Source organism: Frateuria edaphi (assembly GCF_021117405.1).
Taxonomy (GTDB): Bacteria; Pseudomonadota; Gammaproteobacteria; order Xanthomonadales; family Rhodanobacteraceae; genus Frateuria_A; species Frateuria_A edaphi.
Genome location: NZ_CP088251.1, coordinates 57,672 through 113,014 on the forward strand (window position 1 = coordinate 57,672; position 55,343 = coordinate 113,014).

52 protein-coding genes and 1 riboswitch (2 of these 53 cut by a window edge) are annotated in these 55,343 nt (G+C 69.0%); of the genes, 28 read left to right on the plus strand and 24 right to left on the minus strand.

Annotation, left to right across the window (positions count from 1 at the left end; all coding sequences use genetic code 11):
* The 7 genes in view from LQ772_RS00310 to fabG are tightly spaced (at most 2 nt apart) and all read left to right on the plus strand, a layout consistent with a single transcriptional unit that may run on beyond the window.
* On the plus strand, positions 1–645 hold the 3' portion of the coding sequence (locus tag LQ772_RS00310; RefSeq protein WP_231322915.1) for a COG4648 family protein. It extends 60 nt beyond the left edge of the window; the window shows 645 of its 705 coding nt (coding positions 61–705); the start codon falls outside the window, past its left edge; its stop codon occupies positions 643–645.
* A complete protein-coding gene (locus tag LQ772_RS00315; protein ID WP_231322917.1) occupies positions 642–947 on the plus strand; it encodes an ApeI family dehydratase in 306 nt (101 codons plus the stop codon). Before LQ772_RS00310 ends, LQ772_RS00315 begins: the two co-directional genes overlap by 4 nt.
* Positions 944–1,897, plus strand: coding sequence for a lysophospholipid acyltransferase family protein (locus tag LQ772_RS00320; protein ID WP_231322918.1), 954 nt, complete (start codon positions 944–946; stop codon positions 1,895–1,897). Before LQ772_RS00315 ends, LQ772_RS00320 begins: the two co-directional genes overlap by 4 nt.
* Positions 1,821–2,459 carry a LolA-related protein gene (locus tag LQ772_RS00325; protein WP_231322920.1) on the plus strand — a complete coding sequence of 213 codons (639 nt, stop codon included), beginning with the start codon at positions 1,821–1,823 and terminating at the stop codon, positions 2,457–2,459. The genes LQ772_RS00320 and LQ772_RS00325 overlap by 77 nt, the downstream gene beginning before the upstream one ends.
* A gap of 2 nt (positions 2,460–2,461) precedes the next feature.
* Positions 2,462–4,795, plus strand: coding sequence for an MMPL family transporter (locus LQ772_RS00330; protein WP_231322922.1), 2,334 nt, complete (start codon positions 2,462–2,464; stop codon positions 4,793–4,795).
* Positions 4,779–5,219, plus strand: coding sequence for a hotdog family protein (locus LQ772_RS00335; protein WP_231322924.1), 441 nt, complete (start codon positions 4,779–4,781; stop codon positions 5,217–5,219). Before LQ772_RS00330 ends, LQ772_RS00335 begins: the two co-directional genes overlap by 17 nt.
* Positions 5,216–5,953, plus strand: a complete 738-nt coding sequence (gene fabG / locus LQ772_RS00340; RefSeq protein WP_231322926.1) for a 3-oxoacyl-ACP reductase FabG — start codon at positions 5,216–5,218, stop codon at positions 5,951–5,953. The genes LQ772_RS00335 and fabG overlap by 4 nt, the downstream gene beginning before the upstream one ends.
* A gap of 149 nt (positions 5,954–6,102) precedes the next feature.
* On the opposite strand, the gene LQ772_RS00345 is transcribed toward fabG, so the two are convergent.
* The 7 genes from LQ772_RS00345 to LQ772_RS00375 all read right to left on the minus strand — a co-directional run bounded on the left by LQ772_RS00345 (position 6,103) and on the right by LQ772_RS00375 (position 13,890).
* Positions 6,103–8,031, minus strand: a complete 1,929-nt coding sequence (locus LQ772_RS00345) for a M56 family metallopeptidase (protein ID WP_231322928.1) — start codon at positions 8,029–8,031, stop codon at positions 6,103–6,105.
* A 2-nt stretch (positions 8,032–8,033) separates the two neighbouring features.
* Complete coding sequence (locus tag LQ772_RS00350) at positions 8,034–8,420, minus strand: BlaI/MecI/CopY family transcriptional regulator (protein WP_231322929.1); 387 nt, start codon at positions 8,418–8,420, stop codon at positions 8,034–8,036.
* A gap of 235 nt (positions 8,421–8,655) precedes the next feature.
* On the minus strand, positions 8,656–9,105 hold the full coding sequence (locus LQ772_RS00355) for a nuclear transport factor 2 family protein (RefSeq protein ID WP_231322931.1): 450 nt from the start codon (positions 9,103–9,105) through the stop codon (positions 8,656–8,658).
* Between the two features lie 29 nt (positions 9,106–9,134).
* Positions 9,135–10,001: a helix-turn-helix transcriptional regulator gene (locus tag LQ772_RS00360; protein ID WP_231322932.1), complete on the minus strand. Its 867-nt coding sequence runs from the start codon at positions 9,999–10,001 to the stop codon at positions 9,135–9,137.
* A 33-nt stretch (positions 10,002–10,034) separates the two neighbouring features.
* The gene (locus LQ772_RS00365; protein ID WP_231322934.1) at positions 10,035–11,042 is read right to left on the minus strand and encodes a ribonucleotide-diphosphate reductase subunit beta; all 1,008 of its coding nucleotides are present in this window, start codon (positions 11,040–11,042) and stop codon (positions 10,035–10,037) included.
* Positions 11,043–11,238: 196 nt separating this feature from the next.
* A complete protein-coding gene (locus tag LQ772_RS00370; protein ID WP_231322936.1) occupies positions 11,239–11,463 on the minus strand; it encodes a hypothetical protein in 225 nt (74 codons plus the stop codon).
* Between the two features lie 12 nt (positions 11,464–11,475).
* Positions 11,476–13,890 (minus strand): ribonucleoside-diphosphate reductase subunit alpha, encoded by a 2,415-nt coding sequence (locus LQ772_RS00375; RefSeq protein WP_231322938.1) that lies wholly within the window; start codon positions 13,888–13,890, stop codon positions 11,476–11,478.
* Positions 13,891–14,133: 243 nt separating this feature from the next.
* Positions 14,134–14,348: riboswitch (cobalamin riboswitch) on the minus strand.
* Positions 14,349–14,614: 266 nt separating this feature from the next.
* Here LQ772_RS00375 and LQ772_RS00380 point away from each other — a divergent pair.
* Positions 14,615–15,631: an SDR family oxidoreductase gene (locus LQ772_RS00380; RefSeq protein ID WP_231322939.1), complete on the plus strand. Its 1,017-nt coding sequence runs from the start codon at positions 14,615–14,617 to the stop codon at positions 15,629–15,631.
* A 4-nt stretch (positions 15,632–15,635) separates the two neighbouring features.
* Positions 15,636–16,103: a DUF421 domain-containing protein gene (locus tag LQ772_RS00385; RefSeq protein ID WP_231322941.1), complete on the plus strand. Its 468-nt coding sequence runs from the start codon at positions 15,636–15,638 to the stop codon at positions 16,101–16,103.
* 81 nt (positions 16,104–16,184) lie between these two features.
* On the opposite strand, the gene LQ772_RS00390 is transcribed toward LQ772_RS00385, so the two are convergent.
* The 4 genes from LQ772_RS00390 to LQ772_RS00405 all read right to left on the minus strand — a co-directional run bounded on the left by LQ772_RS00390 (position 16,185) and on the right by LQ772_RS00405 (position 20,474).
* Positions 16,185–16,601 (minus strand): hemerythrin domain-containing protein, encoded by a 417-nt coding sequence (locus LQ772_RS00390; protein WP_231322943.1) that lies wholly within the window; start codon positions 16,599–16,601, stop codon positions 16,185–16,187.
* On the minus strand, positions 16,598–18,421 hold the full coding sequence (locus LQ772_RS00395) for a putative bifunctional diguanylate cyclase/phosphodiesterase (RefSeq protein WP_231322945.1): 1,824 nt from the start codon (positions 18,419–18,421) through the stop codon (positions 16,598–16,600). Before LQ772_RS00395 ends, LQ772_RS00390 begins: the two co-directional genes overlap by 4 nt.
* A 144-nt stretch (positions 18,422–18,565) precedes the next feature.
* Complete coding sequence (gene zapE, locus LQ772_RS00400) at positions 18,566–19,672, minus strand: cell division protein ZapE (RefSeq protein ID WP_231322947.1); 1,107 nt, start codon at positions 19,670–19,672, stop codon at positions 18,566–18,568.
* Positions 19,673–19,784: 112 nt separating this feature from the next.
* Complete coding sequence (locus LQ772_RS00405) at positions 19,785–20,474, minus strand: alpha/beta hydrolase (protein WP_231322949.1); 690 nt, start codon at positions 20,472–20,474, stop codon at positions 19,785–19,787.
* Positions 20,475–20,528: 54 nt separating this feature from the next.
* Between LQ772_RS00405 and LQ772_RS00410 the strand changes: the two genes are divergently transcribed.
* Positions 20,529–21,152 (plus strand): acyl carrier protein phosphodiesterase, encoded by a 624-nt coding sequence (locus tag LQ772_RS00410; RefSeq protein WP_231322951.1) that lies wholly within the window; start codon positions 20,529–20,531, stop codon positions 21,150–21,152.
* Positions 21,153–21,260: 108 nt separating this feature from the next.
* On the opposite strand, the gene LQ772_RS00415 is transcribed toward LQ772_RS00410, so the two are convergent.
* Positions 21,261–21,782: a c-type cytochrome gene (locus LQ772_RS00415; protein WP_231322953.1), complete on the minus strand. Its 522-nt coding sequence runs from the start codon at positions 21,780–21,782 to the stop codon at positions 21,261–21,263.
* 314 nt (positions 21,783–22,096) lie between these two features.
* On the opposite strand from LQ772_RS00415, the gene LQ772_RS00420 reads away from it, so the two are divergent.
* From LQ772_RS00420 to LQ772_RS00430, 3 genes are all read left to right on the plus strand, one after another.
* Positions 22,097–23,320, plus strand: a complete 1,224-nt coding sequence (locus LQ772_RS00420) for an efflux RND transporter periplasmic adaptor subunit (protein WP_231322955.1) — start codon at positions 22,097–22,099, stop codon at positions 23,318–23,320.
* Positions 23,321–23,503: 183 nt separating this feature from the next.
* Positions 23,504–26,746, plus strand: coding sequence for an efflux RND transporter permease subunit (locus tag LQ772_RS00425; protein ID WP_231322957.1), 3,243 nt, complete (start codon positions 23,504–23,506; stop codon positions 26,744–26,746).
* 532 nt (positions 26,747–27,278) lie between these two features.
* On the plus strand, positions 27,279–30,392 hold the full coding sequence (locus tag LQ772_RS00430) for an efflux RND transporter permease subunit (RefSeq protein ID WP_231322959.1): 3,114 nt from the start codon (positions 27,279–27,281) through the stop codon (positions 30,390–30,392).
* 162 nt (positions 30,393–30,554) lie between these two features.
* Here LQ772_RS00430 and acpA read toward each other — a convergent pair whose 3' ends face one another.
* Positions 30,555–32,243, minus strand: a complete 1,689-nt coding sequence (acpA, locus tag LQ772_RS00435; RefSeq protein WP_231322961.1) for an acid phosphatase — start codon at positions 32,241–32,243, stop codon at positions 30,555–30,557.
* A gap of 67 nt (positions 32,244–32,310) precedes the next feature.
* The gene (locus tag LQ772_RS00440) at positions 32,311–32,808 is read right to left on the minus strand and encodes an Lrp/AsnC family transcriptional regulator (protein ID WP_231322963.1); all 498 of its coding nucleotides are present in this window, start codon (positions 32,806–32,808) and stop codon (positions 32,311–32,313) included.
* 114 nt (positions 32,809–32,922) lie between these two features.
* On the opposite strand from LQ772_RS00440, the gene LQ772_RS00445 reads away from it, so the two are divergent.
* Together LQ772_RS00445 and LQ772_RS00450 are read left to right on the plus strand one after the other, a co-directional pair.
* Positions 32,923–33,837, plus strand: coding sequence for a DMT family transporter (locus LQ772_RS00445; protein ID WP_231322965.1), 915 nt, complete (start codon positions 32,923–32,925; stop codon positions 33,835–33,837).
* Positions 33,838–33,909: 72 nt separating this feature from the next.
* Positions 33,910–34,593, plus strand: a complete 684-nt coding sequence (locus LQ772_RS00450; protein ID WP_231322967.1) for a glutathione S-transferase family protein — start codon at positions 33,910–33,912, stop codon at positions 34,591–34,593.
* Positions 34,594–34,596: 3 nt separating this feature from the next.
* Here LQ772_RS00450 and LQ772_RS00455 read toward each other — a convergent pair whose 3' ends face one another.
* The 4 genes from LQ772_RS00455 to ubiE form a co-directional block, all read right to left on the minus strand.
* On the minus strand, positions 34,597–35,211 hold the full coding sequence (locus LQ772_RS00455; RefSeq protein ID WP_231322969.1) for an FmdE family protein: 615 nt from the start codon (positions 35,209–35,211) through the stop codon (positions 34,597–34,599).
* Between the two features lie 2 nt (positions 35,212–35,213).
* Positions 35,214–35,480 (minus strand): DUF2249 domain-containing protein, encoded by a 267-nt coding sequence (locus tag LQ772_RS00460; RefSeq protein ID WP_231322971.1) that lies wholly within the window; start codon positions 35,478–35,480, stop codon positions 35,214–35,216.
* A 73-nt stretch (positions 35,481–35,553) separates the two neighbouring features.
* Positions 35,554–36,189 carry a TMEM175 family protein gene (locus tag LQ772_RS00465; RefSeq protein WP_231322973.1) on the minus strand — a complete coding sequence of 212 codons (636 nt, stop codon included), beginning with the start codon at positions 36,187–36,189 and terminating at the stop codon, positions 35,554–35,556.
* A gap of 3 nt (positions 36,190–36,192) precedes the next feature.
* On the minus strand, positions 36,193–36,945 hold the full coding sequence (ubiE, locus tag LQ772_RS00470) for a bifunctional demethylmenaquinone methyltransferase/2-methoxy-6-polyprenyl-1,4-benzoquinol methylase UbiE (RefSeq protein WP_231322974.1): 753 nt from the start codon (positions 36,943–36,945) through the stop codon (positions 36,193–36,195).
* A gap of 939 nt (positions 36,946–37,884) precedes the next feature.
* Between ubiE and LQ772_RS00475 the strand changes: the two genes are divergently transcribed.
* From LQ772_RS00475 to LQ772_RS00490, 4 genes are read left to right on the plus strand one after another with little or no spacing between them, the layout of a single operon-like run.
* The gene (locus LQ772_RS00475; RefSeq protein ID WP_231322976.1) at positions 37,885–38,382 is read left to right on the plus strand and encodes a MarR family winged helix-turn-helix transcriptional regulator; all 498 of its coding nucleotides are present in this window, start codon (positions 37,885–37,887) and stop codon (positions 38,380–38,382) included.
* Positions 38,383–38,396: 14 nt separating this feature from the next.
* Positions 38,397–40,493 carry an FUSC family protein gene (locus tag LQ772_RS00480; RefSeq protein WP_231322978.1) on the plus strand — a complete coding sequence of 699 codons (2,097 nt, stop codon included), beginning with the start codon at positions 38,397–38,399 and terminating at the stop codon, positions 40,491–40,493.
* Entirely contained in the window at positions 40,483–40,683 is a 201-nt protein-coding gene (locus LQ772_RS00485) for a DUF1656 domain-containing protein (protein WP_231322980.1), read from the plus strand. The genes LQ772_RS00480 and LQ772_RS00485 overlap by 11 nt, the downstream gene beginning before the upstream one ends.
* A 10-nt stretch (positions 40,684–40,693) precedes the next feature.
* On the plus strand, positions 40,694–41,695 hold the full coding sequence (locus LQ772_RS00490; protein ID WP_231322982.1) for an HlyD family secretion protein: 1,002 nt from the start codon (positions 40,694–40,696) through the stop codon (positions 41,693–41,695).
* 38 nt (positions 41,696–41,733) lie between these two features.
* On the opposite strand, the gene LQ772_RS00495 is transcribed toward LQ772_RS00490, so the two are convergent.
* Positions 41,734–42,330, minus strand: a complete 597-nt coding sequence (locus tag LQ772_RS00495; RefSeq protein WP_231322984.1) for a GNAT family N-acetyltransferase — start codon at positions 42,328–42,330, stop codon at positions 41,734–41,736.
* Entirely contained in the window at positions 42,330–42,536 is a 207-nt protein-coding gene (locus LQ772_RS00500; protein WP_231322986.1) for a YdcH family protein, read from the minus strand. Before LQ772_RS00500 ends, LQ772_RS00495 begins: the two co-directional genes overlap by 1 nt.
* 85 nt (positions 42,537–42,621) lie before the next feature.
* Here LQ772_RS00500 and ttcA point away from each other — a divergent pair, with 85 nt between their 5' ends.
* The 7 genes from ttcA (at position 42,622) to LQ772_RS00535 (ending at position 50,006) form a co-directional block, all read left to right on the plus strand.
* The gene (ttcA, locus tag LQ772_RS00505) at positions 42,622–43,515 is read left to right on the plus strand and encodes a tRNA 2-thiocytidine(32) synthetase TtcA (RefSeq protein WP_231322988.1); all 894 of its coding nucleotides are present in this window, start codon (positions 42,622–42,624) and stop codon (positions 43,513–43,515) included.
* Between the two features lie 42 nt (positions 43,516–43,557).
* Positions 43,558–44,757, plus strand: coding sequence for an amino acid aminotransferase (locus tag LQ772_RS00510; RefSeq protein ID WP_231322990.1), 1,200 nt, complete (start codon positions 43,558–43,560; stop codon positions 44,755–44,757).
* A 237-nt stretch (positions 44,758–44,994) separates the two neighbouring features.
* Entirely contained in the window at positions 44,995–45,912 is a 918-nt protein-coding gene (locus tag LQ772_RS00515; protein WP_231322992.1) for a recombination-associated protein RdgC, read from the plus strand.
* Between the two features lie 226 nt (positions 45,913–46,138).
* Complete coding sequence (locus LQ772_RS00520; RefSeq protein WP_231322994.1) at positions 46,139–46,909, plus strand: M48 family metallopeptidase; 771 nt, start codon at positions 46,139–46,141, stop codon at positions 46,907–46,909.
* Positions 46,910–46,983: 74 nt separating this feature from the next.
* Complete coding sequence (locus tag LQ772_RS00525) at positions 46,984–47,418, plus strand: low molecular weight protein-tyrosine-phosphatase (RefSeq protein WP_231322996.1); 435 nt, start codon at positions 46,984–46,986, stop codon at positions 47,416–47,418.
* Between the two features lie 123 nt (positions 47,419–47,541).
* Positions 47,542–48,462 carry an NAD-dependent epimerase/dehydratase family protein gene (locus LQ772_RS00530; RefSeq protein WP_231322998.1) on the plus strand — a complete coding sequence of 307 codons (921 nt, stop codon included), beginning with the start codon at positions 47,542–47,544 and terminating at the stop codon, positions 48,460–48,462.
* Between the two features lie 140 nt (positions 48,463–48,602).
* Positions 48,603–50,006 (plus strand): mannose-1-phosphate guanylyltransferase/mannose-6-phosphate isomerase, encoded by a 1,404-nt coding sequence (locus tag LQ772_RS00535; RefSeq protein ID WP_275045768.1) that lies wholly within the window; start codon positions 48,603–48,605, stop codon positions 50,004–50,006.
* Positions 50,007–50,070: 64 nt separating this feature from the next.
* Here the strand turns inward: LQ772_RS00535 and LQ772_RS00540 are convergent, their stop codons facing one another.
* On the minus strand, positions 50,071–51,441 hold the full coding sequence (locus LQ772_RS00540) for a M20/M25/M40 family metallo-hydrolase (RefSeq protein WP_231323002.1): 1,371 nt from the start codon (positions 51,439–51,441) through the stop codon (positions 50,071–50,073).
* Positions 51,442–51,674: 233 nt separating this feature from the next.
* Here LQ772_RS00540 and LQ772_RS00545 point away from each other — a divergent pair, with 233 nt between their 5' ends.
* Positions 51,675–52,337 (plus strand): hypothetical protein, encoded by a 663-nt coding sequence (locus LQ772_RS00545; RefSeq protein WP_231323004.1) that lies wholly within the window; start codon positions 51,675–51,677, stop codon positions 52,335–52,337.
* Between the two features lie 2 nt (positions 52,338–52,339).
* The gene (locus tag LQ772_RS00550; protein WP_231323006.1) at positions 52,340–52,978 is read left to right on the plus strand and encodes a helix-turn-helix transcriptional regulator; all 639 of its coding nucleotides are present in this window, start codon (positions 52,340–52,342) and stop codon (positions 52,976–52,978) included.
* A 36-nt stretch (positions 52,979–53,014) separates the two neighbouring features.
* Here LQ772_RS00550 and LQ772_RS00555 read toward each other — a convergent pair whose 3' ends face one another.
* From LQ772_RS00555 to LQ772_RS00565, 3 genes are all read right to left on the minus strand, one after another.
* Positions 53,015–53,734: a pseudouridine synthase gene (locus LQ772_RS00555; RefSeq protein ID WP_231323008.1), complete on the minus strand. Its 720-nt coding sequence runs from the start codon at positions 53,732–53,734 to the stop codon at positions 53,015–53,017.
* A 10-nt stretch (positions 53,735–53,744) separates the two neighbouring features.
* Positions 53,745–54,524: an ABC transporter permease gene (locus LQ772_RS00560; protein WP_231323010.1), complete on the minus strand. Its 780-nt coding sequence runs from the start codon at positions 54,522–54,524 to the stop codon at positions 53,745–53,747.
* Between the two features lie 104 nt (positions 54,525–54,628).
* Positions 54,629–55,343, minus strand: partial view of an ABC transporter ATP-binding protein gene (locus LQ772_RS00565; RefSeq protein WP_231323012.1) — the 3' portion only. The gene runs 221 nt beyond the window's last position; only the last 715 of its 936 coding nucleotides appear in the window; its start codon lies beyond the right edge, outside the window — the gene reads right to left on this strand; it ends in the stop codon at positions 54,629–54,631.

Sequence of the window (55,343 nt, forward strand, 5' to 3'; positions counted from 1 at the left end):
CTGGCCGTCGCCGGCGCCTTGCTGCACCGGCAATTCCTGTCGCTGGCGGCGCTGTCGCTGCTGCTGGGCCTGCTGTGGTGGCCGGCCCTGCGTGAACGTCGCCCCGGGACCTGGCTGCTGTGGCTGGCTCTGTCTGGCGTGTTGGCCTGGCTCGCTTCGCGCGGCCTGGCCTCGCTGGTGCTGGACGCGGTGCCGGTACTGTTGAATCTGCTGCTGGCATGGGTGTTCGGACGGACCCTGCGTGCGGGCCGCCAGCCGCTGGTGGCGCAGTTCATCGAGGCGATCGAAGGCGCGCCGCGGCTGGCCATGCCGGGCATCGTTCCCTACGCGCGGGGCCTTACGGCGTTCTGGAGCGCGCTGTTGAGCGCCCAGGCGCTGCTGCTGGCCGTGCTGCTGTCGTGCCAGGTTCCGGGCGGCCTGCTTGAAAGAATGGGGGTGCCTTCGCCCTGGCCGCTGCCGCAGCCGTGGGTACAGGGCTACGTGCACCTGGGCGCCTACCTGTTGATGGCGCTGGTGTTCGCCCTGGAATACCTCTTCCGTCGCTGGCACTTGCGGCATCTGCCGCACCTGGGCCTGCATGATTTGTTGCACCGGCTGGCGCTACGCTGGCCCCAGCTGATCCGCGGCAGGAACCGCGCGCCATGAGCACCGACAGCTACCACACCACTTTTTCCTTCGCGGCCGGCCACCCGAGCCTGCCGGGCCACTTTCCGGGGCGCCCGCTGGTCGCCGGCGTGCTGCTGCTCGAACAGGTCGCCGAGGCCCTGCGTGCCTGGCGCGGCCAGCGGTTGGCCTGCGTGCGCGAGGCCAAGTTCGTCGCGCCGCTCCAGCCGGAGGAGCCGGCCGAACTGGAATTGACGCCGGCCGGCGCGCAGGTACGCTTCGAAGTACGTCGCGACGGCACCCTGCTGGCGCGTGGCCTGGTCGAGGGAGCGACTGACGCATGACCCAGCATTGGCAAAGCCGGCCTGAAGGCGGCGGACGTTTCGCGCTGTGGCTGATCCGCAACATCGCGCTGTACGGCGGGCGGCGTTTCGGACGGCTGTTTCTCTACCCGATCACGCTCTACTTCTTCCTGCGCCGCGGCCCCGAGCGTGCCGCCTCGCGCGCCTACCTGAGCCGCGTGTTCGGCCGGCGTGCGTCGTCCTGGCAGGTGATGCGGCACATCCATTGCTTCGCCGCCACGATCATGGACCGGATCTTCCTGCTCGCCCACGGCGAGAAGCACTTCGAGATCGAGACGGTCGGGCTGGAAATGCTCGACGAACGCCTGGCGCGCGGGCATGGCGTGCTGCTGTTCGGCTCCCATCAGGGCAGTTTCGAGGCGCTGCGCGCGATCGGCGCGCGACGCCCGCAGATGCCGTTGCGCGTGCTGCTGGACAAGCAGAAGACCCCGGCCATGACCGAATTGCTCGAAGCGCTGGCGCCGGAAGTGGGCGCCTGCGTGATCGACGCCTCGCAGGACGGCACCTCGATCACCCTGGCGATCGCCGAAGCCTGCCAGCAAGGCGCACTGGTCGCGCTGCTGGCCGATCGCGGGCGCAGCCACGAGGCGTTGCGCCACGCACCGTTCCTCGGCCAGGGGGCGCCGTTCCCGGTCGGTCCCTGGCTTCTGGCCCATTCGCTGAAGGTGCCGGTGGTGCTGTGCTTCGGGCTGTACCTGGGAGGCCGGCGCTACCGCCTGGTGTTCGAGCCGCTGGTCGACCAGGTGGATATCCCGCGCCACGCCCGTGGCCCGGCGCTGGATGCGCTCATCGCCCGTTATGCCCAGCGGTTGGAGCATTACGTCCACGTGGCCCCCTACAACTGGTTCAACTTCTATGACTTCTGGCAGCAAGATCAGCGCGGTCCTGTGCACCCTGGCCCTGACCTGCTCGGCGAACGCCTCGGCACCTGACGCCACCGATGCGCTGATCAGCCAGCTGGGTCGTCCCGCGCCAGCGCGCACGGCGTTCGCCGAAGCGCGCTTCATGCAGGTACTCGACCGTCCGCTGGTGGTCTCCGGCGAACTGGCCTGGCTGGGCGGCGACACGCTCGAGCGCCACGTCACCAAACCGCATGAAGAGACCGCGCGCATCGCCGACGGCAAGGTCACCCAGCAGCGCGAAGGCAAGGGCGAGCGCAGCTTCTCGCTGGAGCGCGCGCCGCAGCTGAAGGTGCTGGTGGACAGCTTCGTGGCGCTGCTCGGCGGCGACCCGGGCCGCCTGCGCCAGGCCTTCGCGATCGCCCGTCGCGGCGACGCCACGGGCGCCTGGACGCTCACGCTGACCCCGCGTGATCTGGAGGTGGCGCGCACCGTCGCCACCATCCGTATCGACGGCAAGGGCGATGAGGCACGCTGCATGTGGATGCAGGAATCGGACGGCGACGTCGCCGTCGACCTGCTCGGCGGCCTGGCCGACAAGATGCCGGCCGAGCCCACCCGCGAGGCGCTCGCCGCGCTCTGCAAGGGCGCCTGAGCATGCCGCTGCGCGCGCGCGTCGCGCTGCTGGCCGGATGGCTGCTGGTACTGGCCCTGCTGGGGCTGTGGGTCGTGAAGCATCTTCAGGTCGGCACCGACCTGCGCAGCTTCATGCCCGCGCCGACCACGCCCGACCAGCGCCTGCTGATGGAACAGGTGGGTGAGGGTCCCGGTTCGCGCTTGCTGTTGCTGGCGATCACCGGCAAGGACGAAGCCACCCTGGCGAAGCTGAGCCAGGCGCTCGCGGCGAAGCTCAAGGCCGATCCGCGCTACGCGCAGGTACTCAACGGCAGCTTCGACCTCACCGCGCTCGATCCGAAGCTTTTGCCCTACCGCTACCTGCTTTCCCCGACACTGGACACGCATGCGCTCGACGCGGCGTTCCTGGGCGATGAGCTGCAGCAGCGCCTGGACGAACTCGGCTCGCCGGCGGCCAGCCTGTTCAAGGGCCTGCTGCCGCGCGACCCCACGCTGGAAGTGCTCAAGCTCGCACAGCGCTGGGCGCCGGCGCGCTCGCCGCAGATCCGTGACGGCGTGTGGTTCTCGCCGCAAGGCGAGGCGCTGTTGCTGGTGCAGACCCGCGCGCCCGGCTTCGATCCGGATGCGCAACAGGCGGCCATCGGCGGCATCGAGGAAGCGCTGCATGGGTTGCCTGGCGGTCGCGAGGCGAAATTGATCGTGTCGGGGCCGGGCTACTTCAGCGTGGTCGCCAGCTCGCAGACGCGCGACCAGGCCGACTGGATCGGTCGCATCTCCACGGTGGGCTTCATCGTGCTGTTGCTGCTGGCCTATCGCAGCATCGGCTCGCTGCTGCTGGCGGCACTGCCGGTGGCCAGTGGCGCACTGGCCGGCATCGCGGCGCTGACGCTGATCTACCCGCAGGTGCACGGCATCACCCTGGCCTTCGGCTTCACGCTGCTGGGCGTGGCGCAGGAATATCCCATCCGCGTGCTGAGCCACCGCCGCGCCGGCGAGGATGCGGTGGCGAGCGTGCGCGACCTGTGGCCGTTGCTGCTCACCGCCATCGCCTCGGCATGCATCGCGTACCTCGCGTTCTACGCTTCGGGCGTCAACGGTCTGAAGCAGCTGGCCGTGTTCACCATCGTCGGCCTGCTCGCCGCCGGTTTCAGCACGCGCTATCTGCTGCCGTACCTGCTGCCGACCCGGGTGCGCGATGTCGCGGCGTTGCCATGGCTCAAGCGCCTGCGCGGGGCGGTAGACAATCTGCCGCGTCCGCGCTGGATCCCGTGGGCGGTCGCCGTCGTGATCGTCGTGTTGCTCGCGCTGGGCCGCGGGCCATTCTGGCAGAACGACCTGGCCGCGCTCACGCCGCTGCCGACCGACCTGCTGCTGCGCGACGCCCGCCTGCGCTCGGCGCTCGGCGCGCCGGACGTGCGTTACCTGCTGGTGCTGGAGGCGGCCACGCCCGAGGCGGTGCTCGCGCTGTCTGAAAAGCTCGAGCCGAAGGTCGACGTGCTGGTTGCAAACAAGGCCGTCGACGCGATCGAGCTGCCCTCGCGCTACCTGCCCAGCGCAACATCGCAACACGCGCGCCAGCAGAAACTGCCGGATCGCGCGTCACTGGAGCAGTCGCTCGCCGAGGCCACCGATGGCCTGCCGTTCCGGCGCGACCTGTTCGCGCCCTTCGTGGCCGACGTGGAGACCGCGCGCAGTCTGCCGCCGCTGACCCCGAAGGCCTTCGCGGCCAGTCCGCTGGGCCAGCGCCTGGCCGCGATGCTGGTCGAACGCGACGGCCACTGGCTCGGCCTGGGCACGGTCAGCGGGGTGCACGACGCCGCGGCGCTGGCAACGCTGGCCCGGGGCAGCGGCGGCACCGTGCGCGTGCTGGACTTGAAGGGCGCAGCCGAATCGCTGGTGGTCGCCTACCGCACGCGCATCCTGCAGGCGTTGCTGGCCGCCACGATCCTGCTGGTGCTGACCATCAGCCTGGCCCTGCGCAGCCTGCGTCGGGCCTGGCACGTGCTGGCACCGATGACCCTCGCGACCTTCCTGGTGCTGGCGGTCGAACGGGTGGCGGGCGTGCAGATCTCGCTGTTCCACCTGGTCGCGCTGATCCTGGCCGGTGGCCTGGGCCTGCACTACGCGCTGTTCTTCGAACGCGACACCGGCAATGCCGCCGAGCAGCGGCGCACGCTCCACGCCACGCTGGTGTGCGTGCTGTCGGCGCTGTTGGTGTTCGGCATGCTGGCATGGGCGACCATCCCCGTGCTGCGCGCGATCGGCCTCACCGTCAGCCTGGGCGTGGCCTTCCATTTCTGCCTTTCCATCCTGATGGCGCCGCATGCGCAGGCCGAGCATGCTGCCGAAGAGTGACTGGGCGCACCTGATCCCGCACGCGGGCGGCATGTGCCTGCTCGATGCGGTCCTAACATGGGACGTGGACACCATCCACGCCGCCAGCGAAGGTCACGCCCGCCCCGATAACCCGCTGCGCGGCCCGCATGGCCTGCACGCGGTGCACCTGGCCGAGTACGGTGCGCAGGCGATGGCGGTGCATGGCGCGCTGCGCGCGCGGGCCGGCGGCGTCGAGACCGTTCGGCCGGGCATGCTGGTGAGCCTGCGCGAGGTGCGGTTGGATGTCGAGTACGTGTCGGCAGATGGACGTCTGGACGTCCATGCGCAATGCCTCTATGCCGGCGATACCGGCGCCCAGTACCTGTTCCGCATCGAACGCGACGGCCACCTCCTGGCCAGCGGGCGCGCCGCGGTGATCCATCCGGAGGGACCGAACTCATGAGCACGACTGCTTCGCCCCGCCGCGCCCTCGTCACCGGCGGCAGCGGCGATCTCGGTAGCGCGATCTGCCACGCGCTGGCGACGGCCGGCTATCAGGTCATCGTGCACGCGAACCGCGCGCCGGAGCGCGCCGAGGCCGTGGCGGCGGCGATCCGCGACTCGGGCGGGCAGGCCCGCGCCATCGCCTTCGACGTGACGGATGGCGACGCCGCGCAGATGGCGCTGGAGAGCCTGCTGGCCGACGGTCCGATCCACGCCGTGGTGAGCAATGCCGGCGTGCACGACGACGCGCCGATGGCCGGCATGAACGCCGGGCAGTGGCAGCGCGTGATCGATGTCTCGCTGAACGGCTTCTTCCATGTCGTACAGCCATTGCTCTTGCCAATGGCGCGTGCCCGCTTCGGTCGCGTGGTGGCGGTCGGTTCGGTCAGCGGCCAGGTCGGCAATCGCGGCCAGGCCAACTACGCGGCGGCCAAGGCCGGCCTGCACGGCGCGGTGAAGTCGCTGGCGCGCGAGATGGCCTCTCGCGGCATCACCGCCAACGTGGTGGCGCCCGGCGTGATCGAGGGCCGCATGGTCGGCGAGAACTTCCCGCCCGAGCGGATCCGCGAGATGGTGCCGGCGCAGCGGGCCGGCAAGCCGGAGGAAGTCGCCGCGCTGGTCGCCTTCCTGTGCTCGGACGCCGCCGGCTACATCAACGGCCAGGTGATCGGCATCAACGGCGGCATGGCCTGACGGCGACCAGCAACCTCCTAGCAGCCCGCTGGTAGGGGATGCCGATCATCAATCGGCGACAAGCGGGCCCTACAGGGTCTGGCCCCCCGCCGCCGGTCGGGAACGGCCGCACGCGCTCCTGCGCGTGCTCCTTGGTGAGCCCTGGCCGATCAGCGCGCCCCGCTCAGCTGCGCTTTGCCGTTGCGAACCGCCTCTTCCAGCAACTGCTGCATCTGCAGCTCGGCCTTGCGACTGACCTCCTGCTGGTGCTCGGCGAGTGCCTGCTGCTGTTTCCCGAACGCAGCCTGTTGCGCTTCGAGGTCGCGTTGTTGTCCGGCAATCTCTTTCTGCAGCGCGGCGTGCCGCTGCTCCAGCTCGGCCTGCCGCTGTTCTAGCGCGTGCTGGCGCGCTTCGCGGGCGCGCGAAGCACCCTCGTCCGGCCCCGGGTTGACCTCCACGGCTTGTGCGGCGATTTCCGCCGCCTCGCGGGCGAGGTCAGCTTGCTCTCCGGCGAAGGCGGCGTCCCGCGCAGCCAGTCCGGCTTGCTGGCCGGCCAGCCGTCCCTGCTCCCCGGCCAACCTGCCCTGCTCGCTCGCCAGCTCGGTCACCGGCGCGTAAATCGCCTTGGCGCGCGCGACCACAGCCGGGTCGTGCACGACGTACGCCTTGCCGGCGTGGCGGAACCAGACCAGCGGCGCGTTGCCGCGCTGCAGATGGCGGGCCGCGGATATGTCCGCATCGTTGCCGTTGATGATCGTCGTATCGCCGTCGAAGATCGCCAAGCCGCTACGCGCGTCCGAATGGTTGTCGATGTGCACGTGATGGCCAGCGAAGCCCGTCAGTGCCGGCGGAGGTGCGGGCGGTGCCGGAGGTGCGGGCGGTGCCGGAGGCGCGGGCGGGATGGACGCGGGAGGCGGCGGGGGTGGGGCGGGTGGTGCCGGCGGCGGAGGCGGGATGCGATACGGCGCCGGATGGGCGGCCGGTGCCGGACGTGCGGCGGGAGCGGGCGCCGCGGCCGGTGCCGGGCGTGCCGCGGGTAGCGCGGTCTGTGCGGGTTGGCTCTGGCTCGCGGGAGCATCCGTGCTGCCGGCGGTCACGCGGTAAGGCACCACGCCGGCCACCGCGATCGCGACAAGCAGCAGCCAGCCGCGGCTGCGGCCGGGAGTGGCCTCGATGTGCTGCAACATGGTCAGTCGCCTCTTGAGGTTGTGGAACGTGGGGGAAGCCCCGGCCAGGCCGGAGGGGAGCGGAGTGGCCACGCCCAGCCGCAGCAGCAGCCGGCCGTAGGCCTGCGGTGCGCCGCCGGTGCAGGCCAGCGCCTGGGCATCGCAGGCGGCCTCGCGGCTGAGCGCGTATTCGCGCATCGCCCAGGCCACCAGCGGGTGGAAGAAGAACAGGCGCTGAGCCAGTGCCGGAACCCAGCCCAGCCACAGGTCGCCGCGGCGCAGGTGTGCCAGTTCGTGCGCAATGGCCATCGCGGTTTCCTCGTCGGACAGGCGCGCGTCGGCCGGGAACAGCACCAGCGGGCGCCAGGCGCCGAGCACCTGCGGCGAGCCAATGGCCGGCGACAGTGCCAGACCGGGCGCATGGCGCAGGCCCAACCGGCGAGCGTGGACTCGGCAGACCGCCTGCCAGGCCGGCGGAGCCGGTCGCGCACCGTGGCGGGCACGAGCGACGCGCCATCCCTGGCGCGCGGCCAGGGCAAGTTGCAGCCCGACGCCACCGAGCCAGAGAACGAGCAGGAACCGTGGCCAGGCGAACCGCGGCGCAGGGGGCGGCGCAACGAAGGCGGCGGAGGGTGCGCGACGGGCGACTGGCTGCGTGGCCATCGGCAGCACGACCGGCGGTGCCGGGGTCGTCACGATCAGTGGTGCGTCATCGGGCGGCGGCAGCCAGCGCAGCTGCAGCGGCGTGTGCCAGGCCAAGCCCAGCACCAGTTGCGCGCCGGCCAGCCACCAGAGCATGCAGCGCATCGCGGCCGGCAGCCGCGGGAGCAGGTGGCAGGCCAGCGCGACCGCGCCGATCAGCAGGCAGGCCTGCGCCGAGGTCCACAGCAGGCGGGTGGACAGGGCATCGAGCAATGCCGGGAGCGTGGACATGGTCAGGTCTCCTTGCGCCGCGACTGCAACTGGGCCACCAGCGCCTCCAGCTCGGCCAGTTCGGCATCGCTGACCTCGGCGCGCTCGGACAGGTAGGCCACGAATGGCGAGACCGATCCGCTCAGGGTCTTTTCCACGAAGCTGCCGACGGCGTGGCGCATCGCCTCGCCGGGCGCGGTGGCCGGGCTGTAGCGGTACAGCCCGCCGCCTTGGCGGCGCTTGAGGTAACCCTTGCCGCGCAACCGCTCCATCATGGTCAGCACGGTCGAGCGGGCCAGCCCGCGCGCCTCGCCGAAGCCGGCGGCGACCTCACCCACCGAAGCGGGGGCGTGGTCGGCCAGGTAATGGAGCAGGGCGAGTTCCTGGTCGCCGATCGAGGGGCGTGGCATGGCGGCTTTCCTGACTACAGTTGTAGTCAAGCTAGCGCTGACTACAGGTGTAGTCAATAGGCCGGGCGGCATGGCGCCCTGTCTTGTAAGGGAGAGGCTTGGGGTGAGGGGACAAGGCTTGCGAGCAGGCAGGGCGTGGGGGGAAACGCGCGTAGGGGAGCGTCACCACGCCGCCGACCCCGGCGAGCCTCGGCCCCTCACCCCAAGCCTCCGCAAGGAAAGGGAGCCTGGTGGGCTACGGCAACGGGGCGCGAATGGCTTGGGTGAAGACCACCTGCCAGCGCCCGTCGCGTTCGGCCCAGATATCGGCGAAGCGCAGGCGGACCTTGTAGGGCTTGCCTGCGCTGGTGCCCTCCAGCGTGGCCACGCCACCGAGCACGGCGCCGCCGGGCCAGTGGCGCACGACTTCGTCTTCCACCGTGAACGGCTTCATCGAGGCGCCGGGCGCGGTGTAGTCGTGGATGAAGGCGGCCTTGTCCTCGACGCGGCCACGGCTGTTGAACAGCACGTAGTCGTCGGCCAGCAGGCGGCCAAGCGCGGCACCATCGCCCTGCACCTGCGCGCGGTCGAACGCGGCGACTGCCCTGGCGAGCGCGGGTGGCAGCATGGCGTGAGGCGCGGTGGCGCGGGCGTCGCCCGCGTGAAAGGCTGCAACCAGGGCGAACAGGGCAACGGCGGACTTCATGGCGTACTCCCGTGGGGACGCCCGCAACGCTAGCGGCCGCGCGCCCGCGTCGCTATCAAATGCCTGCTCGCGCGTGTGACCGCATCCGTGCGCAGCCGCGCGCGCGCCGCCGCGGGTGTCAGCCCGACATGCCGACGAAACGCCGCACCGAAATGGCTGTGGTGGCTGAAGCCGAGCTCGCAGGCCAGCGCGGCGAGATCGTCCGCGCCGGCGGCGAGCCGTTCGAGCGCGAGCGTTAGGCGGACGCGGGTGCGGTAGTCCGCCAGGCTCAGGCCGAAGGCGCGGCGGAACACGCGCGCCAGATGGAATGGCGAGCAACCGACCCGCGTGGCCAGTGCCGCGAGCCCGCCGTCGGCGGCGGGATCGGCAAGCAGCATTTCCCGCGCGCGCGTCGCCAGACGCCGGGCCGCCACGGAGAGTGGAGCCTCGGGCAGCGCGGCGCGATGCAGGATGTCGTGGCACAGCGCGGTAGCCGCTTCCTCGACCGCCAGGCGATCAGCCCCGCCGCGTAACAGCGCGGCGTGCAGCGCGCGGTGCCGGTACTGGTCGGCCGGACTGGCCACGCGCGCGGCGTCGGCTCCGTCGCGCAGGCGGCGGCCGAACAATTCGTCCTCGTGCTCGGGTGCCACCTCGAAGCAGCTGCAGTCATCCCCGCCCTCGAACGGATGCGAAATGCGATAGCTGTCGCCGGCGCGATAGAGCAATGCGGTGGCCGGATCGCCCACGTACGCCGCGCCACGCAGGTGGTAGCCGAAGCCGCCGCGGCGCAGCAGGGCCAGATGCGTGCGCTCGTCGCCCCGCTCGCAACCGCAACCGCCGCGCGGATGGCGGCAGTCGATCCCAATAATGCGCAACAGCGGGCTGTCGAACAGCATGGTGACGTCGGCCAGGCTCATCGGTTTCCCCTAGCAAGGCAGGCCGCCAGCGTCTCAGAACGCCATGTCGAACGCCACCTCGCCCTGCACGCCGACCTGGTAGGCCGACACGCGTCGCTCGAAGAAGTTGGTCACCTCCTGCACGTCCTGCAGGTCCATGAAGTCGAACGGATTGCTGGCGCCGTACTTCTTCGGGAAATCCAGCTGGGCCAGGCGCTGGTCGGCGCAGTACTCCAGGTACTGGCGCATATCCCTGGCCGACAGGCCGGCCACGCCGCCGGACAGCACGTCCTGGGCAAACTGCGTTTCGCAGGCGATCGCTTCCTCGAGCATCTGCTCGACCTGTGCGCGCAGCGCATCGTCGAAGAGGTCCGGCTCCTCGGCGCGCACCGTGCGAACTACCTCGAACGCAAAGGCCATGTGGCCGGACTCGTCGCGGAACACCCAATTGGTGCCCGAGGCCAGTCCGTGCAGCAGGCCGCGCGAGCGCAGGTAGTAGACGTAGGCGAACGCGGCGTAGAAGAACAGTCCCTCGATGCAGGCGGCGAAGCAGATCAGGTTGAGCAGGAACCGGCGGCGGTCCTCGCGGGTGTCGAGCCGGCGAAGGTGCTCGATGGAGCCGATCCATTTGAAGCAGAACTCGCCCTTGGCGCGGATGGAGGGGATGCTATGGATCGCGTCGAACGCCTTGTGCCGTTCGGTCGGATCGGGAATGTAGGTGTCCAGCAGGGTCAGGTAGAACTGCACGTGCAGCGCTTCCTCGTAGAGCTGGCGCGAGAGGTACATGCGCGCCTCGGGCGCGTTGATGTGCTGGTAGAGGTTGAGCACCAGGTTGTTGGCCACGATGGTGTCGCCGGTGGCGAAAAAGGCGACCAGGCGCTGGATCAGGTGGCGCTCGGCGGCGTTCATCCTGGCGTTGAGGTCGGTGAGGTCGGGGGCGAAGTCGACCTCGTCGACCGTCCAGGTGTTGCGGATGGCGGCGCGGTACATCTCGTAGAAGGCCGGATAGCGCATCGGACGCAGGGTGAGGGCGTAGCCGGGGTCGAGCAGCTGGCTGGTCATCGGGATGCCTTGGACTTTTGCTTCTCCACCCGGGAGAAGGTGCCCCGAAAGGGCGGGTGGGGGTGCGGAGCTCGCGCGGGTGCCGGGTTGGCGCGGCCCTTCGACTTCGGCGCTGACGCGCCTACGCTCAGGGTGAGCGAGCGATGGCAAGGGCCGTACCCTCTGCCCCACCCCTCTCCCGGCCGGCGAGGGGCCTTCACGCGCCGGAATCGTATTTGTCGTGGACGAACTTGCTGATGTAGCTGGCCAAGCCCTCGCCGGCTTCCGCCAGGATCTGCATGTTCCGCACATGCTCCGCCCCGGCATTGGCCGCCGAGTACCGGTAGTCCTTGCCGTTGACGAACCACACCTGGATCCAGCCCGCGCCCAGCTCGTACCCCATGACGCCCGAATGGCCATCGAGATTGCGATAAGGCTGCATGCGCGTTTCCCATCACTGGCAGGCCTCGCAATACTCCGGATTCTCCAGTGAACAGAACACCGCTGCGTTCGCCTCGCCCTGGCTTGGCGCGGCGACGGTCGTCTTGGCGATCTTCGTCGCCGGCCGCGAGCGCAGGTAATACGTGGTCTTGATGCCCGCCTTCCAGGCGTACATGTACATCGAGGAAAGCTGCCCGATGTTCGGGTTCTCCATGAACAGGTTCAGCGACTGGCTCTGGTCGATGTACGCGCCGCGCGCGGCGGCCAGGTCGATCAACGCCTTCTGCGGCAGCTCCCACACGGTGCGGTAGACCTGGCGCAGGCGTTCGGGGATCACCGCGATGCCCTGGATGGAACCGTCGGCCAGCTTGATCGCATCGCGCACCTCGGTCGTCCACAGGCCCAGCGTCTTCAATTCCTCGACCAGGTAACGGTTGACCACCAGGAAATCGCCCGAGAGCGTTTCGCGCTTGAACAGGTTGGACACCTGCGGCTCGATGCACTCGTAGCAGCCGGCGATCGAGGCGATCGTGGCGGTGGGCGCGATCGCGATCAGCAGCGAGTTGCGCAGGCCGCTGTTTCTGACGCGTTCGCGCAATGCGCTCCAGCGCGCCTCATCGTGCGGCGCGGCCTGCGGCCAGTAGTCGAACTGCAGCTCGCCGCGCGCGGCGCGGGTCTCGCCGAAGCCCGGATGCGCGCCGCCCTGTTCGGCCAGCTCGCAGGACTGCTCCAGCGCCTGGAAGTAGATCTCTTCGGCGATGCGTGTGGACAGGGCGAGCGCCTCGGCCGAGTCGAACGGCAGGCGCAACTGGAACAACACGTCCTGCAGGCCCATGACGCCCAGGCCCACCGGACGCCATTTCCGGTTGGCGCTCTTCGCGCTGGCGATCGGATAGAAGTTGAGGTCGATCACCCGGTCCAGCTGGCGCACTGCCGTACGCACGGTGGTGGCCAGGCGCCCGAAGTCGAACGTGCCCTCCGCGATGTGACGCGAGAGATTGATCGAGCCCAGGTTGCACACTGCTGTCTCGCCCGCGCCGGTGACCTCCAGGATCTCGGTGCACAGGTTGGACAAATGGATCACGTTGTCCGCCTCGGCCGTCTGGTTGCCGGTGGCGTTGCACCGATCCTTGAAGGTCATCCAGCCGTTGCCGGTCTGCGCCAGGGTGCGCAGCATGCGCGCGTAGAGCTCGCGCGCCTTGATCGTCCTGGCGGCGAGACCGGCGGCCTCGGCCTCGCGGTAGGCGTGCTCGAAAGCCACGCCCCACAGGTCGACCAGCTGCGGCACGGCCTTCGGGTCGAACAGCGACCAGTCGCCGTCGGCTTCGACCCGTCGCATGAATTCGTCCGGGATCCAGTTGGCCAGGTTGAGGTTGTGCGTGCGCCGCGCCTCGTCGCCGGTGTTGTCGCGCAGCTCCAGGAACTCCTCGATGTCGGCATGCCAGGGCTCCACGTACACGCAACACGCGCCTTTGCGCTTGCCGCCCTGGTTGACCGCGGCGACGGAGGCGTCGAGCGTCTTCAACCAGGGCACCAGGCCGTTGGAGTGGCCGTTGGTGCCGCGGATCAGCGAGCCGCGCGAACGCACGCGCGTGAACGAGAGGCCGATGCCACCGGCGAACTTGGACAACTTGGCCACGTCCGTGTACTTGTCATAGATCGCCTCCAGCGAGTCGGCCGGCGAGTCGAGCAGAAAGCAGGAGGAGAGCTGCTCGTGCGCGGTGCCGGCGTTGAACAGCGTCGGCGAGCTGGGGATGTAGTCGAGCGCGGAAAACAGGCGGTAGAGCTCCAGCGCCTCGCCCACGTCGTTGCCGCCGAGCGCGCAAGCGATCCGCATGAAGAAATGCTGCGGCGTCTCGATGACCTTGCGCATCTGCGGGTGTCGCAGCAGGTAGCGGTCGTACACGGTGCGCAGGCCGAAGTATTCGAAGCGGCGCGTGGCCACCGGGTCGATCGCGTCATTCAACTTGCGCGCATGCGCGGCGACGAAGTCGCGCAGCCGTGCGTTGAGCAGGCCCAGCTCCGCACCGCGTGCGATCGACTGCGAAAAGCTCTGGATCTCCTGCCCGCGCACTTCCTTGTCGATGTAGGCGCCGAGCAGCCGCGCGGCAAGCTGGCCGTATTCGGGCTCCTCCGCGGTGAGCGCGGCGGCGGTGCGGATCGAGAGCTGGTCCAGCTCCGCCGTGCTGGCGCCGTCGTACAGGCCGCCGATGGTCTTGAGCGCCACGCGCAGCGGATCGACCGCGTGCAGGCCGTCGGCGTTGCGTGTCACCGCGCGCACGATCTTGTTGACGTCCACGCTTTCGGTGGCGCCGTTGCGCTTGGTCACGCGCATTTGCGCGGGGCTGTGCGGCGGGGTCAGGGCAAAGCCGTCGTCGACGGACGGCGCGGCCGTGCTTTCGCGGGAAGCGGTATCGAGGGTGTCCATGCGGATCTCCGGGAGGGAAGCCGCCGCGCCGGTACGGAGGAGAACGCACCGACGCGACGGTTCCGAAAACGTCAAACGCCTGCTCCCGCGCGCAGGGCCTGAGGGCTCGCTTCCGATGGACGGCACGCCCCACGCGGGCGCCAGAACGCCCGCATGCAACGCGCCTCCCCGCGGAAGCGGTCACCCGCGCCGGGCCGCATCAGGGTCGGACGGGCGCGTCTCATGCGACGCGACCGCCGGCCCCTGGGGCCCGGCGTGCCGGCAGGTCTTCGGACTTCGCGGACGCGGGTCGGTCGACCCACCTACTTGCCCTCGCTTCCCAGGCGCTGCGGCCCAGTGCATGTGAGGACGTTCGTTTCCGCTTACCGCTGCGGGGCAGTTCCGGATTTACACCGGATTCCCTTTTAAGCCCGACCGACAGTCGCGTCTGGACGGGCACCGACGGGGCACAACATATCGGGGCTTTGGATGCCGGTCAACCCAAGATTTCGTGTTTGGCGGCCGTGGGCAGCGCGCATCCCCTTTGACACCTCCCCGTGACCGGAAGAAGGGCCGAAGTTGCACGGCGCCTTCTCTTACGCCTTGCCCTGCGCGTGCAGGGAAGGCCGGCAGGCGGATGGGGCGCTAGCGGCACCCGGGTTCCGGCGCAACGCTGCGCTCACTTGTCCGCCACGGCGCGCTGCCTATCGTCGCGGGCCATACCCAGCCACAGCGGGAGCGGATGATGGCCACGACGAAGACCGCCAAAGGCGGCAACGGCACCGGCAAGGCGGTAGCGAAAGAACGCCAGGTGCAATCGCGCATCGACGCCAAGGACAAACAGAAGCAGGCATCGAAACCGGCAAGCAAGAGCGCCGCGAAGAAACAGCCCGGCCAGACCAGCACCCGCGCCAAACCGCGCCCGCCGTTGCCCGAGCAACACCTGAGCAAGCCGGGCAAGGAAGCGAAGCTCAAGCCGCGCCCGCAATTCCAGGCGCCCGACTACCGCGGCAGCGGCAAGCTCCAGGACATGGCGGCGATCATCACCGGCGCCGACTCGGGCATCGGCCGCGCCGTGGCCGTGTTGTTCGCGCGCGAGGGTGCGGACGTGGCGGTGGTGTACCTGTCCGAGGACGAGGACGCGCGCGAGACCATGCGCCACGTTGAGAAGGAAGGTCGCCGCTGCCTGCTGATCCGCGGCGACGTGAAGGACCCGGACTTCTGCGAACAGGCCGTGCAGCAGACGGTGGACGAGTTCGGCCGTCTGGACGTCCTGGTCAACAACGCCGCCTTCCAGGAACATGCCGACGCGCTGGAAGACATCACCGAGGAGCATTTCGACCTCACCATGCGCACCAATATCTATGGCTATTTCCACATGGCCAAGGCCGCGCTCCCGCACCTGCGCGAGGGCAGCTCGATCATCAACACCGGCTCGGAAACCGGGCTGTTCGGCAACGCGCACCTGCTCGACTACTCCGCGACCAAGGGCGCGATCCACGCCTTCACCATGTCGCTGGCAAGCAATCTGGTGTCGCGCGGCATCCGCGTGAACGCGGTGGCGCCGGGGCCGGTGTGGACACCGCTCAATCCAGCCGACAAGCCAGCCAGGCAGGTCGCCAAGTTCGGCCAGCAGAATCCATGGGGCCGGCCGGCGCAGCCGGAGGAACTCTCGCCCGCATACGTGTTCCTGGCCGCGCCGAGCTGCTCCAGCTACATCAGCGGCGCGATCCTGCCCGTGATGGGCGGCTCGACGGGCTGACGCCATGCATCTCCTGGACCCGTGGTGGGTCTACGCGCTGCGCGGCGCGGGCGTCTATCTGGGCCTGCTGGTCCTGCTGCGACTCCTGGGCAAGCGCTCGTTCGGCGAGATGACCACGTTCGACATCGTGGTGCTCATGCTGGTCGGCGGCACCCTGCGCACGGCGATCATCGGCGACGACAAGAAACCGTTGGCGGCGATCATCGGCGTGCTGGCGATCTTCCTGCTCGACAAGGGCATCGCCTGGACCTGCGCGCGCTGGCCCCGCCTGGACCGATTGGTCGAGGGCAAGGCCAGCCTGCTGGCGCGCGATGGCCAGGTCATCGACGGCGCGCTGCGCAAGCACGACATGTCGGAGGCAGCGTTCCGCCGCGCGCTGCGTGAACAGGGACTGCGCGACGCGGGCGACGTGGCCGAGGTGCGGCTGGAGGCCAATGGCAAGATCAGCGTGCTGAAGGCGCCGAAGCGCTGACGCCATCGTCTGACCGGATACTGCACGCAGGAGATTTCGGCCCACCACCTGATCCCGGCGGCGGGGGCGGTGGCCCGTAGCTCACGCCTGCGTGGGCGGCAATCCGGTCGGCTCGCAATGCGCCTCGTAGGCCGGATACAACTGGTTCTCCTCGCGGCCGATGCGTTGCTTCAGCACTGCCAGCAACTGCCCCAGGCTGCGCGAGAAAGCCTCCGGATCGGCATTGCCCTCGTGGTAGGCGTCGAAGAACGCCAGCAGCGCGGGCGTCAGCTGCTGCATCTCCCCAACGTAGCGGCGGGCCAGGGTGGAGGTGGATGGGTGCGCTTGCAGGGCCGGGTAGAGCCGGCTGTCTTCCAGGGCCAGGTGCGCGACCATTGCCTGCCTCGCCTTGCGCAGCCGCTCGCGTCCCTCGGGACCGGCCAGGCCCACGCCTTGCAGTTCGTCGAGCAGGATGTACAGCTGCGCATGCTGGTCGCGCAGGATGTCGGTCAACCTCACGGAGCGCCCTCGCCATCGACCTGGTGCCAGTCGGCCGAGCGCTGGAGCCAGGGTGGCACGGCGGTGGCCGGCAAGGGGCGCGAGACGTGGAAGCCCTGCACCTCGTCGCAGGCCATGCGGCGCACGGTCTCGTAGATGCGCCGGTTCTCCACGCCCTCGACCACCACGCGGAAACCCAAGTCGTGCGCGAGTGCAGCGGTCGAGCGCACGATCGCCGCGTCATGCCGGCTGGCGTCCATCGCGCGCACGAAGGACTGGTCGATCTTCAGGCAGGTCGCGGGCATCTGCCGCAGCGAGGCGAGGTTGCTGTAGCCAGTGCCGAAATCGTCGATGGCGATGCCGGTGCCCAATTCGCGCACCGCGTCCAGGTGGCGCCGCGTGGCGTCGCTGTGCGCCAGCAGCGTGCTTTCGGTGAACTCCAGTTCCAGCACGCGCGGATCGACGCCGTGGCGGTTCGCCACGTCCTGCAGGCGCGTGACCAGGTCGGCGTCGAAATCGGCATTGGAAATGTTGAGCGACAGGCCGACGTCGCAGCCGGTCCGGCGCCAGGCGGCCAGTTGGGCGACGCCGTGGTCGAGCACCCAGCCGGTCAGCGAGCGCATCAGCCCGGCGCGCTCGGCCAGCGGCACGAACTGGCTCGGCGGCACCTCGCCCAGGGTCGGATGGCGCCAGCGCGCGAGCGCTTCCAGCGCGACGCAACGGCCGTCACTCAGGCGCACGCGCGGCTGGTAGTGCAGATAGAGCTCGGTGCGCTCGGTCAGGGCGGCCGCAAGCTCGGTGACCAGGAAGAACTCCTGCCGGTGCCGTTCGTCCTGGCTGCGCTCGTACAGCGCCCAGCCGCGCGGACTGCGCTGCGCGGCGTACGAGGCGCTCATCACCTGGCGCAACGGATCGGCGCCGTCGAGCTGGCGCACGTCCAGGTCGAGCAGGCCGACACCCGGCTGCAACGTGAGCGGGATATCCAGGCAATTGAACGGCGTGCGCAGGCGGGCTACCAGCGCGTCCAACTGGCTCGTTTCCAGCGGCTGGTCGCCGTCCGGCAGCACGGCGGCGAAGCGGGTGACGCCGACCTGGAAAAGGTTGGTGCGCGCCGGCATCCAGTCCTGCACGCGCGCAGCCACCGCGCGCATCAGCTCGTCCGCGTATGCAAAGCCCATCGCGCGCACGAAGGCATTGAAGCGCTCCACCGGGGCCACTTCGATGGCGATCAGCCAGGCGCGCTGCACGCCATTCTTGTGGCGGTTGCGCAGGTCCTCGAAGAAGGCGCTGCGATGCGGCAGCTGGGTGACCGGGTCGGTGCGGCCCAGATAGCTGCCCAGCACCACGCCGGCGCCGGCCAGACGCGCGGCGTCGCGCAGCGCGGCCAGTCCCGCCTCGTCCAGGCCGCTGCGTGGCGCGTGGTCCATCACGCACAGCGCACCGACGTGGCGGCCGCTCAGGGTGAACACCGGTTCGCAGGCGAAGAACCGCAAGCTGGCCGGCGAGGGGCCGGTGAGCGGCGGCGTGTCGCGGTAGCGCGCATCGGCGGCGATGTCGGGCAGCACCTGGCCAGCGCCGCGGCGCGCGGCCTCCAGGTAGAGCGGATGCAGCACATGGGGGGCGTGCGGGCCGGCATCGTGGCTGTACCAGTACGCGCTGCCGCTATCGAGCACCAGGGCGACCATCGCCACGCCGAGCGAAGCAGCAGCCAGATGGGCGACGGCATCGAAGCCGGGCACGGTGTAATGGTCGGTCGTGGCCAACGGGTCTGCCCCGTCGCCAGGAGCGGTGTCCCTGTCCATGAACGTCGCTTCCAGCGCGTGCTCCATGGTCGTATGCATGGCGTTCTCCCTCCGGCCGACCAGGTGGGAACCGCTTGTAACCCTTCGGCCAGAGTACTTCGGCCGCGTCGGCAGCCGCAATGCGAAAAATGGGAAAGTGCGAAGACTGCCGCGCGAGGTGGCGCGGCCTACTGCGGGTCAGGCCTATTCGGGCCGGTGCGGTAGCGCCAGGTACTCCTCGCTCTGCATCTCGATCAGCCGCGATTCGGTGCGGCTGAATTCGGCGCGATGCCGCTCGCCGTCGTACAGCTCGGTGATCGGTGCGGCGGCCGAAAGCACCAGCTTGACGAGGCGGTCGTAGAACTCGTCCACCATGAGCACGAACCGCCGCGCGGCGTCCTCGCTGTACACGGAAAACTGCGGCACGTTGGAGACGATCACGGTGGGCACCCGGCGCGCCAGCGCGATGTAGTCGGAGACGGCGCGCGGGCCCTCACACAAAGCGTCGAAGTCGAACCACAGCACGCCCGGCGCCTGCCGGCGCACCGGAATCGGCCGGCCGTTGATTTCCAGCGTCCCGCCGTCCTGCCCGTCGCCCTGCGACTGGCTGGCGAAGACGCGCGCGAGTGCGCGCTCGGCCTCGGCGCCGGGCGGGGTGAGGTAGACCGGCGCCTGGGTCAGCGCGCGCAATCGCCAGTCGTGCGGCGACACCATTTCCACCACCCGGCAGTACTTTTCGATCAGCGCGATGGCCGGCAGGAAGCGGGCGCGCTGCAGGCCGTCCCGATAGAGGTTCTTCGGCGGCGTGTTGGAGGTGGTGACCAGCGCCACGCCGCGGCGGAACAGCGCATCGAGCAGGTTGGCCAGGATCATCGCATCGCCGATGTCGTTGACCAGGAATTCGTCCAGGCACAGCACGCGGCAGCGGGCGGCCAGGCGTTCGGCCACGTCCTCGAGCGGGTCGGCTCGTTCGCCGAGCTCGCGCAAGTGCGCGTGCACCTCGCCCATGAAGCGGTGGTAGTGCCGCCGCAGCGCCGCGCCATGCGGGAGGCTGGCGGCGAACAGGTCCATCAGGAAAGTCTTGCCGCGGCCGACGTTGCCCCACAGGTACAGGCCCGGCACCGGCGCGCGCTCGTCGTCGCCGAACAGCGATTTCAGCCGTCCAAACAGGCCGCCGTCCTCCGCTGGGGAACACAGCGCCGCGTGCATGCGATCGAACTCCGGCAATACGGCAAGCTGCGCCGGATCGGCTTCCCAGCGGTGCGCGACGACGCCTTCGTGGTAACGGGCGGAGGGGGTGAGGGTGGTCATCGAGCGGGATTCGGCATGGCGGGTCTTCCGACGGTTCGCCAGGGGAGGTTGGAAAAGGGTCGGGGTGCGCGCGAAAACTCCCCTCCGTCAAAAGAGGAGGAGCGGTACCGGCTCATCCGTTGCGCGGCGGCGGCAGCCACGGCTGCACCGCATGCTTGACCGCGCCACGCAAGTCCATCAGCCGGCGGTGGAAGAAGTGGCTGGTCTCCGGCATGCGCACCACTTCCGGCTCGACCGGCAGGCTGTCGATCCAGTCGAACACCGCCTGCGGCTCGACCACTTCGTCGGCCTCGCCCTGCACGATCAGCCAGGGGCACTGCGGCGGCTCGATCCCGGTCAGCGCGAAACGCCCCGCCGGCGGCGCGATGCTCACCAGCGCGGCGGCACCCAGGCGCACCGCGTTGCGGATCGTCACGTAGCTGCCGAAGGAAAACCCGGCCAGCCACAGTACGTCGTCCGGACGCACGCGGCGTACCCAGGCGGCCACCGCGGCCAGGTCCTCGCTCTCGCCGTTGCCCTCGTCGTAACTGCCTTCGGAAGCGCCGGTGCCGCGGAAGTTGAAACGCACCGTATCGAGCCCCGACTCGCGCAGGCTGCGCTCGACCATCGTCACGACCTTGTTGTGCATGGTGCCGCCCTGCACGGGGTTGGGATGGCAGATCACGGCCACGCCGCGGCGCGCTTCCCCCGGCGCGGCGACGTCGCTGATCGCCTCCAGCTTGCCGACGGGGCCGTCGAGCGCGAAGCTCGCCTCTTCGGTCGGGAACGCGGCGGGATTGTCGGGAACGGTGGTGGGTGTCATGCGCACAATGATAACCGTCGCGGCCGTGCACCGGCCGTGGTGCCGGGTGATGGCATGAACCACCTGGCCCATGCGCTGCTCGCCGGTCCCGACGAGGGCCGGATCCTGGGCGGAGTGCTCGGCGACTTCGTGCGCGGCGCACCGGATGCCGCGTTGCCGACAGGCGTGCGCGAGGGCATTGCGCTGCACCGGGCGATCGATGGTTATACCGACCGCCACCCCGAGGTGCTGGCGGCGCGCGCGTTGTTCGAACCGCCGTACCGGCGCTATGCCGGCATCGCGCTGGACATGTGGTTCGACCATCTGCTGGCGCGTGACTTCGCGCGCTGGTCGCCGTCGCCGTTGCCGGCCTTCTCGACCGACCTGCGTGAGCTGTTGCGCCGGCAGGACGCGCTGTTGCCGGCCACCGCGCGGCGCTTCGCGCAATACATGCGGGCCAACGACCTGCCGGCCGCGTATGCCGAGCCGGCGGTGCTGGATCGCGCGCTTGCCGGCATCGGGCAGCGCCTGCAGCGCGACAACCCGTTGGGGCGGATGCTGCCCGTGCTGCAGGAAATGGATGCGCCGCTGCAGGCGCGCTTCGATGCGTTCTTCCCGCAACTGCAGCGCTTCGCCCATGCGTGGAGCCCGGGCTTCAGCCCACCTGCAACACCCGGCGAAACCGCGCCGGGGGGCTGAAGCCCCACCCTGCACATCGGAGGGCCCGTCATCCCGACGCCTGTAGCGAACGAAAAAACGCCGCCCGGTGGGCGGCGTTTCAACGAAGCTTTTTATGTCAGGCCGGGCTTACTTGGCTTGACTGACAATCCACTTGACCGTGTTGCCCACTTGCTCGTCGGTGAGCGAGGGCATGCCGCCCTTGGGCGGCATGAAGTTGCCGTCCGGGCCGTGGTAGCCCTCGATCGCGTGCTTGACCAGGGTGTCGATGCCCTGCGCGATGCGCGGTGCCCAGGCGGCCTTGTCGCCCAGCTTGGGCGCGCCGGCCACGCCAGCGGTGTGGCAGCTGTGGCAGAGACCTTCGTAGACCGTCTTGCCGTCGGTGCTGCCGCCGAAGGCAACCTGCGACGCGGCGGCCTTGGCGGCCTCTTCCTGCGCGGCCAGCATGGCGGCGCGGCCGGTATCGCCCGCGTACGCCGCGCCGGCGGGCGCCAGGCGCTCGGCGACCTTCTGCGCCGCGTGCGGGTTGGTTTCCTTCGCCGCGTGGGAGTAGATGCTGTAGGCCATGATCAGCAACACCAGCGCCAGTACGTGCAGACCGGCGATCAGCCAGCTGAACTGGCGGATGAAGCTCTGGTCCGATTTGGTCATGGAACCGCTCACGCAAGTAACTCCAGGTAATCAGTGGACGTGCCGGCAGGCCTCGGGGCCGGCCGGCGCGGGGCAGACAAGTCGCCGATTATAGATCAAAGCGCGCGCCAAGGTTCAGGCCATGCTGCGCGCGGCGCGACTGCGGCAAAGCGCCGCCGTCCCTGCCGTTGGTAACGTGTCATCGGTCATGGGGCACCCCTGTCAACTGGCATTGTCCAAGGCCGTTGCTGTAACCCTATGCTTTTCACAGGGTCGGCTTCGGCTGCGCGCGGCGCAGCGTGAAGGGCCGACAACCATTCTGGGAGCTTTATCCAATGTCGCGTTTTTGGAAGATCGCGCTGGTCCTCGTGGTGGTGCTGGTGCTGGCCGTGGTCGGCCTGCGCCTGATGCACAAGCCGGGCGGCCAGCCAGGGCAGGCCAACGCCCAGGGCCAGGGAGAGGAAGGCAAGCAACCGCCGGTGCCGGTCACCGTGGTGCCGGTGGCGCGCCAGGACGTGCCGGTGTACCTGACCGCGCTGGGAACGGTGCAGGCGCTCAATACCGTGGCGATCAGCCCACAGGTGAGCGGCCGCCTGATCAGCCTCGAATTCGCCGAGGGCCAGCCGGTGAAGAAGGGCCAGGTGCTGGCGCAGATCGACCCGCGCACCTTCCAGGCCACCTATGACCAGGCCACGGCACGGCTGCACCAGGACCAGGCGCAGCTCGCCACCGCCAAGGCGAACTATTCGCGCAGCCAGGAACTGGGTCCCAAGGGCTACATCGCCAAGCAGGATCTGGACGCGCTGCGCAACACCGTGCGCCAGCTGGAGGCGACGCTCGCCTCCGACCAGGCGCAGATCCGCGACGCCGAGGTGCAGCTGGGCTATACGAAAGTGGTTTCGCCGATCGACGGCCTGGCCGGCATCCGTGGCGTGGACCCCGGCAACGTGGTGACCACCACCAGCACGATCGTCACGCTGACCCAGCTGCACCCGATCAACGTGATGTTCAACCTGCCCGAGCAGAATCTCGACATGGTCCGCCAGGCGGCGATGGGCGAGGGCGAGCTGTCGGTCGCGGCGCTTGCCCGCGACGACGCGCACGTGATTGCCGACGGCGGCGTGCTCAAGGTGATCGACAACCAGATCGACGCCAGCACCGGCACCTTCCGGCTCAAGTCGGAATTCCCCAACCAGAAGAACGAACTGTGGCCCGGCCAGTTCGTCAACGTGCGACTGAAGGTGCGCACGGTCGGCGGCGGCCTGGTGATCCCGGCGCAGGCGGTGCAGCGCGGCCCCGACGGCGACTATGTCTATCTGCTGCAGAAGGACGACACGGTCAAGATGCAGCCGGTGCAGGTGGCGCAGGAAGTGGGCGACAGCGCGGTGATGATCGCCAGCGGCCTGACCGAAGGCCAGCGCGTGGTCACCGAAGGCCAGTTCCGGCTCAAGCCGGGCAGCAAGGTCAACCCGCTCAAGCCGGGCGAGGTGCCGCCGGCGCCGACCAAGGAAGAGCTTGAGAAGGCGAAGAAGGGCGGCGGCGGTCGCCGCGGTCACTGATGACAGAAGGCAGCCCCGGGCCGAAAGTCCGGGGCGCCGCAAAAATGGTCGTTCGCCCTGAGCGCAGGCCGCAGGCCGAAGCCGAAGGGCAGCCCTTCGACGCCGCCGCGCGACGTTCAGGGCAAACGGCGGTCGGGTTGCGATCCACGCGCGCCTTCACCTGATAGACAGACCGGACAACCCATGGGCTTTTCCACCCTCTTCATCCGCCGGCCGATCGCCACCTCGCTGCTGATGGTCGCGGTGCTGCTGCTGGGCGTGCTCGGCTACCGCCAACTGCCGGTCTCCGCGCTGCCGGAAATCGACGCGCCCAGCCTGGTGGTGACCACGCAATACCCGGGTGCTAGCGCAACCACCATGGCGGCGCTTGTGACCACGCCGCTCGAACGCCAGCTCGGCCAGATTTCCGGCCTGTCGATGATGAGCTCCGATTCCTCCGCGGGGCTGTCCACGATCATCCTGCAGTTCAACATGGACCGGGACATCGATATCGCCGCGCAGGACGTGCAGGCGGCGATCAGTTCGGCCAAGGGCACGCTGCCGAACAACCTGCCCTACCCGCCGGTCTACAACCGCGTGAATCCGGCCGACGCGCCGATCCTCACGCTGATGCTCACTTCCGACAGCCGCCAGCTGCGCGAGGTGAATGACCTGGCCGATTCGATCATCGCCCAGAAGCTTTCGCAGGTGCAGGGCGTGGGCCTGGTGTCGATCGCCGGCAACGTGCGCCCGGCCGTGCGGGTGCAAGTCAATCCTTCGCAGCTGTCCAACCTGGGCCTCACGCTGGAAGACGTGCGCGCCTCGCTGCAGGCGGCCAACGTCAATGCGCCCAAGGGCACGTTGAACGGCGCCACGCAGAGCTATTCGATCGGCACCAATGACCAGCTCAGCGATGCGGCCGCCTACGGGCAGACCATCATCAGCTACAAGGACGGCGCGCCGGTCCGGCTGAAGGACGTCGCGCGCGTGGTCGACGGCGTGGAAAACGACCAGCTCGCCGCCTGGGCCAACGGCAAGCCGGCGGTGCTGCTGGACATCCGCCGGCAGCCGGGCGCGAATATCGTGCAGACGGTGGAGCAGATCCGTGCCGTGCTGCCCTCGCTGCAGGCGGTGCTGCCGGCCGATGTGCACCTGGACGTGTTCGCCGACCGCACGGTCACCATCCGCGCCTCGGTGCACGACGTGGAGTTCACCCTGATCCTCACCGTGTGCCTGGTGGTGGGTGTGATCTTCGTGTTCCTGCGCCGCCTGTGGGCCACGATCATCCCCTCGATCGCCGTGCCGCTGTCGCTGATGGGCACCTTCGGCGTGATGGCCTTCACCGGCATGTCGCTGGACAACCTCTCGCTGATGGCGCTGACCGTGGCCACCGGCTTCGTGGTCGACGATGCGATCGTGATGATCGAGAACATCGTGCGCTACATCGAGCAGGGCAAGAGCGGCAAGGAGGCCGCGGAAATCGGCGCCAAGGAAATCGGCTTCACGGTGCTGTCGCTGACCGTTTCGCTGATCGCGGTGTTCCTGCCGTTGCTGCTGATGCCCGGCGTCACCGGTCGCCTGTTCCACGAGTTCGCCTGGGTGCTGACCATCGCGGTCGCGATCTCGATGCTGGTGTCGCTGACGCTGACGCCGATGATGTGCGCGTATCTCCTCAAGCCCGACCAGCTTCCGGAGGGCGACGATGCGCACGAGCGCCACGCCGCCGCCGGCAAGCGCGGCGTGTGGCTGCGCACGGTCGACTTCTACGGCCGCACGCTGGACTGGGTGCTCGACCATCGCCGCCTGACCATCGTGGTCGCGGCGGCCACCGTGGTGCTGACGGTCATCCTCTACGTGGTGATTCCCAAGGGCCTGCTGCCCGAGCAGGACACCGGCCTGGTCACCGGCGTGGTGCAGGCCGACGAGAACGTGGCCTTCCCGCAGATGGAGCAGCGCACCAAGGCCGTGGCCGAGGCGCTGCGCGCTGACCCGGCCGTGTCCGGCGTTGCTGCCTTCATCGGCGCAGGCACCATCAATCCCACGCTCAACCAGGGCCAGCTCTCGATCGTGCTCAAGGACCGCGGCGACCGCGGCGGCCTGGACGAGGTGATGCCGCGACTGCAGCAGACGGTCGCCAACATCCCGGGCGTGGCGCTGTACCTCAAACCCGTGCAGGACGTGACGCTGGATAGCCGCGTGGCCTCCACCGAGTACCAGTACTCGCTCTCGGAGGTGAACTCGGCGGACCTGGCCAAGCGTGCGGAGCAGATGACCCAGGCGCTGCGCCAGCGGCCCGAGCTGGCCGACGTGGACAACAACCTGGCCAACCGGGGCAACGCGCTCAAGCTCACCATCGACCGCGAGAAGGCCAGCCGCCTGGGCGTGCCGGTGCAGACCATCGACGACACGCTGTACGACGCCTTTGGCCAGCGCCAGATCTCGACGATCTTCACCCAGTTGAACCAGTACCGCGTGGTGCTGGAGGTGGCGCCGGAGTTCCGTTCCAGCCGCGACCTGCTCAACAAGCTGACCGTGCGCGGCAATGGTTCGGGCGCGTTGACCGGCTCCAACGCGACCAGCTTCGGCCAGCTGACGTCCGCCAATTCGGCGACCCCCTCGGGCATCGGCAACACCGGCAATGTCGGCTTCCAGATCGGTGGGGGCGGCACCATCCCGATCGCCTCGCTGGCCACCGCCGAGGTCACCAGCGCGCCACTGGTAGTGAGCCACCAGCAGCAGCTGCCGGCGGTGACGGTTTCCTTCAACCTGGCGCAGGGCTATTCGCTGTCCGAGGCGGTCGATGCGATCCACGAGGTCGAGGCGCAGCTGGACTTCCCGCCGCAGGTGCGCGGCCAGTTCATCGGCAAGGCGGCCGAGTTCAACGCGTCGATCGGCGACGAGGTCCTGCTGCTGCTGGCGGCGATCGTGGTGATCTACATCGTGCTGGGCGTGCTCTACGAGAGCTACATCCACCCGCTGACGATCATTTCGACGCTGCCGCCAGCCGGCGTGGGCGCGCTGCTTGCGCTGATCCTGTGCGGCATGAGCCTGTCGGTGGACGGCATCGTGGGCATCGTGCTCCTGATCGGCATCGTCAAGAAGAACGCGATCATGATGATCGACTTCGCGATCGAGGCGCAGCGCGACGGATTGAACGCGCGCGACGCGATCCGCCGCGCGTGCCTGTTGCGCTTCCGTCCGATCATGATGACGACCGCCGCGGCGATGCTCGGTGCGTTGCCGTTGGCGCTGGGCAACGGTATCGGTGCCGAGTTGCGCCGGCCGCTGGGCGTGTCGATCGTCGGCGGCCTGCTGCTGTCGCAGTTGGTCACGCTCTACACCACGCCTGTGATCTACCTGTACATGGAGCGCTTCTCCGACTGGCTGCGCCTGCGCCGCGAACGCCGCGCGCTGGCGCGCGCCGAGGCCGACGCCCGCGCCGTGTGACGCTCTTAGCTCCCTCTCCCTTGCGGGGGAGGGTTGGGTGAGGGGTCGGGGCTCGCGGGGATGCTCCTGCATGAGCCCTGCCTTGCTTGTCGTTCTCGCGGCACGTCGGTGATTTGGCTCGCCTGCGGCGGGCTTCCGATCGCCTGCCGGCGCTCGGGTCACTTTCTTTGCTGGCCCAAAGAAAGTAACCAAAGAAATGGCCTGGCTAAGCCCGGTGAGGGATAAGAGCCAGGTGTCTCCTGGCCTTGCTTGGTCCGTCGCCTGCTCTTAGAGGAGCTGCCGCCGCTTTACCGCGGGCGCTCGGGACTTGAGGCGGCAAGAGCGCAAGGGCTTGCATGGTCGCCGCGCTCTGCTCCTCTCTCCTCCGGGGAGAGCCTTGGGGTGAGGGGCGGGCTAGCGGGGATGAAGGCCGGTCGTTCGCCGGAGCCTCCGCTGGTTCCGGCATCCATCGCGCGGATCAACCGATTGGTCGGTTGCGCGTTAGCACGGCGATGCCGCGTATCCTCCTTCCCTTTGCCCCATCCCCCGCCGCATGAACCTCTCCGGCTCCTTCATCCGCCGCCCGATCGGCACCTCGCTGCTGGCCATGGGCGTGATCCTCGCCGGGATGATCTGCTATGCGTTGCTGGGCGTGTCCGCGCTGCCGCAGATGCAGTTCCCGGTGATCTTCGTGCAGGCGCAGGAGGCCGGTGCCGATGCCAGCACCATCGCCTCGACCGTGGCCGCACCGCTGGAGCGCCACCTGGGCCAGGTGCCGGGCATCGAGTCGATGCGCTCGCACAGTTCCGAAGGCCGCGCGGTGGTGTTTCTCATGTTCCGCGGTGGCACCAACCTGGACTCGGCAGCGCGCGATGTGCAAGCGGCGATCAACGCCGCGGCTCCGGACCTGCCCCCCGGCCTGAACAGCCCGCCCAGCTACGAGAAGGCCAACCCCAACGACGACCCGGTCATCGCCTTCGCGCTTACCTCCGATACCGAATCGGCCGCCACGCTTTTCAACGTGGCCGACTCCCTGCTGGCCCAACGCCTGCGTCAGTTGCCGGGCGTATCCCAGGTGGAGATCGCCGGCGCCGCGACGCCGGCGATCCGCGTGGACATCGACCTGCACGCGCTCAGCGCCATGGGCCTGACGCCCGACCAATTGCGCAACGCGCTAACCGCGGCCAACGTCACCTCGCCGCAGGGTTTCCTGTCCAACGGCGCGACCACGATGGCGGTGACCGCCAACGACCAGCTGCACAGCGCCGACGACTTCGCCGGACTGATCATTGCCGTGCGCGGCGGGGTGCCGATCCGCCTTTCGGACGTGGCCCATGTCTACGCCGGCCAGCAGGACGCCTACCAGGCGGCCTGGTTCCAGGGCAAACCCGCGGTGCTGATGTATGTCTACAAGAAGGCCGACGCCAACGTCATCGCCACCGTCGATGCGGTCAAGGACCAGGTGCCCGCGCTGCGCGCATACCTCTCGCCCGGCACCGTACTCACCCCGTACTTCGACGGTACCCCGACCATCCGCGCCTCGCTGCACGAGGTGCAGGCGACGCTGCTGATCTCGCTGGCGATGGTGGTGCTGACCATGGCGCTGTTCCTGCGCCGGCTCGCGCCCACGCTGATCGCCGCGCTGACCGTGCCGCTCTCGCTCGCCGGCGCCTTCGTGGTGATGTACACGCTCGGCTACACGCTCAACAACCTCACGCTGCTGGCGCTGGTGATCGCGATCGGCTTCGTGGTGGACGATGCGATCGTGGTGATCGAGAACGTGATCCGGCATATCGACCAGGGCATGCCGCGATTGCAGGCCGCGCTGACCGGCGCGCGCGAGATCGGCTTCACCGTGGTCTCGATCACCGCCTCGCTGATCGCGGTGTTCATTCCGCTGTTGTTCGCGCCGGGCATCACCGGCATGTTCATGCACGAGTTCACGATGACGCTGGTCGCGGCGATCGCCATGTCCGCGCTGATCTCGCTCACCCTGACGCCCTCGCTGTGCGCGCTGTTCCTGCGCGGCCACGCCAACGCGAAACCCTCGCGGCTGGGCCACGCGCTGGATCGCTTCCACGCCGGCATGCTGCGCGCCTACACCCGTTCGCTGGACTTCGCCCTGCGTCACGCGCTGGCGCTGTCGCTGACGCCGCTGGTGCTGATCGTGGCCACGTTCTTCCTGTTCGGCGCAGTCAAGAGCGGGCTGTTCCCCAAACAGGATACGGGGCTGATCTGGGGCCGCGCCAGCGCCAGCGCGACGGTGTCCTTCAAGGATGCGATCGCGCGCCAGGACCGGCTCACCGCGATGCTGCTGGCCGACCCGGACGTCAAGGCGGTCGGCTCGCGCCTGGGCATCAACTGGCAGGGCACCAGCGGCTCGTTCAACATCGAGCTGAAGACCCGTGGTGAAGGCCGCACCGACGACACCTTCGCCGTGCTCGCACGCCTCTCGGCCAAGGCCGACCGCTTTCCCGACCTCGACCTGCGCCTGCGCCCGATCCAGGATCTGCCCAGCGGCGGCGGGGGCGGCGGCAACCAGGGCGCGCAGTACCAGGTCTCGCTGCAGGGTGACGACCTCGCCGAACTGCAGCAGTGGTTGCCGAAACTTATCAACGCGCTGAAGAAGAACCCGAAGTTCGAGGACGTCGGCAGCGACATCGACGACGCCGGCCTGCGCCAGAACGTGGTGATCGACCGCGACACCGCCGCGCGCCTGGGCGTCTCCATCGGCACCATCGACGGCGCGCTGTACAACGCGTTCGGCCAGCGCCAGGTGTCGACCATTTACTCGGACATCAACCAGTACAAGGTGGTGCTCAACGCGCTGCCCTCGCAGACCGCCACGCCGGCGGCGATCAACCGCATCTACGTTCGCTCGGACAGCGGCCGGATGATCCCGCTGGGCGCGCTGGCGCACATGGAGCCGGGACTCGCGCCGACCTCGGTCTCGCACGAGGACCAGCACACCACGATGGACCTCTCGTTCAATCTCGCCAAGGGCGTGAGCATGGGCGAGGCGATGGGCATCGTGCAGCGCACCGTCGAGGACCTGCGCATGCCTGGCGACATCCGCCTCAACGTGGGCGGCGACTTCCGCCGCTTCATGGAAACCCAGAGCGGCATGGGCTGGCTGATCCTGGCGGCGATCCTCACCGTCTACATCGTGCTGGGCATGCTCTACGAGAGCCTGATACATCCGGTGACCATTCTCTCGACGCTGCCGGCGGCGGGTGTGGGCGCGTTGCTCGCGCTGTGGCTGACCGGCACCGAGCTTTCGGTGATTTCGCAGATCGCGCTGGTGCTTTTGATCGGCATCGTCAAGAAGAACGCGATCATGATGATCGACTTCGCGCTGGTGGCCGAACGCGAGCACGGCAAGGCGCCGCTGGATGCCGTGCGCGAGGCCTGCATCGTGCGTTTCCGCCCGATCATGATGACCACGATGGTGGCGATCCTGGCGGCGTTGCCGATCGCGATCGGGTTGGGCGAGGGTTCGGAGTTGCGGCGCCCGCTGGGTATCGCGTTGATCGGCGGCCTGCTGATCTCGCAGAGCCTGACGTTGCTCAGCACGCCGGCGCTGTACGTGATCTTCTCGTGCCTGGCGGCGCGCTGGCGTGCCTTCCGCTCACGGCATCGCCGCCGCGAGATGGTCGAGGCTTCCTGATCCCGCTCCCTCTTCTCTCCGGGGAGAGGGTTGGGGTGAGGGCCGGGGCTTGCCGGTAAGCCCGTTGGGGCGTTAACGCCAAGCAAGACAGCCTCCCTGCGAAGTCATCCCATGAACCGTCCACACCGCGGGCCCTCCGCCCAAAGAGGAGACGGAACAAGACTACGCGTCGCCAAATTCCAGCGCGGCCGTGAGATCGCCCGGTGCAGGCCCGCCGGCGGCCCGCATGGACTCCTCGCGCAGCGTCAGTCCGGGCAGCTTGCGCAGACCGAAGCGGCGGGTCAGGAAGCGCGCGATCGAGCCGGTGTCGTAGACCGTGTGGTCGACGTGCCCCTTCTTCGCATGCGGCGACACGATGATCGCCGGGACACGCGAACCTGGCCCCCAGCGGTCGCCCTTGGGTGGCGCCACGTGGTCCCACCAGCCGCCGTTCTCGTCGACCGTGACGACCACCAGCAGGCCCGGCCACGCGGGTGATTTCTGCAGCGCCTCGATCACCGTCATGACGTGACGGTCGCCCGCATCCACGTCCGAATACCCCGCGTGCATGTTGAGGTCGCCCTGCGGCTTGTAGAACGTCACCGGCGGCAGCGTGCCGGCGGCGACGGCGGCGAGGAAGTGATTGGTCTCGGGGGTCTCGCCCACGCCTGCATCGCGCAGGTGCCGGTCACGCGCCGCGGTGCCCGGCGCGTATGCGGTGAAGTAGTTGAACGGCTGGTGGTGCGGCTGGAAGTTGGGCCGCTGGGGGAAGTCGGCCTGGTCGCCGTCGCCCTTGCCCTCGAGCGCCAGTTTCCAGCCGCCGGCGTACCAGGCCCAGTCCACGCCCGCCTCCGAAAGCACGTCGCCGATGGTCGCGTGCTGCTGTGGCACCACCGTGTTGGCGCTGCCGGGATCGGCGCGGGTGGGATCGTTCGGGTCCTTGGAGAAACCCGGTGCGTAGGGCGGCCCCATCGTGTTGACCGCCCAGAAGTCGGGCGTCAGCGAATTGGGCGTCAGTGTTTCGGGCTTGCCCTGCATCGCGCTGGCGGGCGAGTCGTGGGCGAGCTTGAGGTGGATGTCGGTGGCCTCTCCGCTGACCGTCTGCGCGATATTGAAGCGGGCCGGGCTCTGGTCCGCGTGCGGGTAGTAGGGCGGCTGCGCGGCGATCAAATACTGGTGGTTGAGGAAGGAGCCACCGAAGGCGCCCATGAAGAAGTGGTCGCACAAGGTGTATTGGCGCGCCAGCTGCCACAACCGCAGGTTCGCCGCGTTGTCGCCGTAGTAGCCCATCACCAGCGCGCCGGAGTCACCCCAGGCCACGAAGCCGTCGTTCTTGCCGCCGTTGATCTGGCGCTGGTTCTCGTAGAAGCGGTGCCAGAGGTCGCGCGTGACCACGCCCTGCGGCAGCGGTTCGCCTCCGCCGGTGCGCAGCGCCCACGGCCCGTTGGGCAGGCCGGTGAGGTCCTCCTGGCGCACGACGTATTTGCGATGGTTGACCACCTGCTCGTGCGGCGCCACGCCGTGCCATATCGGGGGGAGCTGCTTGAGCACCGAACCGTCGCGGTCGCGCTGCAGATATTGCTCGGGCTTGAGCCCCGAGAGCGGCTCGGCCACGCCGGGAAAGTTCGCGAACAGGTTGTTGAAGCTGCGGTTCTCGGCGTAGATCACCACCACGCGCTGGATGTGCCGGCGCAGCAGCGCGTCCAGCTTCGTCGGCGGGAGCGCCGCGCTTCTCGCGTTCGCCACGGCATCGACGCTGGCGCCGCCCAGTGCCAGACCGGCGCCGGCCGCGGCCAGGCCGCCGAGCAGGCGGCGGCGTTGCGGGTCGGTCGGCTGTTCGTCACTGTCCGGGGGCAGGGGAAGGTCGGACATCGGGGGCTCCTCGGTGCGTTCAGGGGTGCAGTATGCCGTCATCCGGTGGGCTCACCCCACCCGCCCCTCAGCCCTCCACCGCGTGCGCCGCCTGCCACATCGCGCGCGTCAGCGGCCGGTTCGTGTGCGGCGTCTGCAACACCACCAGCGTAGTCGTGCTCACGCTGGGGTGGATCTTCAGGAGCCGGTCAAGCACCGCTTCAAGGTGCGCCACCGACAGCGCGACCACGTGCAGCAGCGCCGAGTCCTCGCCAGCGAGTCGGCGGCACTCGAGCACCTCGGGAACGTCGGTTACCAAGGCGCCGATGCGTGCGCAGATACCGCCGTCGCAACGCAGGCGGATCATCGCGTCGATGCTGTAACCCAGGCGCTTCGGATCCACCACGGCGCGGTAGCCGGCGATGATGCCGGCTTCCTCCAGCCGCTTCACCCGCTCGGCCACCGCCGGCGCGGACAGGCCGACCTGCCGGCCCAGCTCCGCGTAGCCTTGCCGCGCATCCTGCTGCAGCGCTTCGAGCAGCTGCCAGTCGCGGGCGTCCAGTTCCGGTTTCGATACGAAGGCCATGATGGGAACCTGCAATTCGTTCGTTGGCGAAGCATGCCATTCTGGCTTGGTTGCATCCTTCCTGCGCACCCCGCCCGTCACTAGGATGCGCACTTCCCCGCACCGGAATTCCCCATGGATACCCCCCGTCTGGACGGGCGGACGCTGGCCCTGATCGGCGTCGCCCTGGTCACCTGGTCGTCCGCCTACGCGGCGATCGCCTTCGCGCTGCCGGCCTTCACGCCGGGCGAGGTGGCGTTCGCGCGCCTGGGCATAGGCTCGCTCTGTTTCGCGCTGTGGCTGCTGGTCAAGCGCCCGCCGCTGCCGGCCCGGCGCGACTGGCCGCAGCTGGTGGCGCTGGGCGTGATCGGCCTGACCGTCTATCACATGGCGCTCAACTACGCCGAAACCCGCATTGCCAGCGGTACCGCGGCGATCCTGATCTCGCTGGTGCCGGCCGCGACCGCGGCGCTCTCGGCGCTGTGGCTGCGCGAGCGTTTGCCGGCGCGCACGCTGGCGGGCCTGGGCGTGGCGCTGGTCGGCGTGGTGATGGTGGTGCTCGCCAGCGGCAAGCAGGTGAAGTTCGAGCCGATGGCCGCACTGGTGTTGCTCAGCGTGGCCGCCTCGGCGATCTACTTCGTCGGGCAGAAGCCGCTGTTCGCGCGTTCGAGCGTGTTCGGCGTCACCGCGTTCACCTTCTTCGCCGGCACCCTGGGCGCGTTGCCGTTCGCCACCCACCTGCCGCAGGCACTGGCCGCCGCGCCGTGGCCGCGCATCGGCGCGCTGCTGTGGCTGGGCTTCGCGCCCACCTTCGTCGGCTACATCGCCTGGAACATCGCCATCCACCGCAGCTCGGCCTCGCAGGTGTCCAGCTTCATCTACTTCTCGCCGCCGATCGCCGTGCTGATCGGCTGGTTCTGGCTCGGCGAACGGCCCGGGCTGCTGACCCTGGTTGGTGGCGCGGTCACCGTCGGCGGCGTGATCCTGGCCAACATGCGCCGGCGCGCCGCAGTGCGCACCGTCCGCCAAACCGCCGCCTGCAAACCGTAGGGCGGGCTTCAGCCCACCATCGACACACCGGAGCGGTGGGCTTGAGCCCGCCGTGCAACCGCGAGGAATGCCATGGAACTCTTCATCGCCAACAAGAACTACTCGTCCTGGTCGCTGCGGCCTTGGCTGCTGATGGTCGAGCAGGGCATCCCGTTCGAGGAACACATGGTCGCCCTGCGCGACGGATCCAGCTGGGATGCCTTCCGCGCCTTCGCGCCCAACGGCAAGGTGCCGTGCCTGCGCGATGGCGACACGGTGGTGTGGGATTCGCTGGCGATCGTCGAATACCTGGCCGAGCGCCACCCGGGCGTGTGGCCGGCCGACGCAAAGGCGCGCGCCTGGGCCCGCTGCGCCAGCGCCGAGATGCATTCGGGCTTCACCGCCCTGCGCACCACGTGCCCGATGAACTGCGCCGTGCGCGTGCAACTGCATGGCATCGACGCGCCGCTGCGGCGCGACCTCGCGCGCCTGGCGGAGCTGTGGGGTGAAGGGCTCGCGCGCTTCGGCGGATCGTTCCTGGCGGGCCATGCCTTCAGCGCCGTGGATGCGTTCTTCGCCCCGGTTGCCTGGCGCATCCTGAGCTACGGACTGCCGCTGGACGAGACCTCGCTCGCCTACGCCACGCGCCTGCGCGAACTGCCGGGGATGCAGCGCTGGTACGCCGCGGCGCTTGCCGAGACGGTGCGCCTCAAGGACAGCGAGGAAACCGCGTGCCGCGTCGGCACGCTGCGCGAGGACCTGCGCGCACCGGCCTGAGCGTCAGGCCAGCGCTGCGACGCGGACCACCGCCGGATCATTCGCATGGTCCAGCAGGAGGCGCCGCACGCGGTCCTGCCACAGCGCGCCGAACGCGCGCCGCTGCTCGGCGGTCGCCGACGGCGCCAGCGCCTTGGCCATGCGCTCGCGCAGGCCGGGTGGCGATGGCACGTGGGAGAGATCCAGTTCCACCCGCACCGCCTGGCCGGTGTCCCGCCGCTGGAAGCGCACGCCCGGCGCTTCATCCGCCGTCCCATAGCGCAGCAGGCCCTGGCGCACGAAGCGCCCGCCGATGCCATGGAAACCGTTGGCCGACGCCGCGCCGGTGATCAGCGTCAGCACCTGCGCGACCACGCCGGTGGTGCCCTCCTGTTCCGGTGCGCCCATGCGCACCGACACGCCGCCGCGCTCGGCGGGGGCGCCGGGGTAGAGTGCGCGCAGCGCAGCGCGCGCCATGAGGAAGGCGCCGGCCACGGTCGGACACGAGTGGCCCGCCAGCCGCACCGCGTCGGCATAGCCGTAGACCAGCAGGCCATCATCGGACGCACCCAGCAGCGCGGCCAGCGGGTCGCGCACGGTGATGCGCGGCGCGAGGTCGAAAAACGCAGGGAACGCCATGCTCACTCGCCGGGCAGGCCGACGATGCCGAAATCCACCACGACTGCCTGCGGACCGCGCTCGCGGTAGCTGACCGTCAGATACTCGCCGAAGCGTTCGCGCAGTTGCGCCAGCAGCGGCAGCGGGTCGTGGTCGTTGATGAAGCGCATCGTCTCGCCCGAGCGCAACGCGCCCAGCGCGCCGAAGATCGCCGAGTGACGGAAGCGGCGAGCGATGCCGCGGGCGTCGAAGATGTGGATGTTCTGTTCGGGACTGAGATTGGCGTGCATGGCGGACACTCGCGGGATGGGAGCGTCACCCTACGGCCGCGCCCATCCCGTGCCCATGACATGGATCAGCCGATCAGGATGTCGCCGGCGTGGCGGGAAGCCGCAGCGCGCGACGCCGGCCAAGCGCGGCAAAGGCGCGCGCAAGCAGCGGGATCGACAGCAGGAAGAAGTTGTTGTTGCCCGGCATGCGCCAGGCGGTGAGCAGGGCGATCGTCGCGGCGGTGGGCAGGGTCAGCGCACGCCAGCGCAAGGCGTTGATCTCCTCCGGCGGCACGTCCGCGCGCGTCCGCCCGGGCTTGAGCGCCAGCCGGAACAGCAGCAGTTGCAGCAGCCCGGCGGCAAGCAGGGTCGCCGAATAGAACACTTCCGGCACGCGCGCGAGCGGATTGGAGCTCATCAGCGCGGTGGCGAAGGGCATGAACGCGATCACCATCAGGAGCAGCATGTTCGGCCACATCAGCGTCGGCTCGTAGCCCTCCAGCACGCCGAACAGCCGGTGGTGCGCCACCCACAGCGCGCCGATGGTGAGGAAGCTCAGCGCGAAGCCCATGAAGCTGGGCACCAGGTGCGCCAGCGCGGCGAGGTAGGCGGCATCGTCCAGCGTATCCAGCCGCGGCACGTGCACCTCGATCACCAGCAAGGTGATGGCGATGGCGAACACGGCGTCGGAAAAGGCCTTCAGGCGTTCGAGTTGCGCGCCGTGGTTCATGCCTCAGAGCTTCCAGGCCTTGTGGATCGCCACGATGCCGTTGGTGAGGTTGCGCACTTCCACGCGGCCGAAACCGGCCGCTTCCATCATGCCCTTCAGGGTCTGCTGGTCCGGGTGCTTGCGGATCGATTCGGCCAGGTACTGGTAGCTGTCCGCGTCGCCGGCGAAGAGCTGGCCGAGCTTCGGCAGTACCTTGAACGAATGGAAGTCGTAGAGCTTGCCGAACAGCTCGCTCTGCACGCGCGAGAACTCCAGCACCAGCGCGCGGCCGCCCGGCTTCAACACGCGGCAGATGTCGGCCAGCGCCTTGTCTTTGTCGGTGACGTTGCGCAGGCCGAAGGCCATGGTCACCGCGTCGAAACTGTTGTCCGGGAAGGGCAGGCACTCGGCGTTCAACTGCGCCCAGCGCAGCCCGCCGACCAGGCCGCGGTCGGTCATCCGGTCGCGGCCCACGCCGAGCATGGCGGCGTTGATGTCGCCCACCACCACCTCGCCCTCGTCGCCGACCACCGGCTTGAGCAGCGCGGCGATGTCGCCGGTGCCGCCGGCCAGGTCCAGCACGCGGTCGCCGCGCCGCACGCCGCTGATCGCCACGAAGTGGCGCTTCCATAGCCGGTGCACGCCGAACGACATCAGGTCGTTCATCAGGTCGTAGCTGCGCGCGACCGAGGTGAATACCTGGCCGACCAGCTTCTGCTTCTCCGTTACCGGTACGTCGCGGAAGCCGAAATGGGTGGTCTTGGACTGCTCGCTCATGGGCGGCAATGCTACAGCCTTTCGCATGCGGTCTTGGCGCGCGCTCCCGTGCGGGGAGCGGGTTGGGGTGAGGGCCGGGGGCCGCCATCGGGCTCGTGGGACGCTGTCCTGGTTGCCGTTCTTGCGTGGTGTTTCCGCGACTGGGCTCGCCTGCGGCGGGCTTTCGATCGCCTGCCGGCGCTCGAGTCACTTTTCTTTGCTGGCCCAAAGAAAAGTAACCCAAAGAAATGGCCTGCTAATCCCGGTGAGGGAAAAGAGCTAGGTGCCATCTCGCCTTGCCTGGTGGGTCTCATGCTCTTAGAGGAGCTGCCGCCGCTTTACCGCGGGCGCTCGGAAGTTGGGGCAAGGGTGGGTTTGCGGCGGCGTGGAGCTGCCGCCGGTTCGACACTTAAGAGCGGTCGGTGGTTGGATGCGCGAACCGGGAACGGATCGATCAGGCACGACGGCATAGCGTTGGTCGCATTGTGATTCGAGCTCTACTGGCATTCCACGGCGAGTGCCCGGCTCGTGAGCCAACCAGGCCTGGTGCCACCAAACCGCCGAGCGCCTCCCTTGCCTTGGCTCCCGAGCGCCCGCGGTAAAGCGGCGGCAGCTCCTCTAAGAGCAGGGGACCCGCCAGACAAGGCAAGGAGGCACCTAGCTTTTCAGCCTCATCGAGTTGCGCCAAGGCCATTTCTTTTGGTTACTTTTCTTTGGGCCCGCAAAGAAAAGTGACCCGAGCGCCGAAAGGCGATCGGAAGCCCGCGGCAGGCGAGCCAAGTCGCGGAAAGCCCCGCAAGAGCGACAGCAGAGCAACCCCAATGCGGCGCACATCGTGCGAGCTCCCGCAACCCGCCCCCGACCGTACCCAGCGCCATCAGACCGAAAATCCCCGGCTCCCACGAAACCGTTGCGTCATTTATTACATAAATGTAATATAGCCGAGGCAGCGAAACACATATGAGCAGCTTCCTCCCCACCGAACAGCGCCTCGCCGTCACCCGCCGGCGCCACCCCGCCTTCCCGCGGGAGCCAGCCGTGCTCGTGCGCCTCATCAAGCACCTGCACAAGCGCATCCACGACGACGCCAACACGGCGCTCAAACCCTTCGGCCTCAACCATCCGCAGTACAACCTGCTGATGATGCTCTACGGCACCGAAGGCGCCGGGCTGAGCGCGTCCGAACTGGCGCTGAGCTCGGGTGAGAAGGCGGCCAACATCACGCGCCTTACCAATGAGCTGTGCGAGAAGGGCCTGATCGGGCGTGCCGCCAGCGAGGACGATCGCCGCAAGCTGGTCCTCAACCTCACGCCCGCCGGGCTTGCCCTGATCGAACGACTCCTGCCCTCGATCTGCAACCTGCTGGACGAGCAGACCGATGGAATGACCGCGCGCGACCAGGCCGAGCTGGAACGGCTGCTCAAGAAATTCCTCGACGGGTTCGACCGCCGCGCCTGAAGTCTTCGCAAACCATGTCCGCCACCACAACCGCCAAGTTGCCGCGCTGGCCCTGGCTGCGCGCGTTCCTCGCCGAGGAATCGCGCGCCTGGCTGTTCGTGGCCAAGTCGTTGCTGGCGATGTACGCGGCCGCCTGGCTGGCGATGTGGCTCAAGCTCGAACAGCCCTCGACCACGATGATCACGGTGGCGGTGGTGATGCACCCGCACAGCGGCATGGTGCTGGCCAAGAGCTTCTACCGCGCGCTGGGCACGCTGGCCGGCAGCCTGTTCGGGCTGGCGCTGATCGCCTGGTTCCCGCAGCAGCGCGAGCTGTTCTTCCTCGTCCTCTCGGCATGGCTCGCGCTGTGCGCCGGCGGCGCCACGCTGTATCGCAACTTCATGGCCTACGGTTTCGTGCTGGCCGGCTATACCGCCGCCATCGTGACGCTTCCGGCGGTGGGCAACCCGCTCAACAGCTTCGATTCGGCGGTGATGCGCGTGAGCGAGGTGCTGCTGGGCATCGTGGTCGCGGCCGTGTTCAGCGACCTGGTGCTGCCGCAACGGTTGCGCGTGGTGCTGCGGCAGAACGCTCGCACCCAGTTCGCGCGCTTCATCGACTTCGTGCGCGAGAGCACCGGCGGCGTGTTGCCGCGTGCGCGGATGGAGCAGGCGCACCTGGAGTTCGTGCGCGCCGCGGTGCACCTGGAAGACCTGCGCGCCTCGGTGATCTTCGAAGACCCGGAAGTGCGCTCGCGCAGCGCCCGAATGCGCCTGCTCAACCAGCGCTACATGGCCGCGGCGACCAGCTTCCAGTCGCTGCATCACCTGATCAACCGCCTGCAGCGGCGCGGTCGCGATGCGGTCGCCGAGGCGCTGGTCAACGCCTACCGGCCGATCGGCGAAGCGCTGTCGCCGCCGTCGCCGGCTCGGCACGAGCCGGCGGTGCTGAACCGACGCCTGCGCGCCTGTGTCGACATCCTCCCCGCGCACGTCGCCGCGTTGCGCGAGCGCTTCGAGGAGCCCTCCGCGCAGCTGGAATTCGATACCGGTGCGGCGCTGGTGCAGCGCTTCGCCGACGAGCTGGCCGACTTCACCGCGGTGGAAGCCTCGCTGCGTGCCGGCAACCTGCGCGGCAGCGTGGAGCGGGTGCATTTCCGCCGCGGCAACGATCTGGTTGGCGCCGCGGTGGCGACGCTGCGCACCTTCCTCACCATGCTGGTGCTCGCCGCGTTCTGGCTCGCCAGTGGCTGGGCCTTCGGCGGCAGCGCGATGCTGCTGGCGACGATCTTCGCGGGCCTGCTGGCTGCCTCGCCGAATCCCATCGCCGCAGCGACGCGCACGCTGTATGGCTACGCCGGCGGCATGGCCGCGGGCTTCGTGGCCGTGTTCGTTTTGCTGCCGGGCAGCGATGGGTTCGCCATGCTGATCTGCGCGACCGCCGGACTGCTGCTGATCGGGCCGTACCTCACCACGCGCGACACGCTGCCGGGCGTCGGCGCCGGCTACACGCTCGGTTTCGTCTACATCCTCGCGCTCAAGAACCCGATGGTGTACGACCCCTCGCACTTCCTCAACGACGCCATCGCGCAGGTCGCGGGGCTGGGCCTCTCGGGCGTGGCCTTCATGGTGATGCCCGGCGTCACCGGCACGCAGTGGCAGCGCCGCCGCCAGCTGCGCCTGTTGCGCGGGCAGGTCACGCTGGCGGCCAGTGCGCCGCTGCCGGGGCTCGCCTGGCGCTTCGAAAGCGTCAGCCGCGACCTGCTGCAGCAGGTGGTCGCGCACACGCGGCCGGACAGCGACGAATCGCGCCACCTGCTGGCCTGGTCGCTGGCGGTGCAGGAAAGCGGTCGCGCGGTGATCGAGTTGCGCCAGGACCTGAGCGGCACCGAGCTGCCCGCCGCTGCACGCGACACCGCGCTGGCGGCGCTCGATGCCGTGGCGTCGTTCTATCGCACGCCCGATGCGGCGCGTTGGCGGGCAGCCGATGCAGTCGTGCTCGATGCCATCTACGCCGCGCCACGCGGCGCCGCCGTGCGCCGGCATCTCTATCAGTTGCGCAGCGCGCTGCGCGACGAGGAATCCCCCCTGGCCGCCTACATGCCTGCGCCGGAGCTCGCCGATGCCCCCTGAGATCGAGTTGTTCGGCGTGCTGATGCCCAGCCTGCTGCCGGTGTTCCTGCTGAGCCTGGTGGCGATGGTGGTGCTCGACCTCGCCATCGGTCGCGCGGGCCTGTACCGGCATCTATGGCATCCCTCGCTGTTCCGTTTCGCCCTTTTTGTCTGCCTGTTCGGCGCCGCCGGACTTTTGCTGATTCGTTGAACCTATCGTTATGAAAGCTGCTTCGTTGCTCCGATTCCTGGTCACCGCTGCCGTGGTGGTGCTCGCCGTACTGCTCGGCCACGCGCTGTGGAAGCACTACCTGTACGCGCCGTGGACGCGCGATGGTCGCGTGCGCGCCGAGGTGGTGCGCGTGGCGCCGGACGTGTCCGGGCTGGTCGATCGCGTGGCGGTGGTCGACAACCAGTCCGTGCACAAGGGAGACCTGCTGTTCGTGATCGACCAGGCGCGCTTCCGCAACGCGGTGGCGCAGGCGCAGGCGAACCTCTCCGCCGCCGAGGCCGGCGCGCGCGCGGCCGGCGCCAACATTTCCGCGGCGAAAGCGAGTGCCCAGGCGCGGCAGGAGCAGTACCGCATGTACGCGGCGCAGGCGCAGCGGCGCGAGCAGATGGGCGATGTGATCTCGCGCGAGGCGCGCAGCGATGCCGCCGCCACCGCCAGCGCCGCCCGCGCCAGCTGGCAGCAGGCCCAGGCCGGCGGCAGCCAGGCCGGCGCGGCGCGCGAACAGGCCGCGGCGGCGGTCGAGCAGGCGCAGGTGGCGCTCGACCGTGCGCAGCTGGACCTGCAGCGCACCGAAGTGCGCGCACCGGTCGACGGCTACGTCACCAACCTCGCCGTGCGCGTGGGCGACTACGCCGCCACCGGCACGCCGCGGCTGGCGCTGATCGATGCGCACAGCTACTACCTGTACGGCTACTTCGAGGAAACCAAGCTGCCGCAACTGCGCGTGGGCGACCCGGTCGACGTGCGGCTGATGGCCGGCGGCGTGCAACTGAAGGGCACCATCACCGGTATCGCGCATGGCATCACCGATCGCGACAACCCGGCCGGCGGCGACCTGCTGGCGGACGTCAATCCGACCTTCAACTGGGTGCGGCTGGCGCAGCGCGTGCCGGTGCGCATCGCGATCGACACCGCGCGGCTGCCGCCGGGAATGGTGCTCGCGGCGGGGATGACCGCGACGATCGAGGTGCATCCGCGCGGGGCGCGCTAGGCCAAGGCTTGCGAACGATGCCCCGCGAAGCGGAACCGCTACCGCGAAGTGGCCAGCCGCGCCAGCCGCAACTCCAGCCAACGCTTCACGTCCGCCCACTCGCGCTCGAGGATCGAATAACACACCGTATCCCGCAGGCTTCCGTCCGGCCGACGCTTGTGCGCGCGCAACACGCCCTCGCGCTGCGCGCCGAGCCGCTCGATCGCACGCTGCGAATCGAGGTTGCGCCCGTCGGTGTGGAACTCCACCGCCACGCGGCCCATGCGCTCGAACGCGTGCTCCAGCAGCAATCGCTTGCAGGCGGTGTTGAGGTGGCTCTTCTGCCAGCGCTTCGCGTACCAGGTGTAGCCGATCGCCGCGCGCGGCGGGTCGTCCACGAGGTCGTAGAAGCGCGTGCTGCCTACCAGCTCGCCGGTGGCGCGCTCGCGGATCGCGAACGGCAGCATGCGGCCCTCGCGCTGCCCGGCCAGCGCCTTCTCCACGTACGCCGTCATGCCGCCTGGCGCCGGCACCGAGGTGAACCACAGCCGCCACAGTTCACCGTCGGCCGCGGCAGCTTCCAGCGAAGGAACGTGTCCGGCATCGAGCGGTTCGAGGACGACATGCGCGTCTTCCAGCACGGTGGGCGTCGGCATCAGGCGTCCAGGTCGGGAATCATCTTGCTCTCCAGCCGCGCGATGGCGTCCTTGAGCAGCAGCTTGCGCTTCTTCAGCCGCGTCAGTTGCAGCTCGTCGCGCGCGGGATGGGTGGCCATGTGGCTGATCGCCGCGTCGAGGTCACGGTGTTCCTGGCGCAACTCGGCCAGGCGGCGGGCGATCTGGATGGGATCGGGGACCTGCATGGCGGACGCGACGGCACGGGAATGAACGGGCAAACAGTGTAACGCCCGCCGGATGGCGCGGGCGGGCTTCGGTACAATGACGCCCATGCCCACCGTTTTTTCCGACCCCCGCGACGAACGCAAGCGGGCCCACGAGGCCGCGCGGCTGGCGAAGCGGTTGCGCCGTCAGGTCGGCCAGGCCGTCGCCGACTTCCAGATGATCGAGGACGGCGACCGCATCATGGTGTGCCTGTCCGGCGGCAAGGATTCCTACACGCTGCTGGACATGCTGCTTTCGCTCAAGGCCAAGGCGCCGGTGCGCTTCGAGGTGGTCGCGGTGAACCTCGACCAGAAGCAGCCCGGCTTCCCCGCGCACGTGTTGCCGGACTACCTGGCCGCGCTCGGTGTGCCGTTCCACGTCATCGAGCAGGACACCTACAGCACCGTCACCCGCGTGATCCCCGAGGGCAAGACGATGTGCAGCCTGTGCTCGCGGCTGCGTCGCGGGGCGCTGTACAAGTGGGCGGCGGAGAACGGCATCACGCGCATCGCGCTGGGCCACCACCGCGACGATATCCTGGCCACCTTCTTCCTGAACCTGTTCCACGGTGCCAGCCTCAAGGCGATGCCACCGAAGCTGCGTTCGGACGACGGCCGCCACGTGGTGATCCGGCCGCTGGCCTACTGTCGCGAGAGCGACATCGACCAATACGCGCGCGAGCGTGCCTTCCCGATCATCCCGTGCAACCTCTGCGGCTCGCAGGAAAACCTGCAGCGCAAGGCGATCGGCCGGATGCTCCAGGAATGGGATGCGGTGCATCCCGGTCGCTGCGAGACCATCTTCCGCGCGCTGGGCAACGTCGTGCCCTCGCAGCTGGCGGACCGCCATCTGTTCGACTTCGCCGCGCTGGGCGCGCGCGAAGGTGTCGCACGCGCCGATGCCCATGGCTGGCTGGCGGGCGAGCCGGTCGATGCGGCGTTCGCCGATGCCGACGTCTAGACGTCCATACTTCCTTTCCACTTTTCCACGCGAGTCTTTCCAGTGTCCCACTTCGCTAATGTTGAAATGGCCCCGGGCGATCCGATCCTCGGCCTTACCGAAGCCTACCTGGCCGACAAGCGGCCGCAGAAAGTCAATCTGGGCGTGGGCATCTACGTGGACGAGCAGGGCCACATCCCGTTGCTGCGCGCGGTGCGCGAGGTGGAGCAGGCGCTCGCGGCCCAAGCCAAGCCACGTGGCTATCTGCCGATCGACGGCCTGGCGGCCTACGACCTGCTGACCCAGGAGCTGCTGTTCGGCGACGACTCCCCGCTGCTGGAAGCCGGCCGCGTGGCCACCGCGCAGACCATCGGCGGCAGCGGTGCGCTGCGGGTGGGCGCGGACCTGCTCAAGAAGGTGTTGCCGCACGCGCGCATTGCGATCAGCAGCCCCAGCTGGGAAAACCATCGCGTGGTGTTCGGCAACGCCGGTTTCGAGATCGTGGACTATCGCTACTACGACGCCGCCACGCACGGCCTGGATTTCGCCGGCATGCTGGAAGACCTCGGCAAGCTCGAGCCCGGCACCGTGGTGCTGCTGCACGCCTGCTGCCACAACCCCACCGGCGTGGACCTCGACGCGCAGCAGTGGCAGCAGGTGGTCGATCTGGTCAAGGCGCGCGACCTGCTGCCGTTCATCGACATCGCCTACCAGGGCTTCGATGAGGGCATCGACGCCGACGCCACGGCCATCCGGCTGTTCGGCGCCTCCGGCATCGACGCGTTCGTGGTGGCGAGTTCCTACTCCAAGTCGTTCTCGCTGTACGGCGAGCGCGTGGGCGCGCTGTCGATGGTCGGCGCCGACCGCGACGAGGCCGCGCGCCTGCGCGCCAAGATCAAGCAGACGATCCGCGCCAACTACTCCAGCCCCGCTACCCATGGCGGCGCGCTGGTCGCCGGCGTGCTCGGCAGCCCCGAATTACGCGCGATGTGGGAGGCGGAGCTGGCCGGCATGCGCGAGCGCATCCACGCGATGCGCGCTGGCATGGTCGAGAAGCTGGCCGCCCACGGTGCACCGCGGTTCGCCTTCATCCAGCAGCAGGCCGGCATGTTCTCCTACTCGGGCCTGTCCCGCGCGCAGGTCGACCGCCTGCGTGACGAGTACGGCATCTACGCGCTGGGCACCGGGCGCATCTGCGTGGCGGCGCTCAACCGCGGCAACCTCGACTACGTGGCCGAGGCAGTGGCGGCGGTGAGCCGCTAGTCCCGGTCCTCGCCAGGCCCTGCGACTTCGCCGCGTCGCTCCCAGGGCGAACGGTATCGGATAACCTCAACCGTTCGCCCTGGGCGATATCCTCCATCGTCGCCCTGAGCGTAGGCCCGAAGGGCCACAGCCCAAGCCGAAAACAACCTCGAACCGTTCACCCCGGCGCAGGCCGCAACGCCCAAGTTGAAGGGCCGCCTCGGCCCCCGGGGCGAACGTTTCCCAACCGGATTTCCCATGTTCTTCCGCAACCTCACGCTGTTCCGCTTTTCCCCCGCCGTCGCCGAAGACCTCTCCCGCCTGGATGAAGCACTCGGCGAGCACCGCCTGCGCCCATGCGGTCCGCTGGAGATGTTCACCAAGGGCTTCGTGCCGCCGATCGGCCGAGGCGAGGAGGCCGCGCTCACCCATGCGGTCAAGCACTGCACCTGGGTGTCCGTCGGCGGCGAGGACAAGCTGCTGCCGGCCGCCGTGGTCAACGATGAACTGCATCGGCGCGTGCAGAAGATCGCCGAGGAAGAAGGCCGCAAGGTCGGCGGCCGCGAACGCAAGCGCATGAAGGAAGACCTGCTCACCGAACTGCTGCCGCGCGCCTTCGTACGCAACTCGCGCATGTCCGCCTACGTCGACCGCCAGCACGGCTGGCTGGTGCTGGATACCTCCAGCCGCAAGTCGGCCGAGAACGCGCTGACCCAGATGCGCGAGGCCTTGGGCAGCTTCCCGGCCGTGCCGCTGGCGCCGGAAGAAGGTCCGCGCGTGCTGATGACCGACTGGCTCGCCAACGGCACGCTGCCGGCGGGCCTCGCGCTCGGCGACGAGGTCGAACTGCGCGACCCGGGCAGCAACACCGGCGCCATCGCCCGGTGCCGCCGGCAGGACCTGGAGAGCGAGGAGATCAAGGAACACCTGCGCAACGGCAAGCAGGTGTTCCAGCTCGGCCTGGTGTTCGACGACCGCATCAGCTTCGTGCTCGGCGAGGACCTGATCCTGCGCAAGCTCAAGCTGCTCGACGTGGTCACGGACGAGCTCGCCGACAGCGCCGCGGACGCCGCCGCCGAACTGGACGCCCGCTTCGCCCTGTTCACCCTGGAAGTGGAGCGCCTGCTGGGCAAGCTCGAGGAGTGGTTCGGCCTGCCGCGTCCCAAGGACGCCTGACCCCGCACCACCGGGCCTCGCGACGGCTGCACACTGCAGATCCGGCCCAGCAGCGCCCTATCCGCCTGTCGGCACCTCCCCGCGCTCGCGGGGGAAGGCTCGAACCGGGGAGGGCGCGAATCGTCAACGCCACGTGAACGGCCGGCCGAAACCGCCACGTGGCGCCATCCAACCCTTTCCTCACAGCCCCCGTTGCAAGGTTATGCTCTACCGACGGGCTCGGACCATGGCAGCAGAACTTCAAGGCGATTGGCTGGAACTGGCAACGGCGAGCGGCAGCACGATCCGCGTGCTCAAGGCCGCGCATCCGCGCGCCCGGCGCCTGCGCCTGACGGTCACGCCCAAGGGCGCCCGGGTGTCCTACCCCAATGGCACCCATCCCTCCCAGGTCAGCGCGTTCCTGCGCAGTCATGCCGATTGGCTGGAACGCAAGCTCGACGAGCTCAACCTCATCGTCAAGCCGCTGCCGCCGCTGCGCGTGGGGCATGCGACCGAATTTCCCCTGCGCGGCGAGATCGCCCTGCTGGATTGGGCCGAAGGCCCGTACCCGCGGGTGGAGTCGTTCGACGGCGGCCTGACGCTGGTGATCCCGCGTCCGCATACCCGCGCGCTGCCGGTGGCGCGCGGCCTGCTCGCCTCGCACTTCGAGGCGCAGATGCGCCGCGACGTCTCGCGTTGGATGGCCGCCTACGTTCCGCAACTGGGCCTGGCGCCCACCTCGCTGCGCATCCGCCCGATGAAGAGCCTGTGGGGCAGCCTGGACACCCGCGACCGCATCAACCTGGACCTCGCCCTCGCGCTGGCCCCGCCCGCCGCGCTGCGCTACGTGCTGGCGCACGAGTTGTGCCACCTCAAGGTGCGCAGCCACGCACCGCGTTTCTGGGCGCTGGTCGCCACGCTGTTCCCGAACTGGCGCGAACAGCGCGACTGGCTGCGCGTCAACGGCGCCACGCTGAAGGCGGAACTGGACCGCCTCGTCGCCGACGTCGCCGATTAGCCCATCGTCGCGGTTAGCCGCGAGGCCGGGACACGCGCAACGCTTTTCTTTCGTCACCGTTCGGATGGAAGGTCGTGTTCGACAAGGTTTTGGTCGTCTGCATCGGCAACATCTGCCGCAGTCCCACGGCGGAATACCTGCTGCGCGAACGGCTGCGCGGGCGGGCTACGACCGTCGATTCAGCCGGACTGGCCGCGCTCGAGGGGAAGCCGATCGACCCGCTGGCCGGTGCCCTCCTTGCCGAGCGCGGCATCGATGCATCGCCTCATCGCGCGCGCCAGCTGGACAAGGCGGCGATCGTCGCCGCCGACCTGATCCTGGTGATGCAGCGCACCCATTTGGACAGCCTCGCCAGGTACTCGCCACACGCGGTGGGGCGCACTTTCCTGCTTGGAAAATGGCAGGGGGATCGCGATATCCCCGATCCCTACCGCAAGCCGCGCGATGCCTTCGAACACGCCTACCGGCTCATCGAAGAAGGCGTCGATGCCTGGCAGAAGCATCTTTGATGTTTTGAGGCACACTGCACAATTCTGCTGTCTTGTCTGCCTGGTGCGTGCAGAATAGGGCTTGGCCGCTGCTCGGGGGAGTTCAGGGCCAGATACGCAGGCGTGAATCAACGGGGTAGGGCCATGAACCTGGATGCGCGCATTCTCGTCACCGGGCGGTGCGGCTGGGTCGGCGGTGCGGTAGTGCGTCGCCTTTGGGCGGCCGGTTACGACAACATCCGCTTTCTGGGACCGGACGAGGTGAACCTCGTCCGGCCCGCATCGGTGGATGCATTTTTCCTTCGGCACCGGCCCGAGTACGTGTTCCTCACCGCAGCGCGCGAAGGCGTCGCGGGTGGGCGCTCGGACGAGGCGGTCCGCGAAAGCCTTGCGGTCCAGGCCAACGTGATCCATGCCGCGTGGCGGGCGGACGTGCGCAAACTGTGCTTCCTGGCTTCGTCGAGCATCCATCCCGCAGGCGCGCTGCCTCCGTTGCGCGAAGGGGCGCTGCTGTCCGCGGCATTCCAGCCGGGCGAAGACGGCGAGGCGCTCGCGCAGATCGCCGGCATCCGCATGTGCCAGGCCTACCGGCGGCAGTATCGCTTCGATGCGATCGGCGTCGTCCCGGCCGAGCTCTACGGGCCGGGCGACAGTCCCGGCGCACAGGCGGGCGTGTTGCCGGCCCTGGTCCGCCGTCTGCATGAAGCGCACGCGGACGGCCTTCCGCAGCTGGCGATCGATGGCGTGGCGGCGCGGCCCTGGCTGCAGGTGGACGATTTCGCCGATGCGGCCTTGTTCCTGATGCGCCGTTACAGCAGCGACGTCCCGGTCAACGTCGATGGCGGGGAGGAAGTTGCCTTTGCGGACGTGGCTCGCATGGCGGCCGATGCCATCGGCTACCGGGGGCGGCTGGTCCATCGGACGCGCGCACCGGAGCCCACGCGCGCGATGCCCGAGGGCTTGCGGCTCAACGGCATGGGCTGGTCGCCCTGCATGCTGCTGCGCGACGGGGTCGAGCAGATGTGCACGTGGCTTCTGCAGGGCGCGGGCGCGCTGGTCGCGTAGGGCAGACGCGCGCAAGCTGCGCTCCCGCAGGGCATCATGTGTCTTTCGCGCGGTGGCCGCTCCCGGTCGGATCGGGAGCGGAGCCTGTCTCGCTCGTTGGCATGCCTGCGCCAGGTGCGGCAGGCCGGATGGAGAAGTGGATGGTTCCGGTGATTCTTTCGGGTGGCTCGGGTACGCGCCTGTGGCCGTTGTCGCGCGAGGCGTATCCAAAGCAGTTCCTGCCGCTGGCGGGTCCGGACACCATGTTGCAGGCGACCTGGCTGCGCATCGCGCCGCTGGCTTCGGCCGCACCCATGGTGGTGGCCAACGAGGAGCACCGCTTCATGGTGGCCGAGCAGTTGCGCCAGGTCGGCTGCGTGCCGTCGGCGATCCTGCTCGAACCGGTCGGGCGCAACACCGCGCCGGCGATCGCCGTGGCCGCGCTGCAGGCGACCGCCGAGGGCGCCGATCCGCTGTTGCTGGTGCTGCCCTCCGATCACGTGATCAAGGACGCGGCGGCGTTCCAGGCCGCCGTGCGCCAGGCCGAACCAGCCGCGGCGCAGGGGCGGCTGGTCACCTTCGGCATCGTGCCGGACGCTCCGGAGACCGGCTATGGCTACATCCGTGCCGGCGCCGAGGTGGGCGGGGGCGTGCGCCAGGTGGCGCAGTTCGTGGAAAAGCCGGACGCGGCCACGGCGCAGCAATACGTCGCCTCGGGCGAGTACGTGTGGAACAGCGGAATGTTCCTTTTCCGCGCCTCGGTGTTCCTGGCCGAGCTCGAGCGCCAGCAGCCGGCCATCCTGGAGGCCTGCCGTGCCGCGATCGAGGGCGCCTCGCGCGATGCCGATTTCGTGCGGTTGGACAAGGCCGCCTTCGCCGCGTGCCCGTCCGACTCGATCGACTACGCCGTCATGGAACACACCGACGCCGCTGCCGTGCTGCCGATCGACGTGGGCTGGAACGACTTGGGCAGCTGGTCGGCGTTGTGGGAAGTGGCCGAGCAGGATGGCGACGGCAACGCGCACCACGGCGACGTGCTCGCGCAGGATTGCCGCAACACGCTGGCATGGGGCGAGGGCCGCCTGGTCGCCTTGCTGGGGCTGGAGGACGTGGTGGTGGTCGACACCGCCGACGCGGTGCTGGTCGCACACAAGGACCGGGTGCAGGACGTCAAGGGCATCGTCGCGCGGCTCAAGGCGCAAGGGCGCGGCGAGCCGGCCAGCCACCGCAAGGTCTATCGCCCGTGGGGCAGCTACGACTCGATCGACGTGGGCGAGCGGTTCCAGGTCAAGCGCATCACGGTCAATCCGGGCGCTTCCCTGAGCCTGCAGATGCACCACCACCGTGCCGAGCATTGGGTGGTGGTCAGTGGCACCGGCCGCATCACCCGCGGAGACGAGGTGCTCACGCTGACGGAAAACCAGAGCACCTACATCCCGCTGGGCGTGAGGCACCGGCTGGAGAACCCGGGCCGCCTGCCGCTCGAGCTGATCGAAGTGCAGTCCGGCAGCTACCTGGGCGAAGACGACATCGTGCGTTTCGAGGACGCGTACGGCCGGGGTTGAGCGCGGGCCCGTGTCTTTCTACCGGTGGAACGGCCGGTGGGGCCACCGGGCGACAACATCCAAGTCAGCGCCGCTCAGCCTCCGGCGGTGAGCGTTCGAAGCTTCCCGCGTCGCCCGGAAAGACCACCGGGCTTTCGTATCCGTCGGCGGACACCGACGACACGCCGAAGAACCAGTCGTCGATCACCACGTCCCTGAGCACCGCGTGGTCCACGTCGCCGACCGCGCGCGCGTGCTGCCACCGCGGCGCGGTGGTGTCGCGCCAGTGCACGCGGTAGCCCGCCGCGCCGGGCACTTTGCGCCAGCTCACCGTGGTGTCGGTGGCCAGCGCACCCTTGGTGTCCACGCCGGCAGGCGGCGCGGGCGCGCGGCCCAGGGTCGCCATCGTGATCGCGTCGAGCGCGGTGACGCGCGCGAGGTAACGGAAGTCGATGCCGTCGATGGTGTCGCCGTAGCCGGGACGCAGGTCCTGGTGCTGGCGGGTGTAGTCCTCGTGCGCTTCGGTCACGCGCACCGCCGGGAAGCCCGCCTGCAGGAACGGCACCTGGTCCCCGCCGCGGCCGTAGCGGTCGGTGCGGTAGACCATGCGCACGTGGAAGTCGGGCAGGTAGGTGTCGGCCAAGCGGTCCATCAAGCGGGCCACGTTGCGCGAGGGCGAATCGACCTCGCCGCCGTGGTAGCGGCGATAGGCGGCCTGCTCCAGCGTCTCGTTGCTCCTGGTGCCTTCGGAAAACACGCGCACCACGGTGTTGTCGCGCACGCCGTTCTGGCCGCGGCTGTTGCCGACGATGTCGTTGTTGAGCTGGGCCTCCACGCGCCAGCCGTGCGCCACCGCGTAGTCGGCCAGCACCTTGCCGCCGTACAGGCCCTGCTCCTCGCCGGAGAGCGCGGCGAATACCAGGGTGGCGCGGTTGTCCTGTTTCGAGAGCAGCCGCGCGGCCTCGATCAGTGCGGCGACGCCGGAGGCGTCGTCGTTGGCACCGGGAGCATCGTGGGTGGTGTCCATGACGTCGGTGACGCGGGAGTCCAGGTGCCCGGTGATCACGATGACGCGGTCCGGGTCGGTGCTGCCACGCTTGATGGCGACCACGTCCATGACCTCTACCGGCTTGGGCGCGCGTTCGCCGGTGAACGTCTGCGAGGGCGTGATGATCTCGAGGCAGCCGCCACAGTCATGGCTGATGCGTTCGAAGCGCGCCTGGACCCAGCGCCGCGCGGCGCCGATGCCGCGGTTATCCGAACGGGTGTCCGACAGCGTGTGGCGGGTGCCGAAGCCGACCAGCGCGGTGATCGTGGCGCGCAGCTCCCGTTCGCTGGGAGCGCTGGCCAGCGCGCGCAGCTCGGAATGCTCGACCGGCTGCGCCGGCGGGCTGGCAAGCGCGGCGGTGGCGAAGGAGAGCAGCGCGGCGAGCAGCAGGCGGTGGCGGGGAAACATGGCATGCGTCCACTGGGAAAGCGCCTACCTTACAAGCCACGACACACCTGTAGGACCCCACGTGTGGGCGATGCTCTTGTGCACCGTCCGCCAGGGGAATCGCCTGCAAGCGGGCTCCTTTCATGCTCGGCAAGGCGATATACAAGAGGCTTTACACATACGTCTATTGCGCGTAAACCTGGCCCATCCAGACTTCCACCGTCGCAACCGCGACGATCCTTCTGGAGCCCGTCATGAAAACTTCCACCTGCCTGTCCGCCGCCATCCTTGCTGCCGTCTTTGCCGCGGCGACCCCCACGATGGCCGAGGCGACCCCCGCGATGGCCATGCAGACCCAAAGCCCGGCGTCCGCCGTGCCCGCCGCGCCCAAGCTCGACGCCGCGATGCGCTCGCTCTGGCACGGCCATGCCGTGCACACCCGCGACTACGCGCTGGCCGTGCACGCCCATGACAGCGCCAAGGCCAAGGCCGCGGCTGACGCGGTGGTGGCCAATGCCAAGCAGATCGCCGATGCGGTCGGCGGCTTCTATGGCAAGCCGGCCGGGGCGCGCATGCTCGAGCTGCTCGCCGGTCACTGGGGCGGCGTCAAGGCGCTGACCGATGCGCGCGCCGCCAATGACGCCACCGCCGAGCGCAAGGCCATGGCCGACCTGCAGTCGAACGTCACGGCGATCGCCCAGTTCCTCTCCGGCGCCAACCCGAACCTGCCGGCGAACGCCGTGCAGGGCCTGATGGCCACGCACGTCGCGCACCACGCCACGCAGGTCCAGCAGATCATGGCCGGCGACATGAAGGGCGAGCAGTCCACCTGGCAGGCCATCCAGGCGCACATGGACGTGATCTCCGACGCGCTGGCCGGTGCGATCGCCAAGCAGTTCCCGGCCAAGGCCGCCTGAGCATGAGCGCGCTCGCACGGCTCGGTGCCACCCAGCAGCGCCTGCTGCGCCAGTTGTTGATGGCGCCGGAGGGCTGTTCGGTGGAAGAGCTCTGCGAGCGCCTGCGCATCAGCCACAACGCGGTGCGCCAGCACCTGAGCGCCATGCTCGCGCGCGACTACGTCGAACGCGGGCAGGCGCGGGCCACCGGCGGCCGGCCGCAGGCGCGCTTCCGCCTTACCGAAAACGGGCGCGGGCTGTTCCCGCGCAATTACGGCCTGCTCAGCACGGCGCTGCTGGGCAAGCTGCGCGAGCGCTACGGGCCGGCTGCGCTGGAGGAGATGCTGCAGGACCTCGGCCGTACGCTGGGCAGCCACGAGGTACCGCTACCTCCCGAAGCCAGCCACGATGAAGTCGCGCAGCGGCTGGCCAGCCAGCTCGATGCGCTCGGTTACGAGGCGGTGGTTGCGAAGCATGGCCAGGAGCAGCACGTGGAAGCCTTCAATTGCGTGTTCCATGCCCTGGCCCGCAGCGTGCCGCAGGTCTGCAAGTTCGACCTGGCCTACATGGAAGCGGCCAGCGGCCGGCGCATCCACCACATGGAATGCATCATCCGCGGCGGCCACGTCTGCCGTTTCCGCGTCGGCGACGTGAAGCGCTGAGGCTGTGCAGCGGTTACGAGGAGCTGTCGGCGCCCCTCACCACTGCGTGCGGCCAGGCAACAGGCCGGTCAACTCCGCGTCGGTAAGGTTGCGCCACTGGCCGGGCCGCAGGTGCCCGAGGCGCACGTTGTCGATGCGCACGCGGCGAAGCTGGGTCACGCGGTAATCGAAGGCCGCCGCCATCAGCCGGATCTGCCGGTTCAGCCCCTGCGTGAGCACGATGCCGAAACCGAACCGGGCGATCTTGCGTACCTTGCACGGCAGCGTCATCTGTCCGTGGACGCGCACGCCACGCGCCATGCCGGCGAGGAAGGCATCGGTCACCGGCTTGTTGACCCCGACCAGGTACTCCTTCTCGTGGCGGTTCTCCGCGCGCAGGATTTCGTTGACGATGTCGCCGTTGCTGGTGAGCAGGATCAATCCCTCGGAATCCTTGTCCAGACGCCCGATCGGAAACACCCGCTGCGGATGGTCGACGAAATCGACGATGTTGCCGGCCACGCCCCGGTCGGTGGTGCAGGTGATGCCGACGGGCTTGTTCAGCGCGATGTAGATGGCCTTCTTCGCCGCCGGCGTGGCGGCGAGCACGCGCAGGCGCACCAGCTCGCCGTCCACCCGCACTTCGTCGCCTTCCAGTGCCTTGGCGCCGGTGCCGACCACCTCGCCGTTGATGGTGACGCGCCCGGCGACGAGCCACTCGTCCGCCTCGCGTCGTGAGCACAAGCCGGCCTCGCTGATGTATTTGTTGACGCGCATCGCGGCCGGGTCAGGAACGCAGGCCGACGCCGCGCTTGAGCAACTGCAGTGCCACGATCGACAGCGCCGCCACGAAGCCCAGCATGACCACGAACGCCACGCCGATGTTCACGTCGCTGATCCCCAGAACGCCGAAACGGAACGCGTTGACCATGTACAGGATCGGGTTGGCGCGCGAGATCGCCTGCCACGGCTCGCCCAGCATGTTGACCGAATAGAACACGCCGCCGAGATAGGTGAGCGGCGTGAGCACGAAGGTCGGTACCAGCGCGATGTCGTCGAACTTCTTGGCGTAGACCGCGTTGACGAAGCCCGCCAGCGAGAAGATCGTCGCACCGAGCAGCACCGAGAAGAACGTGATCAGCGGGTGCGCCACGTGCAGCGAGGTGAAAAACAGCGCGATCAGCAACACCAGCACGCCGACCACCAGTCCGCGCGTCACCGCGCCGGTGACGTAGCCGAGCAGGATCACCCAATTGGGCATCGGCGAGACCAGCATCTCCTCCACCGCGCGGCTGAACTTGGCGCCGAAGAACGAACTGGAGATGTTGCCGTAACTGTTGGTGATGATGCTCATCATCACCAGCCCGGGCACGATGTACTGCATGTAGCTGAAGCCGCCCTGGATGGTGCCGATGCGGCTGCCGATCAGCTTGCCGAAGATGACGAAATACAACGTCATCGTGATCGCCGGCGGGATCAGCGTCTGCGTCCAGATGCGCATGATGCGCACGATCTCGCGGCGCACGATGGTGTGCAGGGCGACGAGGTTGGTGGCGGTATTGCTCATGCTTGGGCCTTTGGCTTCGCCAGCGATGGCAGGCGTGGATGCGGGAGGAATCGTGGTCGGCGGGGTCATGCGGGGATCTGCGTGCGCTCGGTCGTGCGGATGACTCACGCGGCCTTGTCCCGCCCGCCCTCGACCAGCCTGACGAACAACTCCTCAAGGCGATTGGTCTTGTTGCGCATCGACTTGACCGTGATGCCATGCCCGGACAGCGCCGCGAACACCGAGTTGAGGTCGTGCTCGCGCGCCATCTCCACTTCGAGCGTGTAGTCGTCCACGTGGCGCAAAACCACACCCGGCATGGCCGGCAGTTCGGCCGGTGCGGCGACCACGTCCAGTACGAACGTCTCCACGTCCAGCGTCGCCAGCAGCCGCTTCATCGTGGTGTTCTCCACGATCGTGCCGTGGTCGATGATCGCGATGTTGCGGCACAGCTGTTCGGCTTCCTCCAGGTAGTGCGTGGTGAGGATCACCGTGGTACCCGCCGCGTTGATGCCGCTGACGAACTGCCACATGGAGCGGCGGATCTCGATGTCCACGCCGGCGGTCGGCTCGTCCAGGATCAGGAGGCGCGGTTCGTTCATCATCGCGCGGGCGATCATCAGGCGCCGCTTCATGCCGCCGGAGAGCATGCGCGCCTGGTGCTGCGCCTTGTCCCACAGGCGCAATTCCTTGAGGTACTTCTCCGCGCGCTGCGCCGCGATCTTGCGCGGGATGCCGTAGAAGCCGGCCTCGTTCACGCAGATGTCGAACGGCTTCTCGAACTGGTTGAAGTTGATCTCCTGCGGCACCAGGCCGATCAGCTTCATCGCCTCGTTGCGC

Bases quoted from the DNA above. Each gene is read 5' to 3' on its own strand.
- LQ772_RS00315 (WP_231322917.1), top strand. From the start codon at position 642: ATGAGCACCGACAGCTACCACACCACTTTTTCCTTCGCGGCCGGCCAC.
- LQ772_RS00320 (WP_231322918.1), top strand. From the start codon at position 944: ATGACCCAGCATTGGCAAAGCCGGCCTGAAGGCGGCGGACGTTTCGCG.
- LQ772_RS00325 (WP_231322920.1), top strand. From the start codon at position 1,821: ATGACTTCTGGCAGCAAGATCAGCGCGGTCCTGTGCACCCTGGCCCTG.
- LQ772_RS00330 (WP_231322922.1), top strand. From the start codon at position 2,462: ATGCCGCTGCGCGCGCGCGTCGCGCTGCTGGCCGGATGGCTGCTGGTA.
- LQ772_RS00335 (WP_231322924.1), top strand. From the start codon at position 4,779: ATGCTGCCGAAGAGTGACTGGGCGCACCTGATCCCGCACGCGGGCGGC.
- fabG (WP_231322926.1), top strand. From the start codon at position 5,216: ATGAGCACGACTGCTTCGCCCCGCCGCGCCCTCGTCACCGGCGGCAGC.
- LQ772_RS00345 (WP_231322928.1), bottom strand. From the start codon at position 8,031: ATGTCCACGCTCCCGGCATTGCTCGATGCCCTGTCCACCCGCCTGCTG.
- LQ772_RS00350 (WP_231322929.1), bottom strand. From the start codon at position 8,420: ATGCCACGCCCCTCGATCGGCGACCAGGAACTCGCCCTGCTCCATTAC.
- LQ772_RS00355 (WP_231322931.1), bottom strand. From the start codon at position 9,105: ATGAAGTCCGCCGTTGCCCTGTTCGCCCTGGTTGCAGCCTTTCACGCG.
- LQ772_RS00360 (WP_231322932.1), bottom strand. From the start codon at position 10,001: ATGAGCCTGGCCGACGTCACCATGCTGTTCGACAGCCCGCTGTTGCGC.
- LQ772_RS00365 (WP_231322934.1), bottom strand. From the start codon at position 11,042: ATGACCAGCCAGCTGCTCGACCCCGGCTACGCCCTCACCCTGCGTCCG.
- LQ772_RS00370 (WP_231322936.1), bottom strand. From the start codon at position 11,463: ATGCAGCCTTATCGCAATCTCGATGGCCATTCGGGCGTCATGGGGTAC.
- LQ772_RS00375 (WP_231322938.1), bottom strand. From the start codon at position 13,890: ATGGACACCCTCGATACCGCTTCCCGCGAAAGCACGGCCGCGCCGTCC.
- LQ772_RS00380 (WP_231322939.1), top strand. From the start codon at position 14,615: ATGGCCACGACGAAGACCGCCAAAGGCGGCAACGGCACCGGCAAGGCG.
- LQ772_RS00385 (WP_231322941.1), top strand. From the start codon at position 15,636: ATGCATCTCCTGGACCCGTGGTGGGTCTACGCGCTGCGCGGCGCGGGC.
- LQ772_RS00395 (WP_231322945.1), bottom strand. From the start codon at position 18,421: ATGCATACGACCATGGAGCACGCGCTGGAAGCGACGTTCATGGACAGG.
- zapE (WP_231322947.1), bottom strand. From the start codon at position 19,672: ATGACCACCCTCACCCCCTCCGCCCGTTACCACGAAGGCGTCGTCGCG.
- LQ772_RS00405 (WP_231322949.1), bottom strand. From the start codon at position 20,474: ATGACACCCACCACCGTTCCCGACAATCCCGCCGCGTTCCCGACCGAA.
- LQ772_RS00410 (WP_231322951.1), top strand. From the start codon at position 20,529: ATGAACCACCTGGCCCATGCGCTGCTCGCCGGTCCCGACGAGGGCCGG.
- LQ772_RS00415 (WP_231322953.1), bottom strand. From the start codon at position 21,782: ATGACCAAATCGGACCAGAGCTTCATCCGCCAGTTCAGCTGGCTGATC.
- LQ772_RS00420 (WP_231322955.1), top strand. From the start codon at position 22,097: ATGTCGCGTTTTTGGAAGATCGCGCTGGTCCTCGTGGTGGTGCTGGTG.
- LQ772_RS00425 (WP_231322957.1), top strand. From the start codon at position 23,504: ATGGGCTTTTCCACCCTCTTCATCCGCCGGCCGATCGCCACCTCGCTG.
- LQ772_RS00430 (WP_231322959.1), top strand. From the start codon at position 27,279: ATGAACCTCTCCGGCTCCTTCATCCGCCGCCCGATCGGCACCTCGCTG.
- acpA (WP_231322961.1), bottom strand. From the start codon at position 32,243: ATGTCCGACCTTCCCCTGCCCCCGGACAGTGACGAACAGCCGACCGAC.
- LQ772_RS00440 (WP_231322963.1), bottom strand. From the start codon at position 32,808: ATGGCCTTCGTATCGAAACCGGAACTGGACGCCCGCGACTGGCAGCTG.
- LQ772_RS00445 (WP_231322965.1), top strand. From the start codon at position 32,923: ATGGATACCCCCCGTCTGGACGGGCGGACGCTGGCCCTGATCGGCGTC.
- LQ772_RS00450 (WP_231322967.1), top strand. From the start codon at position 33,910: ATGGAACTCTTCATCGCCAACAAGAACTACTCGTCCTGGTCGCTGCGG.
- LQ772_RS00455 (WP_231322969.1), bottom strand. From the start codon at position 35,211: ATGGCGTTCCCTGCGTTTTTCGACCTCGCGCCGCGCATCACCGTGCGC.
- LQ772_RS00460 (WP_231322971.1), bottom strand. From the start codon at position 35,480: ATGCACGCCAATCTCAGTCCCGAACAGAACATCCACATCTTCGACGCC.
- LQ772_RS00465 (WP_231322973.1), bottom strand. From the start codon at position 36,189: ATGAACCACGGCGCGCAACTCGAACGCCTGAAGGCCTTTTCCGACGCC.
- ubiE (WP_231322974.1), bottom strand. From the start codon at position 36,945: ATGAGCGAGCAGTCCAAGACCACCCATTTCGGCTTCCGCGACGTACCG.
- LQ772_RS00475 (WP_231322976.1), top strand. From the start codon at position 37,885: ATGAGCAGCTTCCTCCCCACCGAACAGCGCCTCGCCGTCACCCGCCGG.
- LQ772_RS00480 (WP_231322978.1), top strand. From the start codon at position 38,397: ATGTCCGCCACCACAACCGCCAAGTTGCCGCGCTGGCCCTGGCTGCGC.
- LQ772_RS00485 (WP_231322980.1), top strand. From the start codon at position 40,483: ATGCCCCCTGAGATCGAGTTGTTCGGCGTGCTGATGCCCAGCCTGCTG.
- LQ772_RS00490 (WP_231322982.1), top strand. From the start codon at position 40,694: ATGAAAGCTGCTTCGTTGCTCCGATTCCTGGTCACCGCTGCCGTGGTG.
- LQ772_RS00495 (WP_231322984.1), bottom strand. From the start codon at position 42,330: ATGCCGACGCCCACCGTGCTGGAAGACGCGCATGTCGTCCTCGAACCG.
- LQ772_RS00500 (WP_231322986.1), bottom strand. From the start codon at position 42,536: ATGCAGGTCCCCGATCCCATCCAGATCGCCCGCCGCCTGGCCGAGTTG.
- ttcA (WP_231322988.1), top strand. From the start codon at position 42,622: ATGCCCACCGTTTTTTCCGACCCCCGCGACGAACGCAAGCGGGCCCAC.
- LQ772_RS00515 (WP_231322992.1), top strand. From the start codon at position 44,995: ATGTTCTTCCGCAACCTCACGCTGTTCCGCTTTTCCCCCGCCGTCGCC.
- LQ772_RS00520 (WP_231322994.1), top strand. From the start codon at position 46,139: ATGGCAGCAGAACTTCAAGGCGATTGGCTGGAACTGGCAACGGCGAGC.
- LQ772_RS00530 (WP_231322998.1), top strand. From the start codon at position 47,542: ATGAACCTGGATGCGCGCATTCTCGTCACCGGGCGGTGCGGCTGGGTC.
- LQ772_RS00535 (WP_275045768.1), top strand. From the start codon at position 48,603: ATGGTTCCGGTGATTCTTTCGGGTGGCTCGGGTACGCGCCTGTGGCCG.
- LQ772_RS00540 (WP_231323002.1), bottom strand. From the start codon at position 51,441: ATGTTTCCCCGCCACCGCCTGCTGCTCGCCGCGCTGCTCTCCTTCGCC.
- LQ772_RS00545 (WP_231323004.1), top strand. From the start codon at position 51,675: ATGAAAACTTCCACCTGCCTGTCCGCCGCCATCCTTGCTGCCGTCTTT.
- LQ772_RS00550 (WP_231323006.1), top strand. From the start codon at position 52,340: ATGAGCGCGCTCGCACGGCTCGGTGCCACCCAGCAGCGCCTGCTGCGC.
- LQ772_RS00555 (WP_231323008.1), bottom strand. From the start codon at position 53,734: ATGCGCGTCAACAAATACATCAGCGAGGCCGGCTTGTGCTCACGACGC.
- LQ772_RS00560 (WP_231323010.1), bottom strand. From the start codon at position 54,524: ATGAGCAATACCGCCACCAACCTCGTCGCCCTGCACACCATCGTGCGC.